Source organism: Pantoea sp. B270, assembly GCF_018726825.1.
In the GTDB taxonomy this organism is placed as follows: Bacteria; Pseudomonadota; Gammaproteobacteria; order Enterobacterales; family Enterobacteriaceae; genus Pantoea; species Pantoea dispersa.
Genome location: NZ_JAHCSX010000001.1, coordinates 2,503,723 through 2,559,658 on the forward strand (window position 1 = coordinate 2,503,723; position 55,936 = coordinate 2,559,658).

Consider the following 55,936-nt stretch of genomic DNA (forward strand, 5'->3'; position numbering starts at 1 on the left):
GCGCTGACGTGGCGTAAATCGTGCTGCTGCGCCAGCGCCTGCATGGCACTATCGGTGGCCTGCCACCAGCTTTCGGGATACTGTTCGCTCCATAGCGGCTGCGGACGCGTCACCTGCAGCGGCGCGCTGGCCGTTGCCTGAACCTGGCCGTGCGCATCCAGCAGCGCCACTTTGACGCCGGAGGTGCCTAAATCGATCCCGATAACCATGCTTCGCTCCCGATGGATTAGAAATTATACAGATAGTGATTCACCAGATTTTCCAGCTGCTCCTGGCGTCCGCTGCGATGCTGCGGATTGAGTTGCTGCTGCTGAGCATGCGCCGCCAGCGAGGCAAGAGAAAACTCGCCTTTCAGAATTTGCTGGCCGAACTCACCATTCCAGCCGCTATAGCGCTGCGCCACGCGCTTATCCAGCTCACCATCGCTCACCATACGCGCCGCCACTTTCAGCGCCAGCGCCATGGTATCCATCGCGCCGATGTGGCCATAAAACAGATCGTATTTGTCGGTGCTCTGGCGCCGTACTTTGGCATCAAAGTTTAAGCCGCCGGTGGTGAACCCGCCCGCTTTGAGGATCTCGTACATCACCAGCGCGTTTTCTTCGACGCTGTTCGGGAACTGGTCGGTATCCCAGCCGCACTGGCTGTCACCGCGGTTGGCATCGACCGAACCGAAGATGCCCAGTGCAATCGCCGTCGCAATTTCATGGTGGAAAGAGTGACCCGCCAGCGTGGCATGGTTGGCTTCCACATTCACTTTGATCTCTTTTTCCAGGCCAAACTGCCGGAGGAAACCGTAGACCGTCGCGACATCAAAGTCGTACTGGTGTTTAGTCGGCTCCTGCGGCTTCGGCTCAATCAGCAGCATCCCCTGGAAACCGATTTTATGCTTGTGCTCCACCACCATCTGCATGAAGCGCCCGATCTGCTCGCGCTCCTGCCGCAGATCGGTATTCAGCAGCGTCTCGTATCCTTCGCGTCCGCCCCACAGCACATAGTTTTCACCGCCCAGCGTCTGCGTCGCCTGCATCGCGCTGCACACCTGGCTGGCTGCCCAGGCGAAAATTTCCGGATCCGGGCTGGTCGCCGCGCCGGCCGCATAGCGGGGATGCGTAAAGCAGTTCGCGGTGCCCCACAGCAATCTGACGCCGGTTTCCTGCTGTTTTTCAAGCAGCTTATCGGTCATTACCGCCAGGTTTTCCTGGTAGCTGCGCAGCGAATCACCTTCCGGTGACACATCGACATCATGGAAGCAGTAATAAGGCACGTTGAGTTTGTAAAAGAACTCGAACGCGACATCCGCTTTGAGCTTCGCCAGCTGCAGCGCATCGCCATTTTTCTGCCACGGGCGATCAAAGGCACCCACGCCGAACATATCCGCCCCGTTCCAGCAGAACGTGTGCCAGTAACAGGCGGCAAAACGCAGGTGTTCCGCCATGGTTTTACCCAGAATCACTTCCTGCGGATTGTAATGACGAAACGCCAGTGCGTTAGTGGTATTGGCCCCTTCATAACCAACGCGCTCAAGCTGGTCGAAATAAGCGTGCATGTTGTGCTCCTTAGCATCAGACCCGAATGGTCAGCAGTGAAGCGTTATTTTGCGGAGGCGTAAGCGTTCAGCTCAATTACGATATTTCACACTGAACTTAAGATAATTATTATTTGTGCGGCAGCTCGCAAATCCATGTATTTAATTACATCGCGTGCCGGCGCGCAGCGCCGCTGCAAGATTTAACAGATGGCCGCGTAAAATTTCGATCGCGCTCAAAGAATCACAAATAAACAAAAAAACGTAATAGCAGGATAAAAATCAGTAATTGATGTTGTTCACGTCGCGGGGCAACAATTCATCCGCCCTGGTTCATAGCCTTACAACGACAATAGCCTCAACCTACAGGATGACCATGATGAAAATGAAACACACGCTGTTAGCCCTCAGCGCTGCGCTGGCCCTGTTCAGCCACGCCGGGCTGGCGAAAGAAGTGAAAATCGGTATGGCGATCGATGATTTACGTCTGGAACGCTGGCAGAAAGACCGGGACATTTTTGTCAGCCAGGCGGAAAAGTCTGGGGCCAAAGTATTTGTCCAGTCGGCCAACGGCAATGAAGAGACGCAAATCTCACAGATTGAAAATATGATCAACCGCGGTGTCGATGTGCTGGTCATCATTCCTTATAACGGTCAGGTATTGAGTAATGTGGTGGCCGAAGCGAAACGCGAAGGCATAAAAGTGCTCGCTTATGACCGCATGATTAATAATGCCGACATCGATTTTTATATCTCGTTTGATAATGAAAAAGTCGGCGAATTGCAGGCTGAAAGTCTGATTAAACAGGTACCTAAAGGGAACTACTTTTTGATGGGCGGATCGCCGGTGGATAATAACGCGCGTCTGTTCCGTGCCGGCCAGATGAAAGTGTTAAAACCTTACATCGATAACGGCAGCATCAAAGTGGTGGGCGATCAGTGGGTTGATGCCTGGCTGCCAGAGAATGCGCTGAAAATCATGGAAAACGCGCTGACCGCTAACAGCAACCACATTGATGCCGTCGTTGCCTCCAACGATGCCACCGCCGGTGGGGCCATTCAGGCGCTGAGCGCGCAGGGACTGGCGGGCAAAGTCGCCATTTCCGGTCAGGATGCCGATCTCGCCGCCATCAAACGCATCATGAACGGCACGCAAACCATGACGGTGTACAAACCCATCACCGAACTTGCCACCGAAGCGGCAAAAATTGCAGTGGAACTGGGCGATGGCAAAACGCCCGCCAGCAACAGCAAGCTGAATAATGGCCTGAAAGAGGTGCCGTCGCGCCTGCTGAAGCCGATTCCGGTCAACAAAGACAACATCGAAAGCACCGTAGTGAAAGACGGCTTCCATAAACAGAGCGAACTCTAAGCGCCTGAAACGCGAAGGAGCAGATCGATGCTGCTGGAAATGAACAACATCACCAAGCGTTTCGGCGCGGTAAAAGCGCTGGATGCCGTCAGCCTGCGGCTCGAAGCCGGTGAAGTCATGTCGCTGTGCGGTGAGAACGGCTCGGGCAAATCGACGCTGATGAAAGTGCTGTGCGGGCTTTACCCGCACGGCGAATTTGACGGCGAAATTCGCTTTGCCGGCGATCGCATCGAGGCGCAAACCATCCGCGACACCGAGCGCAAAGGCATTGTGATTATTCATCAGGAGCTGGCGCTGGTGCGGCAGCTTACGGTCATGGAGAACATTTTCCTCGGTGCCGAGCTCGGTCGCTTCGGTATGGTCGATGATGAAACCATGACGTTGCGCTGCCAGCAGCTGCTGGAGCGGGTCAAACTTAACGTTTCGCCTGCCACCAAAGTTGGCGAGCTCGGCCTCGGCCAGCAGCAGCTGGTAGAGATCGCGCGGGCGCTGAATAAGCAGGTGCGATTGCTGATCCTTGATGAGCCGACCTCGTCGCTCACCGAACAGGAAACCGAAGTGCTGCTTGGGATTATCACTAACCTGCGCGAGCACGGTATTGCCTGCATCTACATCTCCCACAAGCTTAATGAGGTCAAAGCGATTTCGGACACCATCTGTGTGATCCGCGATGGTCAGCATATCGCCACACGGCCAGCAGCCGGGCTGAGTGAAGATGACATCATCACGATGATGGTGGGTCGCGAGCTCACCGCACTCTATCCGCACCAGCCGCACGAGATCGGCGAAACGGTACTGAAAGTCGAAAACCTCACCGCCTGGCATCCGGTCAACCGCCACGTGCGCCGCGTTAATAATGTGTCGTTCAGCCTGAAGCGCGGCGAAATTCTCGGTATTGCCGGGCTGGTGGGCGCAGGACGCACCGAAACGGTCCAGTGCCTGTTTGGTGTCTGGCCCGGTCGCTGGCAGGGCGAAATATGGATTGATGGCCAGCAGGTGAAGATCGACGATTGCCGGGCAGCGATTGCGCACGGCATCGCCATGGTGCCGGAGGACCGGAAAAAAGATGGCATCGTGCCACTGATGGGCGTGGGGAAAAACATCACGCTGGCCGCGCTGGATCAATACAGCCATCGCTTCTCCACGCTGGATGAAGCGCAGGAGCAGCAGGCGATCAACGATGCTATCCGCCGTCTGCGTGTCAAAACCTCTTCACCCGAGCTGGCGATTGGCCGACTCAGCGGGGGCAATCAGCAAAAAGCGATCCTCGCCAAATGCCTGCTGCTCAATCCGCGCATTTTGATTCTGGACGAACCGACGCGCGGCATCGACGTCGGCGCTCGCCAGGAGATCTATCTGCTGATTAACGCGCTGGTGCAGCAGGGCATCGCGGTGATTGTTATCTCCTCCGAACTGCCTGAAGTGCTGGGTCTGAGTGACCGCGTATTGGTGATGCACGAAGGGCAAATCAAAGCCGATCTGATTAACGACAACCTGACTCAGGAGCAGGTCATGGAAGCTGCCCTGCGGAGCGAACATTATGCTTAAAACTGAAAGTAGCCAGAGCCTGTCCGGTACCCCGGGCAAGCCAGCACCGGGCAAGTTTCCGCGCTTCAATCTGCAGGTGCTGGTGATGCTGGGAGCGATTGTGCTTATCGCTCTGTTCTTCACCTGGACCACCGACGGTGCCTGGCTTAGCCCACGCAACGTCTCTAACCTGCTGCGCCAGACCGCCATCACCGGCATCCTCGCGGTGGGCATGGTGTTTGTCATTATCTCGGCGGAGATCGACCTTTCCGTCGGTTCGATGATGGGCCTGCTGGGCGGTGCCGCGGCCATCTTTGACGTCTGGCTCGGCTGGCCGCTGCCGCTGACCATCGTGGTAACGCTGGTGCTTGGCCTGTTGCTGGGCACCTGGAATGGCTGGTGGGTCGCGTACCGTAAAGTGCCCTCGTTCATCGTCACGCTGGCGGGCATGCTGGCGTTTCGCGGCATTCTGGTTGGTATTACCGATGGCACCACCGTAGCGCCAACAACGCCGGCGATGTCGCAGATCGGGCAAAGCTATTTGCCGGGCGGTGTTGGCTTTGGCTTCGGCTTCGCCGGTCTGTCGCTGTTTATTCTCTGGCAATGGCGGCTGCGGCTGCGTCGCCAGCAGCTGGGGTTATCACAACCAGCCGCCAGCGGCACGGTGGCACGCCAGGCGATTACCGCTGTTCTGGTGCTGGGTGCCATCTGGTTACTGAACGATTACCGCGGCGTGCCGACACCGGTCCTGCTGCTGGCACTGCTGCTGCTCGGCGGCATGTTTATGGCCACGCGCACCGCCTTCGGACGACGGATTTACGCCATCGGCGGCAACATTGATGCAGCGCGCCTGTCGGGCATCAACGTGGCGCGCACCAAGCTGGCGGTGTTCGCCATCAACGGCGTTATGGTGGCTATTGCCGGCCTGATCCTCAGCTCACGTCTTGGTGCTGGCTCGCCCTCGGCGGGCAATATTGCCGAACTGGACGCCATCGCTGCCTGCGTGATTGGCGGCACCAGCCTGGCGGGCGGCGTCGGTTCGGTGGCCGGTGCGGTGATGGGTGCCTTCATCATGGCGTCTCTGGATAACGGCATGAGCATGATGGACGTGCCGACCTTCTGGCAGTACATCGTCAAAGGGGCGATTTTACTGCTGGCGGTGTGGATGGATACGGCCACGCGCCGCCGGGTGTAATCGCGTGGGCGATCACAATGTGGCGCAAACAATTTCTGCTGCCTTTTCCGCCGTGCTATGCAATGCGCAACAGGTTTAAGGGAGCGCGCCACGATGCACGAAAAACGTTACCGTATTACGCTGCTGTTTAACGCCAACAAGGTGTATGACCGCCAGGTAGTGGAAGGGGTCGGCGAGTATCTGCAGGCTTCGCAAACCGACTGGGATATCTTCATTGAAGAGGATTTCCGCTGCCGCATCGACAACATCCGCGAATGGCTGGGGGACGGCGTCATTGCGGATTACGACGACAGCTCAATCGAGAGCCTGCTCAGCAATGTGCCGGTGCCGATTGTCGGCGTTGGTGGCTCTTATCACCGGCAGCAGGATTATCCGCCGGTGCACTACATCGCCACCGACAACGCTGCGCTGGTGGAGAGTGCCTTTCTGCATCTGAAAGAGAAAGGCATTCATCGCTTTGCGTTTTACGGCCTGCCCGCCGCCAGTGGCAAACGCTGGGCGCAGGAGCGCGAGCAGGCGTTTCGCCAGCTGGTGATGCGCGAGCGCTATCAGGGCGTGGTGTATCAGGGGATGGAAACCGCGCCGGAAAACTGGCAGCACGCGCAAAACCGCCTCGCCGACTGGCTGCAAACGCTACCGCCGCAGACCGGCATTATCGCGGTGACCGACGCGCGTGCACGCCATTTGCTGCAGGCTTGTGAACACCTGAAAATTCCGGTACCGGAGAAGCTCAGCGTAATCGGTATCGATAACGAAGAGCTGACGCGCTATCTGTCCCGCGTGGCGCTCTCTTCGGTAGCCCAGGGTACGCGCCAGATGGGTTATCAGGCCGCCAAGCTGTTGCATCGCCTGCTCGATCGGCAAACGCTGCCGCTGCAACGCATTCTGGTGCCGCCGGTAAAAGTCATTGCCCGCCGTTCTACGGATTTTCGCTCGCTGCGCGATCCGGCGGTGATCCAGGCGATGCATTACATCCGCTTTAACGCCTGTAAAGGCATCAAGGTCGAACAGGTGCTGGATGCGATTGGCATGTCGCGCTCCAATCTGGAAAAACGTTTTCGCGATGAGACCGGCGACACCATCCACGCCATGATTCACCGCGAGAAGCTGGAGAAAGCGCGTGAACTGCTGGCCTGCTCTTCATTGAATATTAATGAAATTTCGCAGATGTGCGGCTATCCTTCCCTGCAGTACTTCTATTCGGTGTTTAAAAAAAGCTACGCCACCACGCCAAAGGAGTATCGGCAGCATCACGGCGAGAAGGTGCAATAACGCCCCGCTGCGATCAAGATTTTGCCGCCAATTGCCGCTATACTGCGCGGCATCTTCAAAGGAAGATCGTCGTCTCCGGTGAGGCGGCCGGATTTCAAATCCGGTTGGGGCCGCCAGCGGTCCCGGGCAGGTTCGACTCCTGTGATCTTCCGCCACTCACCACTCAGGCCCAGCCATGCTCATCCATCCATCCGACAACCTTCCGTTCTCTGGCGATCCGCGTAAGGAAGAGCTGCGCCAGCGGCTGATGCGGCCGGATGCGCCCAAAGTCATTGCCGTGTCGCTGTCGAAAGAGCTGGATCGCGAGCGACGCACGCATCGTCATGCCGCCGGGCAGCTGTTTTGTCTGCGCCAGGGATTGATGACGGTGAACACCTCGTCGGGCATTTTTGCTAATCCGCCGCGGCTGGTCGGCTGGATTCCGCCGTGGTTTGACCATGCCCTTGTCGGGCCGGGACGCGTGCTGGGCTGGACGGTACTGATTGACGAAGCGCTGGCTGCGCCGCTGCCGGATCGGCCGGTGCTGCTCTCCTGCCCCACCGTGCTGGAGCCGCTGGCAGAACGGCTGGCGGTGCTGGAGCCTGAACTGTGGAGCAGCGCGCGCTATACCCGGCTGGGTCAGGTGTTTCTTGATGAACTGTACGAATCCACGCCGCAGGAACTTACCCTGCCGCTGCCGGAAGAGCCGCGGCTGCGGCAGATTGCACGCCTGCTGATGGACGATCCGGCTGATACACGCACCGGGCCGGAGCTGGCGCAGTGGGCTGGTCTGAGCGCGCGCAGCCTGAGTCGCCACTGGTCCAGCGCGGTTGGCATGAGCCTGAGTAAATATCGTCAGGTATCGCGCCTGCTGAAATCGCTGGAAGGGCTGGCCGCAGGCCACAGCGTGCAGCAGGTTGCCTGGCAGGTGGGCTTCGACAGCGTCAGCAGCTATATCAGCGCGTTTCGCGCCGCCTTCGGCTTAACGCCAGGCAAATACTTTACGACGCCAGCCGACTCTGCGAATGCAGCATCAGCAGGCTAGCCGGACCGTCAATCGGTGGCAGGCTGTGCCGGTATTTGCGGCGAAAAGCGCCCGGCGGCAGGTCAAACATGCGCCGAAAGGTGCGGCAGTAGGTTTGCTGTGAATCGAAGCCAAACTGCAGCGCAATCTGCATCAGCGACGTGTTACTGCTGAGCAGGGTGATGACGGAAGCCGTTAGCTTCCGTTCACGGATATAGGCTCCCAGCGCCACGCCAGTGTAGCTGCGGAACAGCCGCTGCAAATGCCACTGCGAATAACCGGCCCGCCGCGCGACCGTCTCCAGCATGAGCTTTTGTTCAATATTCGCCTCTATCCACATCATCAGCTGATGCATAAAGGCTGCGTGAATATCCATCCTCTCCTCCTGATGCCGTGGTGCGACTCAATCTGCGACATTGTAAAAACAGGACGACTGGCTGTGTTTGCGCATAAAGCCAATAAATAGCGATAACTCGCCAATTTACATATCACTACTCTGCCGGGGAGAACACGCTGTTGCGTCAGCGCACATCATGTAATATCGTAAGTTACATGAAAGATAAGCCGCCGTTCTTTCCGCTGCGCCAATCGTCACAAAGGAGAAAATCTATGCATGCCTTTTTACTCTCTGACATGGGTGTGTGCCTGGCGATTGCGCTGGCCTCAGCCAGCATCGCGATGACCATGACACAGACCGAACTGTTTGCCGGTTTGCGCGCCTGGACCGCACGCACACACGCCTTGCTCGGCCATCTGTTTCACTGTTTCTATTGCCTGAGCCATTGGGTGGTGTTTGCCGCGATGCTGATTTACCACCCGACGCTGCTGAACAGCGGTTGGCCGCTGGTCGACTGGATCATGACAGCCTTCATCACGCTGACGCTGACCACGTTTGTCAGCGGTATGATGTTTAAAGTGTTTCAGGCCGCCGTCACCACGCATGTGATGAAACATGACGCGCAGATCAAATTGCAGAAGCAGGATTAACGGCCGCGCGGGTTAGTCGCTGCAGCGCGGAAAGGTGTGCGGATCCAGCCCGAGGCTGGTCATTTTTTGCAGGTAATCGTCGGCGATGTCCGCCACGGTAATCTGGCCGAAGCGCTGCAGCAGTAGCGCTTCGGCTTCACCCAGCGCCTGGTCAAGCCGGGCGTCCACCGCATGTTCCACCAGGCAGGGCGAAGGATCGGCCGCCGGGCCAATACTGAACAGCGCCGGTGAGCCGATGGCCTGGTACACATCCAGCAGCGTGATATCGCGCAGGTCCGCGCGCAGCTCCCAGCCGCCGCCGTGCCCCTTTTCCGACACCAGATACCCCTTTTCACGCAGCCCCGACATCATGCGACGCACCACCACCGGATTGGTGCCGAGCATTTTTGCCATGGCATCGGAAGTAGCGCGTTTAACATGACGATCAAGATGAATGAGCGCGTGTAGCGAGCGGGACAGGCGGTTATCGCGTGGCATGGACGTTTCCTCTGAAATTCCCGCTACTGTAGCAAACCACGCTGGCGGCAACAATTTATCCTGGCTGAGCGTGGATGACGCCCTGACCAGTCATCCGCGTTAATCAGGCTGCCAAATGGGAAAAGGCAAACCGCCACAGTAAAAGCCATTACGATGAAAAGGCGATTGGGCATCAGTTAATTAATTAATGAACTAAGTGACAGAAACGGAATGTATATTTCCCACCAGGAAACAAAACTCCCCTAAGCGGAATAATAAATTCCTTTTTGAAATTAAATTCACTCTGTAGGACATAGACTACAAATAATTATTTTATTGTTCTTGATCATACGCAATATATAAAATTCAGCGAGCGGCTAAAGTTTGACCTGTCATTCACTCATCAGGAAAAGGTTAACTATGGCTCAGGTCGTTGTGGTTGATGACCATCCGATCGCGCGGATGGCCGTTCGTTATTTGCTGGAACAAAATGGACATACGGTGCTGGCCGAAAGCGCCGATGGCCGGGAAGCGGTAACGTTGATTCAGCAGCAGCAGCCGGATATCGTCATCATTGATATCGACCTGCCGTCGCTGGACGGAATTGAAGTGGTTAAGTCATTGCGCGAGCAGTATTTTCCAGGAAAAATCATCGTTATCTCCGGGAAAAATGAAAACGTGTATGCCGTGCAGAGCCTGCGCAGCGGCGCCAATGGCTTTGTCAGTAAAAAAACCGATATGCCAGAGATCGCCAGTGCTATTCAGGCGACACAACGTGGTTACGGTTATTTCCCGCTGGGCGGTTTTATGCAGCAAATGGAGCAGGAAAGCACGCTGGCGGAGAAAAAAATGATTGAATCATTGTCACCACAGGAGTTTCAGGTTTTTCATCACATTATTAAGGGCCTGAATAATATGCGCATCGCGGCGCGGATGGGCGTCAGTAATAAAACCGTCAGCACTTATAAAAGCCGGTTAATGGATAAACTGCACTGCAAAACCATGAGTGATTTATTTGCTTTCGTACACCGCAATCAAATGGAAGCCTCATGATCCGTCTGCTGATGTTTATCGGACTGGTGCTGTGCTGCAGCCCCACGGTGGCGCAGCCGATGCCACAGCTCTATATTCCGCTGGAGCGGGAACCGCTGGCACCGCTGATACCGCAACTGTCGCAGGACGACTGGCAGGTATTGCGTCAGTTGCCCACGCTGCGCATTGCGCTGTGGGCGCCTGATATTCCGCCTTATCTCACCTTCCTTGATATGTCATCCGAGGAAAAAAACGTGGAAGGCGTATTTGCTGATTACGCCCGGCTGATTAGCCAGGCACTTGGCATGCGGATAGAGATGCTGCGCTATGCCGATCGTGACGCGGCGCTGGCCGCTATCGCTGCCGACCAGGCTGATATGCTGTTTAGCAAAGCCGGGAACACTGTGCCTTCCAACGCCCAGCTGGACGCCTCACAGAATCTGCTGATCAACCGACCGGTGGTGGTAACCCAGCGCGATCGTGCCATGCAGCCGGTGCCTTATGCAGCGCCAGTCAGACTGGCGGTGGACCAGCACTATCTCAGCGACAGCGTAATCCGGGCGCAATTTCCTCAGGCGCACATCATGCGTTATGCCTCCAGTCGCGTCGCACTGTCGGCGCTGGCGACCGGCGAGGCGGATTACGCGCTCGATAATCTGACCTCCGCCAGCTTTTTAATTGAACGCAACTACCTCAATCAGCTGGCGCTGGCCGACATTCTCGCCCCACGCGCACAGGATGCCAGTCGCCTACTGGTCAGTCAGCGCAGGCCGGTATTGCTGCGTGCCATAAATCGCGTCATCGCGGCGATCCCCGCAGAGCAGCATCGCGCGATCTCACGCCAGTGGACACAGCGCCCGGACATCTGGCGTCTGCAGCAACCGCTGGCACTTACGGCTGCTGAACAGCGCTGGCTACAGCAGCACGGTAGCGTGCGCGTGGGTTTTAATCCGTTTTTTGCGCCACTGGCACTGCTGGATGGGCGTAACCAGTTTCAGGGCATCAGTGCCGAATTGCTGCACCAAATCCACCTGCGCACCGGTATCAATTTTGTCGCCGTGCCGGAGTATCACGAAGACACGCTCCTGATGCAGCTTCAACAGCATAAAATCGACATGGTGGCCGCACTCTCCTATAACGCGCAGTGGCCAGGCCGTTTTACCCAGCCGTGGCTGCACACGCCGTTTGTGCTGATTACTGCCGCTACCGCGGGTGCACCCGCCGCGCTGCACTCGGGCTTACGTATCAGCGTAATGAAAGGCAGCCCGGTCATTGGCTGGCTGCAGCAACACTATCCTGAAGTACAGCTACAGCTGGTGGACAACGCCAGTCTCGGCATGCAGCAAGTGGTGGAAGGCAAAGCCGATGGCATGGTACATAACCAGCTGGGCGCCGCTTACCTGATCAAACGCTATTTTTCCGGACGGATGCGCATTGTCCAGCGCGTCGGCACCCAGCCCGCTCACATCAGTTTCGCCGTGCACGCTGGCGATCCCGAGCCGCTCAGCATCATGAATAAGGCCCTGAATGAAATATTACCCAGTGAGATCTCGCAGCTCACCAGCCGCTGGCAGGGTACGCCCGAGGTGACGGCCAGCAGCTGGCCACTGTATCGCACGCCATTTTATGCGCTGGCGGGCGTGGCAGCCGTCGTCTCCCTCGCTTGCCTGCTCTGGGTGTATCAGCGCGGCCGGGAAATCCGCCGCCGCCGCCGGGCGCAGCGGCAATTGCAGATCGCCCGCGATCGTGCCGATCGTGAAAATCAGGCCAAAAGCCGTTGGGTTGCTACCGTGAGCCATGAGATTCGCAATCCGGTCAACGCGATCATCGGCCTGCTGGCGCTGGAAGCGCGCAAGGCCGGTGCCAGCGAGGCGCTGCTGACTGCATGGCAATCGGCACAGGCATTAAGCGGCCTGGTGGGCGATATTCTGGATATGGCGAAGATTGAGCGCGGGCAGCTGACGCTGGCACCGCAGTGGCATAGCATCGCGACCCTGTGCCAGCCGGTACTGCAGCTCTATCAGGGGCTGGCGCATGAAAAAAACCTTACGCTTACCTATCACACTACGCTGCCTGATCTTGAAGTCTGGGTTGATGCGCCGCGCCTGCGTCAGGTGATCGCCAATTACATCAGCAACGCCATTAAATTCACGCCGCAGGGAAACGTGGCGGTGTATCTCAGCGGTGAGCAAAACGCCACTGGCGAACTGGTGCTGGAAATTGAAGTGCAGGATAGCGGCATTGGCATCAGTGAACAGGAGCAGCAACAGCTGTTTCAGCCGTTTGCGCAGACCACAGCCGGTCGTCAGCAAACCGGCTGCGGACTGGGACTGGTGATCAGCGCGCAGCTGCTGCAACAGATGCAGGGCAGCATGCGCCTGCACAGCGAGCCGGGTGAAGGCACCCTGGTTCACGTCACGCTGCCGCTACCGAGTCGCGCACCGCCGCCGGTAACCCTGTGCGCGACTGATGCGCCGCCCGCCGTGCCGGCACTGCATATCCTGGTGGTTGACGATCATCCGGCGAATTGTTTGCTGCTGACCCGTCAGCTGGAAGCGCTGCAGCATCGTGTTACCGCGATCGGCCAGCCTGACCTCGCAGCTGAGATCATCGCAACACAGCAGATTGACGCGGTAATCACCGATTGCCATATGCCGCAGATGGATGGTTTTACGCTGACCAGTGTGTTACGTCGCCGTGGTTATCGTCACAAAATCATCGGACTTACCGGCAGTGCACTGGCTGAGACGCGCGAACGCGGCCTCGCGGCTGGTATGGATGCGTGCCTGTTTAAGCCGCTGCATCCGGATCAGCTTAACGCTGCCCTGGCGCAGCCTGCTGCCCTGCCGGCATTGCTGTCTTTGCCGCAGCTGCGCGCCATGGTGCACCACGATGACGTTATGGTGGCAAAACTGCTGCTCAGGGTATGCGAAGAGAATCAGCGCGATTTGCAACAGGCCCAGCAGGAACTGGCGCAGCAGCAGTGGCCCGCGCTGGCACGCACGCTGCACCGGCTGGCCGGCGCAGCTCAAATTATCTATGCGGCAGATATCAATCAGCTTTGCCAGCAGCTGGAGCAAGCCTGCGTCGATGCGCACGATGGCGACCTGCTCAGCGTGGGTCTGGCTGGCCTGACTACGCGTATCGAGCAGCTACAGCTGGCCATTGATTGCTGGCTGCCGTTCAATCGTGTTGTAATCCCGCTTACCGCTTCACCAGGCTGCTTTGCCAGGCGTGGAACAGGGTGAGCCAGTTTTGCACCGGCAGATGTTGCTTCTGGCCGGTGCCAAAGCCGTGACCGCCCTGCTGGAACAGATGCAGCTCCACGTTGACCTTGTTCTGCCGCAGTGCGCTGAACATGCCCAGCGCGTTTTGCGGTGAGGCGGTGCCGTCGTTCAGCGCCTGCACCAGAAAAGTCGGCGGCGTGTGTGCGCTGACGCGATCTTCCTGCGAAAACTGCGCCATTTGTTGGGCATTGAGATCTTTTCCGTACAGCGCCGCGCGCGTGCCTGGATGGGTCACGCCCTGTTTCAGCGACAGCACCGGATAGATAAGCGCGCTGAAATCCGGGCGCGCCGACACCTTATCCTGCGCATCGACCGCCTGATAGTTAGCTTCATCGGGAGTGTTGCTCAGATTGGCGGCGAGAAAGGCACCGGCGGAAAAGCCCATCACGCCAATGCGGTCAGGCGCTACCTGGTACTGCTGCGCATTGGCCCGAATCAGCCGCAGCGCTCGCTGGGTATCGGCAAAAGCCTGCTGGCGATACTGCGCTGAACCGTCGTGTGGCAGACGATAAATTAACACAAATGAAGCATAGCCCTGCTGGCTGAGCACATTGGCCACGTCCAGCCCTTCAAGATCTTTCATAATATAAGAAAAACCCCCACCGGGAATGATTAGCACCGCCGCATGATTATTTTTTCCTGTTGCCGGAACATAAATCATTTGTGGCGCATCGACGTGGGTAACAGCCCGGTTATTAATGGCCGGGTTTTTACTAAAATTAATAAATTTATTATTTGCTGACACTTCATCTGGCCAGATCGGAATTTCCTTATTGGCAAACGCGGCCGGAAGATACAGTAAAAAAAACAGGCTAAATATCCGCAACCCTCTCATCGCACTGGCTCCAAATCCTGAATAAAAACAGTAACAAAAGTCAAAGTGAGCGGATAAAATCGCTCAGTGACGCTCCGGCTCCCCGCGAGATAATGAAAAAAACATACTCATCGAAAAATGTCTGTGGAAACGGTAGCAAATAAATATGGCAAAACCTATTCAATATAATATCGGACCAGGAAAAATTAGACTTTTCTCATGTTTACGTTAACAAGGCCGTATGTTATAAGTGAATTTTAAACTATAAGAATCTGTGACCATGGGAATTTACTGGATCATAAGTCTTAGCCTGACTTTCGTCGCTATTGTCGAAATCATGTTAAGTAAAAATGAAAACACAGCGCAAATCAGGACGTGGCTTTATTTTGTTGCCGTTGTAGTACTTTTTACTTTTGGCGGTATTCGTGGCCTGGGAACCGGCCTTGATGACTTCCAGTATCGCGACTTCTATGCCCAGTTTATCGATAAAATTATTATCGAAGGTTTCTGGCGTGCGGTCGTGGAATTCCGTTATGAACCAGCCATTTACGCCATTGCCGGTGCGACACGCATCTTTACCGCTAATCCGGACATTTTCATCTTTGTCTTCGCGGTCATCGCTGTTGGTGTCAACGCGCACTACTTCCGTAAGCTGACACCGCTGCCGCTGGTGGCCCTCGCCGTCTACTCTGCGCACCTGTTTATCAACAAAGACATGAACCAGATTCGCTTCGGTTTATGTTCGGCGTTTTTAATGGGCTTCGTCTGGCACATGTCGCGGCGCAGCAAGTCTGGCATGATCACCACCTTCATCCTGTCGTTTATCAGCCACGCCACCGCGATTGTCGCGCTGCTGATTCCGCTGGCGATGATTGTGCGTAAAAACAAATACATCCCGATTGCTATCGTGGTCGCCAGCCTGCCGCTGGCGTTTCTCGGCAGTTCAGCGCTGATCGCCGCGCTCTCCAGCCACCTCGGTGCGCTGGGCGACAGGGCCATGGGCTATGCCGATGCCGATTCTCGCCAGGAACAGGGTATTCTGACGCTGTCTAACCTGAAGAACATCGGCTTCGTGTTTATCTTCAGCTACATGCTGCTGAGCGACAAAATTAAAAATTTCGACCCGGAAAAGTTTAATACCTATTACATTCTGGTGATCACTTTTGCCATCGGCAGTGGCCTGAGGATGGCGCTACAGGATTACGCTTCTGGTGGTCGTCTGGCGAACTATTTGCTGCAGGTGGAGCCGGTGCTTATTTCGCTGTGTATCTGGGAAACCAGAAAGCTGAAGAAGGTGCTTGCCGTGGCTGTCACCATTCTGATGGTGCTGTACTATCTCTACTACAACACCGTATCGAGCAAGCAGTCGATTGTCGGCTATGAGGTGTCACGCACCTTCCAGCTGTTCCGTTAGGTCCAGAAATAACGCTAGCCAACTGGTTAGCGTTTTTTCATTAATAAGCCCTTTCTCATCGTCATCCAGGGAAAATCCGAATATTTTACTGGTCCTGAACATTGCTTGCTTTTTATGAGGATTAAAATTCTAATAGATTGCATCTGCTCACGCAGAACACCTGTGATAAGAATATTCCGAAGCAACCATGCAAAGTCTTTCATGGCTTTTCCTGGCACGTCGTCACTCAATGAAAGAATGCTGACATGAACGAAAAAAACAATTTTGACATCGTACGACTTTCCCTCGCCTTTATCGTAATGCTGGTGCATTCCGCTGAGGTGACGAGAAACGCCGATATCCGTTTTCTGGCGCATTTTCTCAATAGTGATTTTGCCGTCAAAGGATTTTTCGCAATAAGTGGTTTTCTTATTGCAAAAAGTTACTTAAGAAGTAAATCGCTGACGTCCTATTTTATTAAGCGCGCGCAACGTATATTGCCGGCTTATATTTTCACCATCATCATGTGTTTTGTGATTGGCATGTGTCTTACCACCCTGCCGCTGATGGATTTCCTGAAAAATAAAGAAACCCTTAAATATCTGGTCGCCAACTTCTCGTTTCTTAACTTTATTCAGCCGTCGCTGCCGGGCGTGTTTACCAACAACCCCAATCAGCCGCTGGATGGTTCACTGTGGACCATCAAAGCCGAGCTGACGCTCTACGTGTTGCTGCCCTTTATCGTGCCGTTGCTGAAACGAAGCCCGCTGAAAGTGTGGAGCGTGATTTTTATTATCTCCTGCGCCTGGTACTTCTACTTCACCGCGCTGTACAGCGGGCCGAAAGCCGATACGCTGGCCAAGCAGTTTATTGCGCTGTCGTCCTACTTCTTCTTTGGCAGCCTGCTGGCGGTGCATCAGCCAACCTTTGACCGTCTGAAAGAGATCACCATTGTGTCGCTGGTGGTGTTCCTGCTGTTCAAGAGCACAGATTACGCGTTTATCGTTGAGCCGGTGGCGTTTTCGGCGGTAGTGATTCTGTTCTGCACCAGCCTGTGTAAAGAGATTAAAATCAGCCAGTACGGCGATCTCTCTTACGGCATGTACCTCTATCACTGGCCGATTATTCAGGTGCTGCAGCATTTCGGTGTGTTCGATGCCAACGCGTTTGCTGGCCTGGGGCTGACAATTGTGATGACGCTGGCGCTGGCTTACACCTCGTGGAATTTGCTGGAGAGCCGTTTCCTGAAGCGCACCCATCACGCTCAGCCGTCGATTGTGCCGCCCACCGCTGCACGCGACTAAGCGTTAATTATGCAGGCGCACGTCGCGCCTGCACCAAAGCGCCACCGATCAAATGGTGGCGCCCATCGACAGCTGATAATGCAAATCCACCTGTTCAATGGTGGGCTGCTGGTTAATTTTCTTCAGCACAATTTCCGTTGCCACTTTGCCCATCTCGAAGCGCGGTGTAATCACACTGGCCAGCCGCGGCGTTGTCGCCTGACCAATCTCCAGTCCGTGGAATCCGGCAATCGCCAGCGCCTGCGGCACTGCAATGCCTGCCGCCTGACACTCCTGCAGCACGCCGACCGCCAGATCATCGTTGGTACAGAGAATGGCATCCATCTGCGGATAGAGCTGGCGCGCCAGCGTCATCATGCCGGTGCCAATTGACACCGAAGAGACTTTGTTCGGTACGATGCGTCCGGCAGGCAATCCGGCCGCCGCCACGGCATCGCAATAGCCGGCGTAGCGCTGCTGGTCACGGCGATCGGACATTGAGCCAAAATAAATCACCCGCCGTTTGCCGCTGGCCAGCAGCATCGCGGTCATGTCGTAGCCTGCACGGTAATTATCAAAGCCGACGTTAATGCGCCCGCGCGTCTCGCTCAGTCCCATCACTTCGGCGACCGGAATGGTGGCCGCGTTAAGATACTTTTCCGCGCGCACGGTATGCACCGACTCGGTCAGGATCAATCCCTGCACGTTAAAAGCCAGTACCGTGGCAATCTGCTCCTCTTCGCGCTGCGGATTGTAGTCGTAGTTGACCACCAGCGTCTGATAGCCGTGGGCGCTGGTGACCGATTCGATACCGGCCAGCAGATCGGCAAAGATTTGATTATTGAATGAGGGGATCAGTACGCCGATGCGCGGCGGCGGGTGCCGCGACGCCGCGGTGTTTTCCTGTTCGGCGACGTAGCCGATTTCGGCCATGACGCTGGCGATTTTCGCCGCCGTTTCCGCCCTGACCTTTTCCGGCGTGCGCAGATAGCGGCTCACCGTCATCTTGGTGACCCCTGCGAGAGTCGCAATATCGTCCAGAGTGATGCGCTGCGTTTTCATTGCGCGGTCCGCAAAGAGAGCCTGTCAATCAACGTATTATGCCCGCTGGCGAGTCAAAAAAGAAACGCTGCTCCGCCGGTCATACCGCTCGTTCATAGTGCTCAATCACCGCCAGCGCCAGACCGTTGGCCGGATCGATGCGCTGCGGCAGAAAGTGCAGCGCGGTATGGGCAAAGGTAAACGCCAGCGTGCCGGCCTGTGCCGCCTGCTGTACCGCCTGCACAAACGCCGGTTGCGCATTCCACGGGCCGTCAATGATGATGCTGGCCGGATTGACCAGCTGCATCACCTGGCTCAGCGCATGGCCGAGATAGCGGCCGGTCTGCGCCATCAGCTCATACACGATCTCCGGTTCGCTGTCGCCAGACTGCCAGCGTAAGCCGGGCTTACGCCGGGCCAGCTGCTGCTGGATCGCCGGCAGGCTCACCAGCGTCTCCAGACAACCCTGTCGCCCGCAGCTGCAGCGCGCGCCGTTGGGCTGCACGCTCAGATGGCCGATCTCACCGGCGGTCCAGCTGCTGCCGCTGAACACCTCGCCGCGCTCCACCAGCGCGCCGCCCACGCCGTCGGCGATGCGCAGATAGAAGTGGCTTTGCGCTTTATTCAGCTCCAGCTGCTGCACCGCAAGCAGCGCGGCCGCTTTGACGTTATTCATGATGCGCAGCGGCAGCTCAACGCCGCGCCGCAGCGGCGTCAGCACATCGACATCCTGCCAGCCGAGCGGCGCAGAAAAGTGCACCCGCCCGCGCTGAGAATCAATGATGCCGGGAAAACCGATGGCGACGCCCAGCAGCGCCGGATGCGCCGCGCGCAGCGTCTGACACACTTCCGTCAGCTCGTGCAGCAGTCCGTCGGCATCGGCCGTTTCGGTGCGCCAGGTTTGCTCGGCCACCACGCGCGAAAAGTAGTCGCACACGCGCCAGTGAATCGCCTGGCGCTCCACCATGATGCCCGCGCTTTTCAGCTGACCCGCGCGCAGTTCGATCTCAATTTTGGGCCGCCCGGCCGCAGCCACACTGACCGGGCCAAGCTCGTGAATCAGCCCCTGCGCCAGCAGGTCATCGATAATCAGGGAAACGGTGTTTTTGCTCAGGTCGAGCGCCAGCGCCAGATCCTGGCGGGAAGTGATACGGGTGGTGCGCAGCTGCGTCATCACCCGCTTGAGGTTGTTCAGTCGAAGTACCGCTGGTCCTTTCCCGGCTGCTTTCATCGCACCCTCACCTGACAAAGAGTAATAGGTGTAAGTTTAGCAGCCCGCACCGGCGGTTAATCGCCGGTAAAACCGGGTTTTTACCGCTTCTGCCGCGTATCAGTACTCGTCACCGCGCACGCGGCTGCGGTAACTTTCCCAGTCAAAACGCACCCACAGGCTATTACCGAGGCGCATGCGATCCATCACCCGTTCGCCAAGCAGCGTGTTCATGCCGGCCGGATCGAGGTTGGAGAGCATGCCGGTCGGCCGCTTTGACGACGAACGGCGATCAACAATCTGATTGATGATCACTTTCTCGTAGCGCGATTCGCTCTGCATGCCGATCTCATCAATCACCAGCAGATCGACATGGCTGAGATCCTGCAGCAGCCGCTCTTCGGTCAGGTCGCTGCCGCCGCTGAAGGTGCCTTTCATGCTCGACATCAGATCGGCCACCGTGACAATCAGCACGCTTTTGCCGCGCAGAATCAGATCGTTACCAATCGCCGCCGCCAGATGGTTTTTACCGGTGCCAGGACGGCCGGAGAAGACAAAGCTGGCGATGCTGTTCTCAAACCCGGCGGCGTATTCACGCGCCAGACTGAGCGCCTTGCGCTGGCCGTCATTTTCGACGCGGTAGTTGTCGAACGAGCAGTTCATGTGCAACTCACGGATGCCGGAGCGGCCCATGATGCGCTGCATCTTCATGGCGCGGTTTTCGCGCACAATCGCTTCTGAGCGCAGCCGGCCCTGCTCCTGATTCCACGCCAGCAGCTCGGCGCCGTTTTTAAACTTTGGCTGCACATCCGCGGGCATGATTTTTTTCAGGCGACTGAAAAGATCGTTCGGCGTTTTCATTACTCACCTCGGAATCCATCGGGAATATCATAATCAGTATTGCTGATCTGGGTGATATCGCGCTTTGGCTGACCGCCGTTGGCGGCGCGGTTCATCTGCACGCTGCGCGCCAGTTTCTGCTGCCACTGTACATGGTGAAACAGCCGGCCTTCCGCCTGCCAGTAGGCGACGAAAGCCGCCAGCTCTGCGGCGGTCACCGGCTCGCTCAGCGCCACGCCCCAGATCGCCGCCTGGCGCTGGAAGTCGCTGTCCGGCTGCCAGCCCGGATACATGGCGAACTTGCCCACCGGCACGGCGATTGGCGCGGCGTCGCTGTGAAACAGGCTGTCGTCCAGCGTGACATCATTCGGCTGCTGCGCCGCTGCTTCCAGCGCCAGCAGGTGCGCGAGGCGCTGCGGCGTGATCGCGTAAAACGCCGGAACATTGTTGTGCAGCACCGCCAGCGTGCCGTTATCGGCCTGCTGCAGCGTGGTGAGGGGATCGTGGCAAAAGCCGTCCAGCCCCACCAGCGTTGAAGATAAGATTTTGACTGACATGAAGAAACCTGACGTTGACTCACCCGGTGCACCGGCGACCCGGTGCTAAGCGGTCAGTGTACCTGTTTTAGCACCGGGGATCGCCATAAAACCGCGCGGATTTAGCGCGAGGCGAAGTGCGCTTCAGCCGCCTCAATGCTGACCACGCGACGGCTGGCGCGGGCCGTTGCCAGCGCCGGGCGGGTTTGCCACAGATAGCGCAGCGATGCCACCAGACACAGGCTGTAGCCAAACAGCTCGCTGCCCTCTTCCGCCATGTTCTTCACCACGCGGTTATAGCCATCCAGCATCAGTTGCTGCCACAGCTCATGCATGCCAAACAGCCGCGAGAACACCAGCACCGCCAGCAGCCCGGCGGCCATCATTTGCCAGCTGCGATGCTGCAGCAGTGCCGCCAGGCCCGGCAGGATTTGCCGCGGCTGACGCAGCGCCATCGCCAGCGAGGCCGCGGTCGTTGCCAGCGCAAACCACAGCCATGCGCCGTGTTGCACCACGTCGAACAGAAAATCCATTTCACGAATCAGCATGCAGCTGAAGAAGCCACCGACCAGGATCAGCGCGCTGCGCTGCTGCGGTCGCTGCCAGGCGGCGAGGAAGAACAGTGCGGCAATGGCCGCCAGCATCAGCTCCTGTGTCGCTTCGGTGAAAGAGGTTTCGTGCAGTGCATCGTTCATCCAGTTGACGTCGATGTAGACCATCGCCATACAGAAGACCAGCACCAATCCACTGATGATAAAGGCCGCCAGTTCGCGGCTAATAAGAATAATGTTTTCGCGCATTGTGATACCAAATCAGAAAATAATTAGCGCGCTTATTATATTTCCGCTGGCTGGCACCACTTCTCATTTCATGCCGCTTCAGAAGCTGGCGCTGACGCCGAGGTTGTAAATGAACTGTTCGCCGCTGCTGACCGCGCCGGTCTGGGCAAAGGAGGCGAACGCTGCCATGTTCTGGCCGAGCGGCAGACGGGCACCGACGCTGACATCCATCCAGTTCGTTTCCCGGTTCATCTCTTCCGGCCGATCGCGTGGCGCGGCCGTGCCGTCGAAGCTGAGCTGATGGCTGTAACTCACCTGCGCCCACGGCGATATCCAGCCAAAACTGGAATCCACGCGCCAGCCCAGTGAAGCGATGTGTTCGGCGTTATTACGATCGACCGGCGCGCAGGCGGCGCAGCTCAGGGTGGAATCATCGACAGCAAACTGCGCCACCGGACCGGTGCGCAGGCGGTCATTCATCGGCAGGTTCCAGCCTGCCGAGTAGCGGTTCACCAGCGGCGAGTTGCCGACGCTGGCCGTTTCGCTGTGCAGCGCCATGCCGCCGCCGGGCGGATTGAGCGCGGCATCAAGCAAATCGCTCTCGCGGTTTTCTGTCAACATCAGATGATTACTGGAAATTTTTTCGGCAAGTATCGCATTGTAATCCGGCGCGCTGCTCTCGCTGGCCTGATCCCAGGCGTGCGCCGGCAGGGCCGCCACCAGTAGCCACCCACCGCTAAAGGCCAGCGCAAGGAGACGCTGGCCGGTCCGCTGACTGTTCTGCCACATGAAAGACTCCTGACGAGCCGGAAGGGATCGGGTTGGCCTTGAAATTGATGATGATCCTGAAGCGTTCACCCGGTTGCAGCGCGAACGTCCATGACGTTATTATCGGCACCCATTGATTAACTATTAATCGATTCTTTCAAACGTCAAGCGACTGACCGCTTTTTCCTCATGCTTAGGGAGTGATGCAATGCAGCGATGTGGCTGGGTAACACAGGATGCGCTTTATCTGGCGTACCACGACACGGAATGGGGCGTGCCGCAGACCGATAAGCGCGCCTTATTTGAGATGCTGTGTCTGGAGGGGCAACAGGCTGGCCTGTCATGGATCACCGTGCTGAAAAAGCGCGAGAACTACCGCCAGGCGTTTCATGATTTTGATCCGCAGGCGGTGGCGCTGATGGATGAGGCCGATCTGCTGCGCCTGCTGCAGAACAGCGGTTTGATCCGCCATCGCGGCAAGCTGGAAGCCATCATCAATAATGCCAAAGCGCTGCTGGCGCTGGAGGCCACCGGTGAAGACTTTTCCCGCTTTATCTGGTCATTTGTCGATAACCAGCCGATTTTGCACCGTTATGCGGATTATAAACTGGCGCCCACCACCTCCGAACCGGCCATTGCGCTGTCTAAAGCGCTTAAGAAGCGTGGTTTTAAATTCGTCGGGCCTACAACCTGCCACTCTTTTTTACAGGCCTGCGGGCTGATAAACGATCATCAAACCAGCTGTTTCTGCCATCCCGATAATCTTTAAGGCAAAAGTTTACAAATTAAGACTGCGCCTCACGAATTTCCCCATCATTGAACGGCATAATAGTGCCGTTTTGGGGCATTTTCCCCGTTTCCGTATGAGGGACTTTTTCATGAAAAAGCGTGTACTGGCGCTGGCCTTGTTAATGAGCGGCAGCGTGGCGCTGTCGGGTTGTACCACCAATCCTTATACCGGCGAATCGCAGGCCGGGAAATCGGGCATCGGCGCGGGTCTGGGCGCGGTGCTGGGCGCTGGCGTGGGCGTGCTCTCTTCGTCGAAGAAAGATCGCGGTAAAGGTGCGCTGATTGGCGCAGCGTCCGGTGCGGCACTGGGCGGCGGCGTCGGCTATTACATGGATGTGCAGGAAGCCAAACTGCGCGACAAGATGCGCGGCACCGGCGTCAGCGTAACGCGTCAGGGCGATAACATCGTGCTGAACATGCCGAATAACGTGACCTTTGACTCGAGCAGCGCCAACCTGAAACCGGCCGGCGCGAATACGCTGACCGGCGTGGCGATGGTGCTGAAAGAGTATCCGAAAACCGCCGTCAACGTGGTCGGCTTTACCGACAGCACCGGCACGCGCGCGCTGAACATGCGCCTGTCGCAGCAGCGTGCAGAAAGCGTTGCCAGCGCGCTGATCGTGCAGGGCGTGGCGCAGAACCGCCTGCGTACCCAGGGCATGGGCCCGGATAACCCGGTCGCCAGCAACAGCACCGAAGCCGGTAAAGCACAAAACCGTCGCGTCGAAATTACCCTGAGTCCGCTGGGCTAAGGCACAGGCCGGTCTGCCGCTGCAGGCCGGCTTTTGACGTGTTTTTACGCGCTTATTGACGCGCAAAGCAGCAGATAACGCGTAAACGTCGCAGCACGATAGAGCCAGCGATGACTTTATGCTAGCGTGATCAAAATTTGATCAGTGGAATGCCATCATGTCACTCAAAGCTATCGCCTCCGCCCTTGGCCTCTCTGTGACCACCGTGAGCCGCGCGCTGAATGGGTTTGATGATGTCGCCGCTGCTACCCGCAAACGCATCGAAGAGGAAGCCGACCGGCGCGGTTATCGCCCGAATGCCGCCGCGCGTCGCCTGAAGACCGGCCGTGCCAATGCGGTCGGGCTGGTGTTTCCGGTCAGCAATGCCTCACTCAACGACAGCTACTACAGTGAAATGCTGCTGACGCTCGATCAGCGCCTTGCCCTGCACGAGATCGATCTGCTGTTGCTCCCCGACAAACCGCAGGATCAGCAGCGCAATTTGCTGCGCATGCTGCGCAGCGGCATGCTGGACGCGCTGATTGTCACCCATACCACGCCGCAGGATGTGCGATTGCAGCGCCTGCAGCAGAAGGGTTTTCGCTTTCTTACGCTGGGGCGCAGTCAGCTGCCGCAGCCTTACGCCTGGTTTGATTATGATAACCATGCCGGAACGCTACTGGCGGCGCAGCACTGTCAGCAGCAGGGCTATACGCGCATCGCTTATCTCGGCGGTAACGAGCCCAGCACCTACATTCTTGACCGCCGGCAGGGGTTTATCGACGCGCTGCCCGCCACGCCCTGCGCGCAGCAGGCTGGCTGGATGGCCGCGCTGCCGCCCTCGCGCCGCGCAGGCTATCAGCAAACCCGCGCCTGGCTGGCGCACGATATCCAGCCTGACGCCATCATCACCGACTGCAGCCCGCTCGGCGAAGGCGCAGCGATTGCCCTGCAGCAGGCCGGGCGTCTGAGCGGCGCGCAGGCAATTCCCCTGTACGTGTACGATGGTTTGCCGCACGACTCGATTATCACGCAACCGGTCAACGCGATTCTGCAATCATCACAGCAGCGGATTGGCGAACGCGTCGCCGAAATGGTGCTGCAGCTGCTGGAGGGCGCGCCGCCCGCGCAGTTACAGACGCTGTGGCAGCCAATGCTGCGCCTCACTTCTGACGCACAGTGATTGCGCGGGTGCCGCGCTGTGATAGTCTTCGCCTGATGCAATTAATCAGGTGTATGTGATGAAAACCAGGCCGCCACGAGCCACAATCAGTGACGTTGCCCGCACGGCAAAAACCGGTAAAACCAGCGTTTCCCGCTATCTTAATGGCGAAGTTCATCTGCTTTCGCCGGATCTGAAAGCCCGTATCGAACAGGCGATTGCCGACCTCAACTACCGCCCCAGCCAGATGGCGCGCGGACTCAAACGCGGCCGCACCCGGCTGATAGGCCTGATCATTGCCGATATCACCAACCCCTACTCGGTGGATGTGCTGAGCGGCATTGAAGCCGCCTGCCGCGCGCGCGGCTTCACGCTGCTGATGTGTAACACCAACAACGAAGTTGACCTCGAACAGCACTACCTGCAGCTGCTCAGCAGCTATCAGGTGGAAGGCATTGTGGTGAATGCGGTCGGGATGCACGAAGAGGTGCTCAACCGTCTGCAGCAGTCGATGCTGCCAATGGTGCTGATTGACCGCAAAATTCCCGACTTCGCCTGCGACGTGGTCGGGCTCAACAACCCGGAGGCCGCCCGCATCGCCACCCGGCATCTGCTGGATAACGGCTATGAAGCGCTGCTGTTTCTCAGTGAACCGCTCGGCAGCGTCAATACCCGCCGCGAACGTCTCGCCGCCTTCTTTGATACCATCAGCGGCGCGCCACAGGTGGTGGCAGAGAATGCCGAAGTGGTGTTGCATCAGCCGGCGCAGCTGGAACAGGTGCTGCAGGCGTTTCATCAGCGCCATCCGGGCAAACGCTGCGCGGTGATGGCCGCCAACGGTGCGCTGACGCTACAGGTGGCGCGGGCGTTACAGCGCCTGACGCTGCGCTGGGGCGAGAGCATTGGCCTGCTGGGCTTTGACGAACTGGAGTGGGCGGCGCTGGCTGGCGTCGGTATCACCACGCTGAAGCAGCCCACCTGGCAGATCGGCTATGCCGCGCTGGAGCAGGTGATCGCGCGTATCGAAGGCAGCGAACAGCCGATTCGCGAGCAGGTTTTCTCCGGTGAACTGATTGTGCGCGGCTCCAGCCAGCCGCTGCGCTAATCCCGCTTTTCACGGCTCACTTCGTGAGCAGGATCATAATTCCGCACTCTGCTACTTTCCTTTGGAACCGGTTCCATTAAGCTTTTTACAGCACATTAACGTGCTGTCCGGCGCAAAACAGTGCGGCGGGCAGTACAGCGAGACAGGCTGGAGGAAAGATGTCGAAAGCGGAAATTATTGTGGTCACGGCTGCCTACGGCGCGCACAAGGTGGCAGAACTGGGCGGCCAGGCAGCGCTGCTGCCGCTGATTAAAGCAGCCGGTGCCGATGGCGTCGAGATCCGCCGCGAGCTGTTCAGCGACGACGAATTGTGCCAGCTGCATACGCTCGGCGACGCGCTGCGTCAGCATCAGCTCAGCGTCAGCTATTCAGTGCCGGAAGCGCTGTGGCAGGCGGACGGTGCGCTCAATCCACGTCTGGCGCAGTTCCTGCAGGAAGCTGAGCTGCTGGGCGCTCAGCGCCTCAAGCTGGCGCTGGGTCACTATGTCTCGCTGGCCGATCGCCAGCTGGTTGAAGTGCTGGCCGGCTCGCACGTCACGCTGGTGGTGGAGAACGATCAGACGCCCGACAGCAAACTCACGCCGATGCTGCACTTCTTCCATCACGCCTGCGATGCCGCGCTGCCGCTGGATATGACCTTCGACATGGGCAACTGGCGCTGGACCGGCGAGGACGCCCTGCAGGCAGCGGCGCAGCTCAGTCGCTACGTGAGCTACATTCATGTTAAGGCGGCGGTGCCGCACGGTGACAGCTTCCGCGCCATTGCGCTGGATGACGCCGACGACAGCTGGCGCACGCTGCTGCAGGCGCTGCCGGCCGATGCACCGCGCGGTATTGAGTTCCCATTAGCCGGCGCAGATTTACTGGCGGTGACCCGCCACTACGTCGATCTGCTGCGCGCGGTGTAAGGAGTTGAGCATGACACACACCTCTCAGCTGGATGTCGTCACCATTGGTGAAGCGATGGCGATGTTTATTGCCGGGCAAACCGGCGATCTCGCCGCAGCCGATCAGTTCACGAAGCGCATTGCCGGTGCCGAGCTTAACGTGGCGATTGGTCTGGCGCGCCTCGGTTTGCAGGTGGGCTGGGTCAGCCGCGTCGGCGACGATAGCTTCGGCCGTTTTACCCTGCAGCAGCTGGCGATAGAGCACGTTGACCACCGCTGCGTGACCATTGATAACCGCTATCGCACCGGTTTTCAGCTCAAAGCGCGCGTAGACGACGGCTCCGATCCGGAAGTGGAGTATTTCCGTAAAGGCTCCGCCGCCAGCCACCTGTCACCGGATGATTTCGACGAAAACTATTTTGGCAGCGCGCGCCATCTGCATCTGAGCGGCGTGGCCGCCGCGCTTTCCGATAGCTCGCTGGCGCTGGCTAAACATGCGGCGAAAGAGATGCGCGCCCGCGGCAAAACTATCTCCTTTGATCCTAATCTGCGTCCGGTGCTGTGGCGCAGTGAAGAAGAGATGCGTAAGCAGCTGAATTTGCTGGCAGAATACGCCGACTGGGTGCTGCCAGGTGAAAAAGAGGGGCTGATTCTGACCGGCTACCGTCAGCCTGAAGCGATCGCGGATTTCTACCTCGACAAAGGCGTGCGGGCGGTGGTGATCAAAACCGGCAGCGACGGCGCCTGGTATAAAACCGCCGCGGGCGAACAGGGCCAGATTGCGCCGATCCACGTGGAGAATGTGGTGGATACCGTCGGCGCGGGCGATGGCTTTGCGGTCGGGCTGATCAGCGCACTGCTGGAAGGGAAATCGCTGCCGCAGGCGATTCTGCGCGGTAACAAAATTGGTTCGCTGGCGATTCAGGTTGCCGGCGACAGCGAAGGTCTGCCGACGCGCGCAGCGCTCGGCGATTATTAAACAAACGCACGGACCCGTAGCGGCGCAATTTATTGCGCACATGCAGGACGCAACGTCAACAACGCGCGATGAATCGCGCCGCTACGATGCCGTGCCAATACGCTAAAACTATCTCTACACCCTAATTTCGAGACGCATCCACAGAATGCGCCCGCCTCAACCAGAGGAGTCACCCATGAAATCGCAGACAATCGCGCCAAAACGCTGGTGGTATATCATGCCCATCGTGTTTATCACCTACAGTCTGGCGTATCTGGACCGGGCGAACTTTAGCTTCGCCTCTGCCGCAGGGATAAATGAGGATCTCGGCATCACCAAAGGCATGTCATCGCTGCTCGGTGCCCTGTTCTTCCTTGGCTACTTCTTCTTTCAGATCCCCGGCGCGGTCTATGCCGAGCGCCGCAGCGTAAAAAAACTGATTTTCTGGTGTCTGATTCTGTGGGGCGGCTGCGCCTCGCTGACCGGTATCGTCAGCAATATTCCGATGCTGGCCGCCATCCGCTTTGTGCTCGGCGTGGTGGAAGCGGCGGTGATGCCGGCGATGCTGATCTACATCAGCAACTGGTTTACCAAATCCGAGCGCTCACGCGCGAATACCTTCCTGATCCTCGGCAACCCGGTGACGGTGCTGTGGATGTCGGTGGTGTCCGGCTACCTGATTAACTCCTTTGGCTGGCGCGAGATGTTCATCATCGAGGGCTTCCCGGCGGTGATCTGGGCAATTGCCTGGTGGTTTATGGTGCAGGATAAACCGGCCCAGGCCAAATGGATGAGCGACGAAGAGAAAGCGGCGCTGCAGGCGCAGCTGCAGAAGGAGCAGGAGAACATTAAAGCAGTGCGCAACTACAGCGAAGCCTTCCGCAACCGCAACGTTATCCTGCTGTGCCTGCAATATTTTGCCTGGAGCATCGGCGTGTACGGTTTCGTGCTGTGGCTGCCGTCGATTCTGCGTAACGGCACGCAGATGGGCATGGTCGAAGCGGGCTGGCTGTCGGCGGTACCGTATCTGGTGGCGACCATCGCCATGCTGGTAGTGTCGTGGGCGTCGGACAAGACGCAAAACCGTAAGCTGTTTGTCTGGCCGCTGCTGCTGATTGGCGCACTGGCGTTCCTCGGCTCGTGGATGGTGGGCTCCAGCAACTTCTGGCTGTCGTATGCGCTGCTGGTGATTGCCGGTGGTGCGATGTACGCCCCGTATGGCCCGTTCTTCGCCATCATTCCGGAGATGCTGCCGCGCAATGTTTCCGGCGGTGCCATGGCGCTGATTAACAGTATGGGCGCACTGGGTTCCTTCATCGGTTCATGGATCGTAGGCTATCTTAATGGGGCGACCGGCAGTCCTGCCGCCTCCTATGTCTTTATGGGTGCTGCGCTACTGGCGTCGGTGTGGCTGACGCTGATTGTTAAACCGGCGGCCAACAAAACGCCGCCGCCAATTCACGGGGCGAAGCACGCCTGAAAGCGTAAGCGATGACTTTTCCGGGCGACTCAGGTCGCCCGTCACACGTTCTACAGGGAGCAAATAATGAAACCTGCTGTGATTCTGTATAAGAGCCTGCCCGATGACCTGCGTGCCAAGCTGGACCAGCACTTCAGCGTCACGGAAGTGAAAGATGTCTCGCCGGAGACGGTGAAACAGCATGCGGCGCAGTTCGCCGCAGCGCAGGGTCTGCTGGGCTCCGGCGGCAAAGTGAATGATGAGCTGCTGGCCAGCATGCCGGCACTGCGTGCCTGTTCTACCGTCTCCGTCGGCTATGACAACTTTGACGTTGATGCGCTCAACCAGCGCAATGTTCTGCTGATGCACACGCCCACCGTACTGACCGAAACCGTGGCCGATACCATGATGGCGCTGGTGCTGAGCACCGCGCGTCGCGTCACCGAGCTGGATAAGTGGGTCAAAGCCGGTGAATGGAAAAAGAGTATCGACGCTGAGCACTTCGGTATCGACGTACACCACAAGACGCTGGGTATTCTCGGCATGGGCCGCATTGGTCTGGCACTGGCGCAGCGCGCGCACTTTGGCTTCGGCATGAACATTCTGTACAACGCCCGCCGCCAGCATGAAGAGGCGGAAACCCGCTTTGGCGCGCGCGCCTGCGATCTGGAAACGCTGCTGAAAGAGAGCGATTTTGTCTGCATCAGCCTGCCGCTGACCGAGCAGACGCACCATATGATCGGTGCGGAACAGCTGAAACTGATGAAGCCGAGCGCGATTCTGATCAACGCCGGACGCGGTCCGGTGGTCGATGAGCAGGCGCTGACCGCCGCACTGAAAGACGGCACTATTCACGCCGCCGGGCTGGATGTGTTTGAAGTCGAGCCGGTGCCGGCCGATACGGAAATCCTCACGCTGCCGAACGTGGTCGCACTGCCGCACATCGGCTCTGCCACGCATGAAACGCGCTACGGCATGGCGCGCGATGCGGTCGACAACCTGATCGCCGCGCTGAGCGGTAAAGTGGAGAAAAACTGCGTTAACCCGCAGGTCCAGGCTTGATCCCACGGCTTTAGCCATTGCGCCTGCCGGTTGCGGGCGCTATGGTGGTCTTCCCCCTGATAACAATGTTTTTACCTCCTATGGCTTTTTCTCAGTTCGGCGACAAATTTACGCAACATTCCGGCATCTCTCGTCTGATGGAAGATATGGGCGAAGGGCTGCGCACGCCTGGCACGATCATGCTGGGCGGCGGTAATCCGGCGCAGATTCCGGCCATCAATGATTATTTCAGTCAGCTGCTGCTGCAGATGCATCAGGACGGCAAGCTGAACGAAGCGCTGTGCAACTACGACGGCCCGCGCGGCAAAGCGCTGCTGCTGGAGGCGCTAGCCACGCTGCTGCGCGAGGAGCTCGGCTGGCCGGTGACGCCACAAAATATCGCGCTCACCAACGGCAGCCAGAGCGCGTTCTTTTACCTGTTTAATCTGTTCGCCGGCCGCCGCGCCGACGGCAGCAAAAAGCGCGTGCTGTTCCCGCTGGCGCCGGAATACCTCGGCTATGCCGATGCCGGGCTGGAGGAGGATCTGTTCATCTCCGCCAAACCCAACATTGAACTGCTGCCGGAAGGCCAGTTCAAATACCACGTCGATTTCGACCATCTGCCGCTGAATGATGAGACTGGCCTGATTTGCGTGTCGCGTCCGACCAATCCAACCGGCAACGTCATTACCGACCACGAACTGCTGCAGCTGGATGCGCTGGCACAGCAGCACGGCGTCCCGCTGCTGATCGATAACGCCTACGGCGTGCCGTTCCCCGGCATCATCTTCAGTGAGGCACGTCCGCTGTGGAACCCCAACACCATTCTATGCATGAGCCTGTCGAAGCTGGGCCTGCCGGGCGCACGTTGCGGGATTATCATTGCCGATGAGAGCACAATCAGTGCCATTGGTAACATGAACGGCATTATCAGCCTGGCGCCAGGCAGCATCGGTCCGGCGATTGCCACCGAGATGATTGTGCGTGGCGATCTGCTGCGCCTGTCGCAGGAAGTGATTAAACCGTTTTATCAGGCCAAAGTTAGCGAAACTATCGCCATTATTCGCCGCTATATCAGCGAAGATCGCTGCCTGATCCACAAACCGGAAGGCGCTATCTTCCTGTGGCTGTGGTTCCGCGACCTGCCAATCAGCACCGAAGCGCTGTATCAGCGCCTGAAAGCGCGCGGCGTGCTGATGGTGCCGGGCCACTTCTTCTTCCCGGGGCTGGAACAGGCCTGGCCGCACACCCATCAGTGCATGCGCATGAATTACGTGCCGGACAGCGACAAAATTGAGCGTGCGGTACAGATTCTGGCGGAAGAGCTGGATAACGCCTGGAACGCTTAATCCGCGCTTAACGACAGCTGGCACCACTGCGCCAGCTGCTGAATCGCCTGTTCGACTTCGGCATTCCAGCCAAAACCGGCGTTGAGCCGGAAGCAGTGATCGTAGCGGTGATCGGTGGCGAAGATGTGTCCAGGCGCGATGCCGATGCCCGCGTTGCGCGCCTTGAGAAACAGCGCGCGCACGTTCAGCGCCTGTTGCGGCATCTCCACCCACAGCACGTAACCGCCCTCTGGATCCGACACACGCGTGCCCGCCGGGAAGTAGCGCAGCACCGCCTGGCGCATATGGTGGATCTGATTTTTCAGTTCGCGCCGCAGCTTGCGCAGGTGCGCATCGTAACCGCCGCTGCGCAGCAGTTCGGCAATCGCCGCCTGCGACAGCACCGACGTGCCCATGCTGGTGGTGTACTTCAGCGAGGCGATTTTGCGCATGTACTTGGTGCTGTGCACCCAGCCAATACGGATGCCGGGCGCCACAGTTTTGGAAAAGCCGCTGCACAGGATGGCATTGGGGCTGAAGGCGCGCATCGGAAACGGCCGGCGCTCGCCGAAAGCCGTATCGCCAAAGATATCGTCCTCAATGATTACCACATCATTCTCATCGGCCTGGCGCGCGATATACGCCTTGTGCTCGTTGGGAATACTTTTGCCAAGCGGATTATTGATGTTGTTGATGGTGAGATAGGCCTGCACCGCTTTACGCCGGAACAGCCCGGTGAGTTTCGCGACGTTGACGTAACCCTCCGGCCCGGCTTCCACTTCAATGACGCGCAGGTTGAGGTTGTGCAGCATCTGTAGCAGCACGAAGTAGCACGGCGACTCCACCGCCACGATATCGCCTGGCCGCGTGGTGGCGCGCAGCGCCAGCGAAATCGCCTCAATGCAGCCGTTGGTGACCAGGATGTCATCAGCGCTGATATTGCAGCCATAATCCACCGCGCGCCGGGCAATTTCCGCCTTGAGCGGCGCATAGCCGGTGCCTTTCACCGTATTACCGAGCAGCGCCGGTTTGCTGTAACCCATCTGCCGCATCAGCAGGCCAATTTTTTTCACCGGATAGAGCGAGATGTCGCCGTTGGCCAGATCGAGCCGCACGCGGCAGTCCGATCCCAGCATCGCCAGGTGCAGTTCGGTTTGCTCATCCAGCGGCGCTACTTCGCGCGGCTGCTCGCTGAATACCGCCGGCACTTTTTTCTCTGTGGGACGCGGTGCGACAAAAAAGCCAGACTTCGGCCGCGCCACCGCGTAGTGCTCATCCTCCAGCGTGCGTAATGTTTTCAGCGCAGTGGTCATGCTGACGCGATACTGCGTCGCCAGCGTGCGCACCGACGGCAAACGGCTGTCGGGCGGCAGCGATCCGCTGTGAATGGCCTGTTTTATCTGCTCAGCGATCTGACGGTAACGACTGCTCTGACTCTCCTGTTCCTGCGTTTCACCCGCCATCTGTTCCACCCCATATCGTGCTGATCTGTGCGTATTCATCAGATTACATTCAAAGTACTTTAGGCTGCATCTGTTAATTCAGCTTCACGCAGCACCTTCGTGGCCCGTTTTCCAGCCCGTTGTCGCCCGCACGGCAGCGGCGATTTTATTAGCCAAAGGATGAAGTGAAAAATGAATAATCTGTCCGCGATGATGAGTGAAATTGAAGAATACCTGACGCCCGCGATTCTCGATTCCGCCCAGCACTGTGCTCAGCGACTGCTCGCCGCCCTGCCCGATCCCGACCATCCCGAACGTAACCGCGTACTGCTGGCCTATGGCGGCGGCAAAGACAGCAGCTATATGGTGGCCTACGTACGTTACATTCAGGGGTTAATCTGGCAACAGCGCAACAGCACGTTTCAGCTGCGCATCAGCACTAACCGCCATGCCGCCATGAACGACAGCGTGATGGAAAACATCGACCGCGTCTATCGTGCGCTGCGTATCCATGACGACGCGTTCACCGAGTGCCTGGTGACCGACGGGCTGCAGATTCGTCCCTTCGATCGCCATTTGCCGATGCCGCAGAGCGTGCGTCAGCAGAACCGCGACGATGTGCTGATGAATGGTCACCGCTTCCGTGCCGACGCGCGCTCCACCTTCTGCAACGCCTGCAACCTGAGCATGGTGAATTCGTTTGGCCTGGCGGCGCATTACGATGGCGGCGTCGATGTGATCATCACTGGCGATTCGCCGCAGGAACAGACCGCTTACCTTGCGTGGGCGCGCCACCTGTCAAAACTGTTTGATGCGCCGATGGCCGATAAGTCGCGCGGCTTCAGCGGCTTTCTGCACACGCTGGACGGCGTGGCGGCGCGCTATTTCGCCGACATTTACGGCGCTGACCAGGTCACGCCGGCACATCGCATTACCTGGCAGCTGGCGCGCGACCCGCTGTTCTTCAACATCTATCAGGACACCGCTTATGAGGCTGGCGCGCACTGGGCGCTGCTGACCGAATTCATGCATTTCCGCTTCGATGAGCTGATGTTCAGCTTCTCCGAGTCGGACTGCGGCAACCCGACGTTAATGGCACATATTCGCGGTCTGCGTGCGGAGACGCTGTTGCAGCGCAGCTACGCCGAAGGCATTCGCGAATATGTGCGCTTTGCGCTCGGCCTGATGGTGCAGAAGGACTTCCCGCCGCAGCTGATCGATGAGATGGCCGCGCGCTATCAGGATGATGCCGCGATTGCCCGCGCACGCCAGCGCGCCGCGCAGTTCGCACTCGACGCTTTCGGCCTCAGTGAAACCCAGCTGGTATGCATGATCTATTCACCGTTTATCGCCGGCGGCCAGCAGCTGAAAGCCTGGCTGCTGCAGCTGCCGGCCGCGCCGGAGGAAGCCGCGGTGCGCGCCTTGCTGAGCGGAGAGAGCGAGGATGTGGCGCTGGCGCAGCAGCTCACGCAGCTGTCTGGCCTCAGCGTGGCGCAGATGCGGCACTGCTGGCGCAGCGCGGCGGTGAGTTCGCTGCTGGACGGCGCGCGCGGCGATGCGCTGTCGCGCGTGTTGCGTTTCGACCCGCACAAAGCGGTGATTCAGGTTAACAACGGTGCGTTACAGGACATCGTTACTGAAGTGATTTCCGGGCGTTAACCCGGTAAGGCGACGCGATGAGAAAGATTTTTCTGCAGATTGGTGCCACGCGCGACGGGCAAAATCCCTACTGCGCGGTGGCAAAACGCGAAGGCTATTTTACCGTACTGGCCGAAATGGGGGATTTTGTCGACTATCAATCGCTCAGCATCGCCCTGCCGTTCGATCTGATTGTGCGTCTCGATCGCCCGGAAAATCCGTGGGATGTCCTCAATGCCTGTCTGCACGCCGGTCTGCTGGAGCATCCACAGGTGGTGCTGGCCGGTTTTGAGGCTTACAACGCCAGCGCTGGCCGGGTGCGTGAACTGCTGGCCGGCCCGGATGCCGGTCCGGGTTTTATCCCGCCGGATAAATATGCACAGCGCATGGCGCTGCGCAAAGCCTGGCCGCGTTTTCCACAGCCGGAGTTTCGCTTCTTTGCCTCACCGCTCAGCATTGGCGATGCGCGGGATGCGCTGCTTTATCCCTGCGTGATTAAACCGGTCGACGGCGGCGGCGGGCTGGGCATCTGGCTGGTGGAAGAGGCCAGCCAGCTGGATGCGGTGATTGCCCGGCTGCTCGACACCATGAACTATGGCGGACGCGGCTTTACCGGCTTTATCGTCGAAAGCTGGCTGGCCGGCGACGAATATTCGCTGCAGGGCGTGGTGGAGAATGGACACGCGGTGGCGCTGACCTGCTGCCAGAAGGTGATTGAGCAGCATACCGAGGCCGACGGCTGTATCAGCTTTTACGAATCCGGCCATGTGGCAATGGCGGCGCAGCAGCTGCCCGCCGCCTTCACCAGCCTGATGAGCTTCTGCTGTGAAACCTTCGGCTACCGGCGCGGCGCTTTCCACATTGATTTCATTATGGTGAACGGCGAGCCGCACTTTCTCGAAATGGGCTTTCGCCTGTCCGGCATGGGCGTGGTGAACCTGGTGGAAGAGGTCACCGGCATCAACTGGGCCGAGGTGGCCTTTCAGGTTGAAGCCGGACGCGGCCTGCCTGAACTGCACTTCGCCGCACCGTCACAGGCCGTCGGCCGGCTGCGATTGCGCCAGCGGCTGCAGTATGACGCCGCCGGGCGCTGGATTGCCGAGCACCAGCGCGGCCAGCTGTTACCGCCGCTCAACTTACCGGCGCTGGAGGTCTCGCCGCGCTCATCGCTGTACGCCGATCTGACGCGCCACGCCGGGATTCTCGCTACGCTGCGTCTGCCTGCCGCCAGCCGCGACGAAATTCTGGCGGTGTTTCACGCCCTTCTTGCTGTTCCCGCTTTGACCTCACGGAGAGATTTACTATGTGCAGAATGATTCTGGCACACGGCCAGTTTGACGCCGCTGCGGTACTGGACGCCGCACGCGCCATGAGCTGCGGTGAAACCGCCGCGCACGATGGCCCGATTAAACAACATCCCAACGGCTGGGGCTGTCTGTGGCTGGAGCACGGTCAGATCCGTACGCTGCATGGCACCGGCACCTTTGCCGAAGCACTGCCAGGCATTGACGTCACGCGCATGCAGCACAGCCGCTTTCTGGCGGTGCACGTGCGTCACGCCACGCTCAGCAAAAACCAGGGCATTGCGTTCTCCCATCCGCTGCGGCGCACCAGCGGCACCACCCAGTGGTACATGATGCACAACGGCTTTTTGCCGACCGTCTATGCGCAGCTCGGCATGGCGCAGTCGCGCTTTGATTCCGCTGAATATCTGGAATATATCGTCGACCGTGTGACGCCCGCCGATTTCACCCGCGACTATCTGCGCGAAAAAATGGCCCGGGTGGCGCCGGGTGGCAGCGCGGCAAACGCCATTTTCGTCACCCGCGAGAAGGCCTGGGCGTGGCAATGGCATCCTGATGACACGCCTTACCCCGACTATTTCACCCTGCATCGTTGTCAGCAGAACAACAGCACCTTTATCTCCTCTGAACCTGTTTCAACACTGGGCACGGCGTCAGCATGGCACCGTATGAGCAACCATGAACTTCATGAAATTCCTTTTGGAGAGTGAACCCATGGCCATTTTCAATCAGATTCGCGTCATTAACCCCAACATGTTCGTCGAAAGCACCTGGCTGGATGACATCGTCACCGCGCGCGTGCCGCTGCTGGTGCTGCGCAATTTCCTCACGCCAGAGGTGCGCAACGCGGTGGTGGCTGATCTCCAGCAGTGCCGCGAGCAGGTACGGGTTTCTCACTATCCAAATGGCGCGCTGACCACGCTCGGCCCGTATCTGGCGAAGCACACCGCCGCGCCGGAAAACTATTTCACCGAACTGCGCGACATCCAGCCGGCGCTGCCGGCCTCGCTGCACGCCCTGCGCGCGCAGATTTACCACTGGGTGCAGCATGCGCTGCGCCTTGAGAGTCTGCAAACCGCCACCGAACCGGCACTGGGTGATTACGCCGGCTCGATTGTGCGTTTCCACGCTGACGGCGTCGCTAATCCGCTGCATAACGACAACATCGTGCGCGATGCCGCTGGCAGCGGTCTGGCGGTGACGCACATTCTGCATCAGCTGAGCTGCGTCGTGTGCCTGCAGGAGTGCAACGCCGGCGGCGCGCTGCGCATCTTCAATAAGAAATGGCAGCCGGAAGACGAGCGCTTTAAAACGCCCGGCGAGCTGGGCTACCAGAGCGGCGTCATCGCCGGCAGCGAGACCTGTGAGTTCGCGCCGCGCAGTGGCGATATCTATCTGTTTAATCCCGCGTTTTATCATGAAATCGATCGCGTTGAGGGCGACACGCGCATCACCATGGGCTTTTTCTTTGGCCTGACCGACAAAAAAATGAAGCACGCCATTGCCTGGAGTTAATCCCGGCCTTAGACGAGGAAGACAGTATGACAACCTATGACAAAGTGATCGCGCTGCTGGATGCGCAGCAGGCCCGCTACCGCGTGGTGGAGCATGAGGCCATCGGCCAGACCGAGGTAATCAGCGCCATCCGCGGAAACGATCTCCAGCAGGCGGCCAAAGCGATGGTGCTGGAAGTCACCATGCCGGACGGCGCCGCGCCGCGCTATCTGCTGGCGATCGTACCCGGCGACTGCAAAATCAACTTCAAACACGCCGCACGTGCCATTGGCGGTAAGAAGTCGACGTTTGCCACCCCTGAGCAGGCACAAGCGCTGACGCAGTGTGTGATGGGCGCGGTGCCGCCGTTTAGTTTTGATGACCGACTGGCGCTGCGCGTGGATGCGCGACTGCGTGATGTCGGGACGCTGTGGTTTAACGCCGGTGCGCTGGACCGCTCGGTTGCTTTGGATGTGGATGATTATTTTCGACTGATCGGCGACGACTGCGGTGCAGAGATCGCCACACCGGTGACGGCAACCGCCTGATTGCCGCGCTGAGGAATGCGTATGTCAGTGAAAGATATGTTGTTAGCCCTGTGCGTCGTGGTGGCGTGGGGCGTAAATTTTGTGGTGATTAAGCTGGGTTTGCAGGGCATGCCGCCCTTTTTGCTGGCGGGACTGCGGTTTACGCTGGTGGCGTTTCCGGCGATCTTTTTCGTGCGTCGTCCGGCAATTCCGCTGCGCTGGCTGGTGGTGTATGGCATGACCATCAGCTTTGGTCAGTTCGCGTTTCTGTTCCTCGCCATCAAGCTTGGCATGCCAGCCGGGCTGGCTTCGCTGGTGCTGCAGGCGCAGGCATTTTTCACCCTGCTGCTCGGCGCGCTGCTGCTGGCCGAGAAGCTGCGCTGGAACCACATCGCCGGCATTCTGGTCGCCACGCTCGGCATGTTTATGCTGGCAACCGCCGGTATGGAGGGCCAGACAACCGCGGGCATCACGCTGACCACCATGATGCTGACGCTGGCGGCGGCGCTGTCGTGGGGGCTGGGCAATATCACTAACAAGATTATCCTGCGCAACCGCAAGGTGCCGGTGATGTCGCTGGTGGTGTGGAGCGCGCTGGTGCCGATTGCGCCGTTCTTTGCCTGTTCGTGGTGGTTCGAGGGCGAATCCGCCATTGTCACCAGCCTGCTGGATATTTCGCTGCAGACGGTGCTGGCGCTGCTCTATCTGGCGTTTTTCGCCACCATCATTGGCTACGCCATCTGGGGCAATCTGCTCAGCCGCTACGAAACCTGGCGCGTGGCGCCGCTGTCGCTGCTGGTGCCGGTGGTCGGCATTCTCAGCGCCGCGCTGATCCTCGGTGAAACTCTGTCGGCACAGGAGATTCTCGGCGCGTCGGTGATCATTCTTGGGCTACTGGTGAATGTGTTCGGCGGTATGGTGAGCCAGCGCCTGCTGGTACGTACCTGATGATGCAGCCATAAAAAAACGCCGCGTTGCAGCGGCGTTTTTCTTTACTTCGTTAGCCTTATTTCAGGATTTCAATCCGGCGTGGTTTCGCCTCTTCCGGGACGATGCGTTCCAGATCGATACTCAGCAAGCCCAGTTCGAGACGCGCATCGCGCACCACGATGTGATCGGCCAGCTGGAATTTGCGTTCGAAGTTACGTTCCGCGATGCCCTGGTACAGGTATTTACGTTCCTGCTGCTCTTCAGGATGGGCGCCGCGCACCACCAGCATGTTGTCATGGGCGGTAATATCCAGTTCGCTCTGCGCAAAGCCGGCGACGGCAATGGTGATGCGATAGTGGTTTTCGTCTACCAGCTCGACGTTGTACGGAGGGTAGCCGCCGTTAGCCTGGTTTTGGTTGGACTCAAGCAGGTTAAACAGACGGTCGAAACCAATAGCAGAACGATAAAGCGGAGAGAGATCAAAGTTACGCATAATAAGACTCCTGATAATCAGCAAGTTTTGGCAACCTTCCACCATGGACAGGTTGTCCGGCCCGTCGGTGTCCCTGTCGGCGACCGCGTCGTGACCGTAGCTTAAAGATGGGTGCGCTCAGGTCGCTTTCAAGGGTCAATGCGCTTTTTTTTGCAGCAATTCTGACGATATGGCATACACTCAGGGGACGCCTCGCCTGACGGGAAGGACATAACCACAGAGTTATGCGGATGTCAGGTGACACACTCCAGCCAGGGCCATGCCATGACTGTAGGGATGATGATGATGAAAATGATGAAACGCTTTCCACTCACCGGCCTGCTGGTCTGCTGCGCCTGTGCCACATCAGGCTGCTCCAGCGTGATGTCGCATACCGGTGCCAGCCAGGGTTACTACCCCGGCACGCGCGCCAGCGCAGAGATGCTGACCGATGACAATACCAGCTGGGCGATTAAACCGCTGGCGCTGATCGATCTGCCCTTCTCGGCGGTGATGGATACGCTGCTGCTGCCGTGGGATTACTTCCGCGCCGACGACGATAAAACCAAAGATTCGCCGCGCGAACGCGTGCTGCAGAGCGAGAAGATGGCTGGCACCCAGGCCAGCCTGGCCACCGCGGCGGCTATGCCGGCGGAATCGCACTGACGCAGAACAGCTGTCGCCAGCCGTCAACCTCGCGCATGTAGGCGATCTGCTTCCCGTCCGGCGACCACACCACCGCGTCGCCGCCCGGCGGTTGCGCGCTGCGCGCGGTAAGGCGCGTACACTGTCCGCTGGCTATCTCACAACGCATCACGCTGTTATCACAGATAAAGGCGATGGCTGCGCCGTCCGGCTGCCAGCTGAAAGCAGACTGAATGCTGCTGCGCAGTGAGGTGATCTGACGCGCCGCGCCACCGTTGGGTGAGACTGTCCACAGCTGCACAATGCCCTGCTCGTCAGCCTGCAAAAAGGCGATCGCGCTGCCATCCGGCGCAGCGCGCAACCAGTGGCGCGGCTGCAGCGCCAGCCCTTTACCGTACGTGATCCGCCGCTGCTGCACGCCAGCCGGCGGTGCCGGCAGCTGCTCTGCCGTGCCCTGCAGCGGCGCATTGCCGGCTCTGGTATAGTCCGCCAGCGCCTCAGGCAGATCGACCACAAACACTTCCGGCACTTTTTCACCACTGGCATTGCGCGTATCGCCGATAAACGCGATGGCCCAGCGCTGCCAGCTGCCGTCCGCTTTCTGGTATCCGCGCGCGCCAATCCAGCACTCTTCATAAGCGCGGTCAATCTGATCGCTGCCCGGTTGTGGATCGCGCCGGGTGTGGCTCACCAGCACACAGTAGTGGCTGCCGTCATATTCGCGCGGATGCTGCTTCGGCGGGCACACCGGATGCAGCGGCACCGCCACGCCGACGTTGCGCAGGTCGTCACGCACATCGCGCTCATGCATCACGTGATCGTTATAGGTAAAGCTCAGCCGCGAGCCATCCGGACTGAACACATGCACGTGCGAGCCACCACGCAGCGCACCCGGCGTATAGGGCGCGGTGATATCGCAGGCGTCGAGGTTCTCTGCGATGCCCTGCTGAACAATCACGCCGCGCCGGTGATGAAAGTCATAATGCCAGTGCGCATCGGGATGCTCCGGCCCATGAATACAGACATAGCGCGGCGGCAGATCCGGACTCACGGTCACCACGCCGACGTGCGCACCATCGCGCGCCTGATACAGCACCTCGACCGCGCCGCTGTGCACGTTGACGCGCTCAATGGTCAGGCTGGTAAACGAGGCGCCGGACGGGCGCACATCAAATGCCAGCCACTGGCTGTCGGCGGTCCAGACGTTGATATTGGTCAGCTGATGATGGCGCTGAGTAAAGGTGAGTTGTATTTCTGACATGGGGCAACCTCAGATGTAACCGTTGCCGGACAAATTACGTGATGCCGTTCAGTTAAGCAAAAGCTGAGCAGCTAATGCGGGTGCGCAGGCATGCGCACCCGGAAGCTTAGCCCACGCGCTGCACATCCCCCACCAGCAGGATGTAAGAGAGCGCGCCAATCAGCGCAACAGCGGAGATGTACACCAGCGCGGGCGCAAAGCCGTAATCCTGCGCCAGATACCCCACCACCAGCGGAACCGTGATGCCGCCGAGGCCGCCGATAAAGTTAAACATGCCGCCGGTCAGGCCGATCAGGCGTACCGGCGCCAGCGACGAGACCAGCGACCAGGTGATGGACGCGAACCCGTTACCGAAAAAGGCCAGCGCCATCAGCACCATAATCCACAGCGGATCGTTGGTGTAGTTTGCGCCCATAATGCAGGTGGAGATCAGCAGGCCGCAGATGATCGGCGTCTTGCGGGCAAAGCCGAGCGAGCGACCGCTGCGCACCAGACGATCGGCCACCATCCCGGAGAGGATCACGCCAACAAAGGCGGCGAGAAACGGCACGGTAGTCATAAAGCCGGCCGTCAGCGCGGCAATATGTTTCTCCTGCGTCAGGTAGTTGGGGAACCAGGTAAGGAAAAACCACAGCGTTGAGGTCACCGCGAACTGGCCGAGATACACGCCGCACAGCTTGCGATGAAACACCAGTTTCCAGTCGGCCGCGGTGAGTTTAACGCGTGCTTTTTTCTCGCCGGGTGCATCGCCGTCGACCATCGCGCCACCGGCACGAATGTAATCCAGCTCGGCCTGATTGATGCCTTTGCTCTGGCTCGGCGCCTGATAAACCTTCATCCACACCAGCGACCAGACAATGCCAATCCCGCCGGTGATGATAAACACCCAGTGCCAGCTCAGCAGTTCCTGAATCCAGATCAGCAGCGGCGTGAGAAACGCCAGGCCGACAAACTGACCGGAGGTGTAAAAACCGACGGCCGAAGCGCGCTCCTGTTCCGGGAACCAGCTGGTAACCAGGCGGTTATTGGTCGGGAAAGCCGGCGCTTCAAAAATACCGGTAATGGCGCGCAGACCTATCAGCGATAATAAGCCGCTGGCGAATCCCTGCAATAACGTCGCCACCGACCAGCCGAGAATAGCAATAAAATAGGTCAGGCGTGAACCTACGCGATCGAGAAACCAGCCGCCGGGAATCTGGCACAGGGTATATAACCAGGCAAAAGCAGAAAACACATACCCCATTTCTGCTTTGCTGATGCCGAATTCCTGCTGAATATGCGCCGAGGCCACGGCTAAATTAGCGCGATCGACATAACAAATGACCACCGTAATAAAAATCATCAGCAGCGTAATATAACGGCGACGCGTAGGTTTCGCCTGAACAGCAGAGAGATCCATGGTGTTTCTCCGTCAGATGTCAGCTGGCAGACGTGCCGAAACACGCCGCAGCCAACGCAGGGTAAGGTTATCGAAGATAAAAGCCGCAGCAGCGGTAAACTGGCAGCGCGGTGAAAACAGGTTGAGCGCTGCCCTGTGCCTTATATATTCCGCACATAGTTTAAATAGTCAGATGTTTAATCGCCTGATAATCGGTGCTGTTATAAAGCGGTAAACGCAGCGACCGGGTGCATTACCACGGTTATTACCACTCGGCTACCGATCCATCCGGAAAGCGCCATAATGGGTTACGCCAGTCTGGCGCATTTTTACTGCGCGCAATCACCAGCTCTTCATTTATTTCCACACCGAGGCCGGGTTTATTTAATGGATAGAAATGGCCGTCATCCATTTTAAAATCATCTTTATTGATCACGTAATCGAGCAGTTCAGCGCCCTGATTATAGTGAATGCCCATGCTCTGCTCCTGGAACACCGCGTTACGCGACACGAAATCCACGTGCAGACAGGCAGCCAGCGCAATCGGCCCCAGCGGACAGTGCGGCGCCAGCGCCACGTCGTAGGACTCGGCCATCGCCGCGATTTTGTAGCATTCGGTGATGCCGCCGGCGTGCGACAGATCCGGCTGCAGAATCGCCAGCCCACCGGCTTCCAGCACGCGCTTGAACTCGAAGCGGGAGAACATGCGTTCGCCTGCGGCAATCGGCAGGTGCGTCTGCGCCGCCAGGCGCGGATAGTATTCTGCCTGCTCGGCCAGCACCGGTTCTTCAATAAACAGCGGGCGATACGGCTCCAGCTCTTTGATCAGCACTTTGGCCATCGGCGCGCTGACGCGACCGTGGAAATCGAGGCCAAACTCAATGTCACTGCCAAAGGCTTCGCGGATCTGCGCGACGGTGTTAACAGCGGCATCGACCTGACGAGAATTGTCGATGATGCCCATCTCTTCACAGCCGTTGAGTTTGAAGGTGTCAAAGCCGATACCACGTAATTTCTTAATGCCATCAATCACTTCAGCCGGACGATCGCCGCCTACCCAGCTATAGGCTTTGATGCTGTCACGCACCAGACCGCCCAGCAACTGATACACCGGCACGCCCAGCGCTTTGCCTTTAATATCCCACAGCGCCTGATCGATACCGGCAATGGCGCTCATTAAAATCGGGCCGCCGCGGTAAAAACCGCCGCGATACATCACCTGCCACAGATCATTAATCCGCGCCGGATCCTGCCCAATCAGATATTCCGACAGCTCATGCACCACCGCTTCGACGCTGCGTGCGCGCCCTTCAATCACCGGCTCGCCCCAGCCGATGATGCCTTCGTCGGTTTCGATTTTCAGGAACATCCAGCGCGGCGGCAGGCGATAAGTGGTCAGTTTCGTAATTTTCATCGTACAGCGTCCTTATAGGCAGCAATAAATGCGCGAGCCTTCTCCACGGTGCGCGACAGTGGCTGACCGGCGCGATAGAGATCGCTGCCCAGGCCAGCCCCGACGCAACCGGCGGCGATAAATTCATGCAGGTTTTCCGACGTGACGCCGCCCACGGCAAAGACCGGCACCTCCGGCGGCAGCACCGCTTTCAGCGCTTTGATGTAGCCCGGACCAAACGCCGACGACGGGAAAATTTTCAGCGCCTGCGCCCCAGCCTGCAGCGCGGTGAAGGCTTCGCTGGCGGTGGCACAGCCTGCGGCAACCAGCATGCCGTGCGCCACGGCCTGGCGAATCACCGCAGCATCGGTATTGGGCGTCACCACCAGCTTGCTGTTGAGCGCCGCCAGCTGATCGACCTGCGTCGCCTGCAGCACGGTGCCGGCACCGATCAGCGCTTTATCGCCGAAGGTTTGCACCATCGCGCCGATACTTTTCGCCCACTCAGGCGAGTTGAGCGGAATTTCAATCGCATCGAAACCGGCATCGATTAACGCCGCGACGTGCGCTTCAGCTTCATCCGGCGTGATGCCACGCAGAATGGCGATCAGCGGAAGTTTAGTGGGCCAGGACATGCGCAATACTCCTTATTCCGTGCTGGAAAGCGCGATCGCCCTCCAGCGTGACTGAATCTGTTCCGATAAAGGCCAGCGCCTGCTGATAACGCTGTGCCAGTTCGCTGCCGGCGATAATGACAATCGGCTGGCGGCTATGCGTTAACTGCTGCGTCATCTGTGCCACTTCATGGCCGATTAACAGGCCCGAGAGAAAATCACTGATATGGCGCCGATCGCGCGCGCCGAGCACATGGGCGGCACGCACTTCAAACAGGCGCGCCAGAATGGATGGGTCATGGCTGCCAAGCTGCAAACCGTCCCGGAACGCGTCCGGACTGGCTTCCTGCGCGGGTAAACCGGCACCGATCAGCGATTGCTTCAGCAGTAAATGGTGCAGTTCGCCGGTCATTACGGTGCGGAAATCAATAACGCGATCCTGTTCTAGCTGCACCCACTTGGCGTGCGTGCCCGGCATGACATACAGCGGCGCGGGCTGCAGCGTGACTGCGCCGAGCAGCTGGGTTTCCTCTCCGCGCATCACGTTGTAGTTGTCGTCACGTTCGATGCTCAGTCCCGGCACGATCCACGCTTTTCCTTCCACGCAGGTCAGGCGATCGCTTAATGCATTGAGCGCCACCGGACAGGCGAGATAAGGCACTGCCAGCCAGCCAGCGTTGCTGCCCACCATACCGGCCATGATCACCGGGACTTCGGCCACCGGCCAGCCGTCGGTAATGGTGGCAAACACCTGAGCAGGCGTGCGGTCGCCGAGGCGCGTCACGCCCGCTTCCGAACGGCGCTCATCGACGCATTCACCGGCGCGGTAATACCAGGCGCGCAGGTTGGTGGAGCCCCAGTCAATAGCGATATAACCGGTCACAAAATCTCCTTGAGTCGGGCGGTTGAGCTGGCAATCATCGCCTTCGCCGCCTGTTCCGCCGCATCGCCATCCTGGTGACGAATGGCATCGAACAGCGCTTTATGTTCGGCTAACGTGCGCGGCATGTTGCCGGAGTCCGCCATGTAGGTTTGCGCAAACACCGCTTTTTGCAACTGGCTGATCGCCACATTAAGCTGCTGCAGCACCGGGTTATGCACCGAGGCCATCACCGCTTCGTGATAGCGGATATCTGCGTCGTTAAAGGCATCACGGTTGAGGTGGTTGGCCACCATCTCGTTGTAGGCCTGCTCAATCGCAGCCAGATCGGTCGATGTTGCCCGCTCGGCCGACCAGCGCGCAATCTGCGGCTCCACCAGCACGCGCACCTCATTCATGGCCGCAATCAGGCGCGGATCGTGATCGTGCGCCAGCGCCCACTGCAGTACATCGCTGTCGAGATAGTTCCACTGGTTACGTGAAGTGACAAACGCGCCGCGATAGCGCTTCATCTCCATCAGGCGTTTAGCCATCAGGGAGCGATACACTTCGCGGATAATATTGCGCGAGGTTGAAAATCGCTCGCACAGCTCCGCCTCCGCCGGCAGCGCGGCGCCCGGCACATATTTTCCGGCAACAATCTCTTCACCCAGCGTCTGGATGATGCGCTCTGTTTTACTCAGTGGTTCCTGCGTCATCGTGTTCGATTCCATGAAAGGCGTGAGAAATCAGATTACTGCTTTCGTAGTGCAAAGCCCAATCCCTGACGCATCCTGTAGCGGCGATTGTAGTACCATATGCATTGTTTGTACTACAATATGGATCACAAAACAGACAACCCATCGGCACACTGACAGTAAAAAATTCAGCAGAGAAGTGACGGGCAGCAGAACGCCGCCCGCATCAGAGGAGGGTTACAGCACTAGCTCTTCAATGGCGTGCGCGACGCCATCTTCCATATTGGTCTTGGTCACGAACTGCGCAATCTGCTTCACGGAATCAATCGCATTGCCCATCGCCACGCCGGTGCCGGCGTATTCAATCATCGCCAGATCGTTTTCCTGATCGCCAATCGCCATCACTTCTGACGGCTGCAGGCCGAGTTTCTCCGTCAGCATTTTTACGCCGTAGCCTTTATTGACCAGCGGATTTAGGATTTCGAGATAGTAAGGTGCACTTTTCAGAATGGTATAACTGTCGCGGGCGCGCGCCGGTAAAGCGGCGATGGCTTTATCCAGCAGCTCCGGTTTGTCGATCATCATCAGTTTCGGGAAGCGCGTCGCCGGGTCCATCTCCTCTACGGCGCGATAGCGCACCGGAATGCCGGTCAGGCTGGCTTCGTGGATGGTGTATTCGCTAATGTCTTTATTTGGCGTGTAGAGGAAGGATTTGTCGAACGCCTGAAAATGTACCCCAAGGTCGCGCGCCAGCTGTTCCAGGTAGAGATAGTCATCAAAGCCAAGCGTCTTCTCGGCCACCACTTCACCGCTGTCCGCGCTGTGCGCCAGTGCGCCGTTGTTGCTGATGCAATACTGCCCCGGCTGACGCAGATCCAGCTCCATCAGGTAGCGCTCCACACCAACAAACGGGCGTCCGGTGGCCAGCACGATCGACACACCTTTATCCCGCGCCCGGCCAATCGCCGCTTTGACGCCCGCCGTGATTTCGTGCTGCGGATTCAGCAGCGTGCCGTCCATATCGATCGCAATCAGTTTTATCGCCATAACGTCCTCGGTTAATTCAGGGTCTGGCTTTAATGCTAGCGCGATTCAGCTCACATTGACCAGTTAATCGGCAGATAACGCCTGTCATGCTTTGTGCAGCATTATCCAGTTTGAGCATTTGGTGTTTTACTTCTGCTGACTCGCTTGATCATATAAGTGATTGCTTATAAATTGCTATAAGCAATCACTTATATGGAGATTGCGCTATGTGGGAAATCATTTTTACCGACACCTTCCGGGAATGGTTGCGGGCACAGGACAACAAACTGAAAAAACGCATCGCTGCGGCCCTGTTAAACCTGCAGCATTATGGCCCGTTGCTGCCACGGCCCTATGCCGATACGGTTAACGGATCACGCTTCCACAACATGAAAGAACTGAGAATACAGTACGCTGGTCAGCCAATTCGGGCGCTATACGTATTCGATACGCAACGCAAAGCGGTCATTTTGTGTGCTGGCAATAAATCCGGAGACAAACAATTTTATGCGCGGATGATATGCCTTGCAGATCAATTGTTCACGGCTTACCTCAATAACGCAGAGGAAAATCATTCATGAACGACTTACAAAAATTTATCGAGAGTGAGTTTACTGAAGCTGAGCAAGCTGACATTCAGCTGATGGCAGATGAGCTGATTCTCGAAACCGGCCTGCAACTGCTGCGGGAAGAGTTAGCGTTATCGCAGAGAACCGTTGCGGAAGCGATGGGCGTTAAGCAGCCGCGTATCACGCAAATTGAGCAGGGCGGCGCCGATCAGCGTCTGATCACCATTAAGCGCTACATTGAAGCGATGGGCGGCAAGCTAAGCCTGCTGATTGAAATGCCGGACGGCTCGGGTGGAAGAATTCTGCGCGTTTAATAAAACAAAAAACCCTTCCCGTTTGGGAAGGGTTTTGCGATATCAGATATCGATGTTGGCGGCTTTCAGCGCGTTCTCTTCGATGAAGGCGCGGCGCGGTTCAACCGCATCGCCCATCAGCGTGGTGAATAGCTGGTCGGCGGCGATGGCGTCTTTGATGGTGACGCGCAGCATGCGGCGGCTGTCCGGATCCATGGTGGTTTCCCACAGCTGATCCGGGTTCATCTCGCCCAGACCTTTATAGCGCTGCACTGACAGACCGCGGCGCGACTCTTTCACCAGCCAGTCAATCGCCTGCTCGAAGCTGGCAACCGGCTGACGGCGCTCGCCACGCTCGATGTAGGCATCCTCTTCAATCAGACCACGCAGATGCGCGCCGAGTGCACAGATTTTGCGGTATTCCGCGCCGTCAATGAACTCGCTGTCCAGCGGATAATCGGTATCAACACCGTGAGTACGCACGCGCAGCACCGGCTCAAAGCGCTGCTGTTCGCGGTTTTCCCGCACCTGTGCCACATAGCTGCTGCCATGCGCTTCGCGCTCGTTCAGGTAAGCCACCAGGCTCTCCAGCCATGCGGTCACTGCCGTCTGATCGCTGAGATCGCTCAGGGTCGGATGATAAACCAGCGCGCGCAGCAGCGCAGACGGGAAGCGGCGCTCCATACGCTTGATCATCTTCTGGGTGCTGTTGTATTCCGCCACCAGGCTTTCCAGCGGCTCGCCGCCCAGCGCCGGTGCGCTGGCGTTGGTGTGCAGCGTTGCGCCGTCCAGCGCGATGGCAATCTGATACTGGTCCATCGCGTCGTCATCTTTAATGTACTGCTCCTGCTTGCCCTTCTTCACCTTGTACAGCGGTGGCTGCGCGATGTAGACGTGGCCACGCTCGATGATTTCCGGCATCTGGCGATAGAAGAAGGTCAGCAGCAGCGTACGGATGTGCGAACCATCAACGTCCGCATCGGTCATGATGATGATGCTGTGATAGCGCAACTTGTCCGGGTTGTACTCATCGCGGCCGATACCGCAGCCCAGTGCGGTGATCAGCGTGGCGACTTCCTGTGAAGAGAGCATTTTGTCGAAACGCGCTTTCTCCACGTTAAGGATTTTACCTTTCAGCGGCAGAATCGCCTGGTTCTTACGGTTACGTCCCTGCTTGGCGGAACCGCCTGCAGAGTCACCCTCCACCAGGTAGATTTCAGACAGCGCCGGATCGCGCTCCTGACAGTCTGCCAGCTTGCCCGGCAGGCCCGCCAGGTCCAGCGCGCCTTTACGGCGGGTCATTTCACGTGCACGACGTGCGGCTTCACGCGCACGCGCGGCATCGATAATTTTGCCGACCACGATTTTGGCGTCAGACGGATTTTCCAGCAGGTATTCGCTCAGCAGTTCGTTCATCTGCTGTTCCACCGCCGATTTCACCTCGGAAGAGACCAGCTTGTCTTTGGTCTGAGAGGAGAATTTCGGATCCGGCACCTTGACCGAAACCACTGCCACCAGCCCTTCACGCGCGTCGTCACCGGTAGCGCTGACTTTGGCTTTTTTGCTGTAACCTTCTTTATCCATGTAGGCGTTGAGCGTACGCGTCATCGCCGCGCGGAAACCGGCAAGGTGCGTTCCGCCGTCGCGCTGCGGAATATTGTTGGTGAAGCAGTAGATGTTTTCCTGGAAACCGTCGTTCCACTGCAGTGCAACTTCAACGCCGATACCGTCTTTTTCGGTGGAGAAGTAGAACACATTGGGGTGAATCGGGTTCTTGTTGCGGTTGAGATATTCAACGAACGCTTTGATACCACCTTCGTAGTGGTAGTGATCGTTTTTATCGTCGCGCTTGTCTTCCAGGCGAATCGACACGCCGGAGTTAAGGAATGACAGCTCGCGCAGACGCTTCGCCAGGATTTCATATTCAAAATCGGTGACGTTGGTGAACGTATCGTGGCTCGGCCAGAAACGCACGCGCGTACCGGTAGCGTCGGTATCGCCGGTCACCGCCAGCGGCGCCTGCGGCACACCGTGCACGTAGGTTTGCTGATGCACTTTGCCGTCGCGACGAATGGTCAGTTCCAGCTTCTGCGACAGGGCGTTCACCACCGATACGCCGACGCCGTGCAGACCGCCGGAAACTTTATATGAGTTGTCATCAAACTTACCGCCGGCATGCAGTACGGTCATGATCACTTCGGCAGCAGAGACGCCCTCTTCCGGGTGGATACCGGTCGGAATACCACGGCCGTCATCCTGTACGGAGACAGAGTTGTCGGCATGGATGGTGACCACGATATCACTACAGTGGCCGGCGAGCGCTTCGTCGATGGCGTTATCCACGACCTCGAATACCATGTGATGCAGACCGGTGCCGTCATCCGTATCGCCGATGTACATACCCGGGCGTTTGCGTACCGCATCAAGCCCTTTCAGGACTTTGATACTTGAGGAGTCATAAGAATTCGACATCAACGTTTCTCGCTCATTTAATCTTCAGGTTGAACCGCTATTTTACCCTGTTCCACGCGGAACATCTTGCCCTTTTCGTCACTCATATCGATTACATGCTCGACACCAATGGCGCTGACAAACACCTGAGCCTGCGTGGCTTTCAGGCGTTCCGCCAGCAGGCGACGACGGGTGTCATCCAGCTCGGAGGCGAAGTCATCAATCAGGTACAAACAGCGACGTCCGCTGCTGCGCGTCAGGTACTCGCCCTGCGCTAACCGCAACGCACACATCAGCAGCTTTAACTGACCGCGTGAGAGTAAATCTTCCACCGGCGTGCCTTCAGCACGAATCCGAAAATCGGCTTTGTGCGGACCGCTGGCGGTGTAGGTGAGCGCACGATCGCGCTCGAAGTTGCGCTCCAGCAGCTCGCCGAAGTCGCTCTCTTTGTCCCAGCCACGCTGGAAGGAGAAGCTCAGCGCAAACTCCGGTAAAAACTGGCTGCAGGTGACGGTGATTTCGCTGGCAATGGCTGCGCTGTATTCAGCGCGCCAGGCGCTGATCTGTTCTGCCAGCGGCACCAGCTCCTGATCCCATGGCCGGATCTGGCTGTAGCGCGCGACCTGGCGCAGCGCCGCGTTGCGCTGTTTCAGCAGGCGACGCAGATTGCTCCAGGCCAGAAAGAAACCGGGATAAGCATGAAAGCAGCCCCAGTCGATGTAGGCTCTACGGTATTTGGGGCCGCCGTTGAGCAAAGTAAACCCCTCTGGCGTAATCAGCTGCATCGGCAGCAGCTGCGCCAGCTCGGCGACTTTGTGGCCGTCGCTGCCGTCGATGCGGACTTTGCTGTCGCCGGCGCGGTTTTTACTCAGGCCGACCGCCAGCTCGCGCTCGCTGCCTTCAATCCGCCCGTGCAACACAAACGCGTCCTGATCGTGACGAATTACGCGTCCGGCCTGCAAACTGCGGAATGCGCGGCCGTGGCCCAGCGTATAAATCGCCTCCAGCACGCTGGTTTTACCGCTGCCGTTGGCGCCCACGAGAAAATTAAAGCCCGGCGCCAGCGTGAGATCGGCCTGCTCGATATTACGAAAATCTTTAATCAGGAGGCGGGTTAAAGCCATGAATCAATCCAGCCAGAGGGGGTTGCCTAACATTAACAATCCAGGCCGTTGGCGGCGCAGGCAGTCTGGCCACGGCCAGCGCGCAGGCCCTGGGAGCATACTGAAGTATGTGACCAGGGGCGAGCACTGCCCGGGACCAGAATGGCAAGTAAGCCAGGCCGATATTTTCTATTACAAACGCATGGGCATAACAACGTAGGCCGCAGCCGGACTGGCTACATCTTCAATCTGCACGCTGGAAACCGAATCGGTCAGCAGCAGACGCACGTTTTCGCACTTCAGCGCGTTCAGCACATCCAGCACGTAGCTGACGTTAAAACCAATCTCCAGCTCGGTGCCGCTGTACGACACGTCCAGCATCTCTTCTGCTTCTTCCTGCTCCGGGTTATTGGCGGTGATGCGCAGCTGATTTTCGGTGATATAGATGCGAACGCCGCGGAACTTCTCGTTCGACAGGATTGCCGCGCGGGCAAAAGCCTGTTTCAGCAGATCGCAGCCCGCTTCCAACGCTTTGTCAGGATTCTTCGGCAACACGCGGCGATAATCCGGGAAACGGCCATCAACCAGCTTCGACGTAAAGATGAAGTCGCCGACATGCGCGCGAATGTTGCTGCTGCCAATCTGCACCTGCAGCGGCGTTTCACCGCCGTCCAGCAGACGGACCAGCTCAATCACACCTTTACGCGGTACGATCACCGAATGGTTCGGCAGCGACTGTCCGACAGGCATTGAACAGACCGCCAGGCGATGGCCGTCGGTAGCAACGGTGCGCAGCTCTTCGCCTTCGGTCTCAAACAGCATGCCGTTGAGATAGTAACGCACATCCTGATGCGCCATGGAGAACTGCGTGGCTTCAATCAGGCGTTTGAGCGTGGCCTGCGGCAACGTGAATTCCACTTCGCTCTGCCAGTCGTCGAGATTCGGGAAGTCGCTGGCTGGCAGCGTCGACAGCGAAAAGCGGCTGCGGCCGGAGCGCACCAGCATGCGGTCACCTTCCAGCGTCAGACTGATCTCTGCGCCTTCAGGCAGACCACGGCAAATATCAAGAAACTTACGCGCCGGCACGGTCGTCGCGCCCGGTTCGTGCGGCTGGGTCAGCGCCACGCGCGCCACCATCTCCATCTCAAGATCGGTACCGGTCAGCAGCAGCGTGCCTTCATTCACCTGCAGCAGTAAATTTCCGAGGATCGGCAGCGTCGGGCGTCCGCCAAGCGGGCCACTCACCTGTTGCAGCGGCTTCAGCAACTGCTCACGTTCAACAATAAATTTCATATGCGTCAGGAAGATAATGTTCGAATGAGGTTAGAGAAATCTTCTTTGATGTCGTGGCTCTCTTCACGCAGCTGCTCGATTTTACGGCAGGCATGAAGCACGGTGGTATGGTCACGGCCACCAAACGCATCGCCAATTTCCGGCAGGCTGTGGTTGGTGAGCTCTTTGGCCATCGCCATCGCCATTTGACGCGGACGCGCCACCGAGCGCGAACGGCGCTTCGACAGCAAATCCGCCACTTTAATTTTGTAGTACTCGGCCACCGTCTTCTGGATGTTGTCGATGGTTACCAGCTTTTCCTGCAGCGCCAGCAGGTCGCGCAGCGCTTCGCGCACAAAATCGATGGTGATGGCCCGCCCGGTAAAGTTGGCATTGGCAATCACGCGATTCAGTGCCCCTTCCAGCTCACGCACGTTAGAGCGCAGACGCTTGGCAATAAAGAAGGCCACTTCGCCCGGCAGACGGATGTCGTTTTCGTCCGCCTTTTTCATCAGGATCGCGACACGCGTCTCCAGCTCAGGCGGCTCGATCGCCACGGTTAATCCCCAGCCAAAGCGTGATTTCAGACGATCTTCCACCCCGTTGATCTCTTTCGGGTAACGATCCGAGGTCAGGATGATCTGCTGATTACCTTCCAGCAGCGCGTTGAAGGTGTGGAAAAACTCTTCCTGCGAGCGCTCTTTATTGGCAAAGAACTGAATATCATCGATCAGCAGCGCGTCCACCGAACGGTAGTAGCGCTTAAACTCCTCGATGGCGTTGTTCTGCAGCGCTTTCACCATATCCTGCACGAAGCGTTCAGAGTGCATATAAACCACTTTGGCATTCGGCTTGCGCGCGATGATGCCGTTGCCCACCGCGTGCAGCAGGTGCGTTTTGCCGAGGCCGGTGCCGCCATACAGGAACAGCGGGTTGTAAGCGCCACCAGGATTATCCGCCACCTGACGTGCCGCCGCGCGCGCCAGCTGGTTGGATTTACCCTCAACGAAGTTGTCGAAGTTGTGGCGGTTATTCACGTTCGAGCGGTAGGTCACATCAGCCGGTGCCGGAACCGAATCCCAGCTCGGGCGCAGCGGCTGTGCCGGTGCCGGACGATTCTCAGCCGGTGCGGGCGCGCTGACGCTACTGGCCATAGCGGGTTGCGTAGCAGCAACCGGCGCAACCGGGCGCGTGCCGACCTCAAAACGCAGCAGCGGCACGTTCGCACCGCAGAATTCATTCAGCAGCCCATTGATACTATTAAGATATTTATCCCGAACCCAGTCGAGTACAAACCGATTTGGTGCATACAAGGCCAGCGTATTGTCGTTCAATTCAGCCTGCAGCGGACGAATCCACATGCTGAATTCGGTGGCAGGAAGCTCATCCTGCAAACGGGCAAGACACTGTTGCCAAAGCGTAAGTGACACGGCGGACTCCACTCGTACAAAATCGATAAGAATTTCAGGCGCTAATAATAGAAACTGTCTTTTTTGACACAGGCGGTCAGAAAGCGCCTGCGACCGCTATCCGCGGTAGTCATCCCCGGCGATCGCAAGGAGGATCGTCAGCGGAAGGGCGGATCATAGCGCAAAGCGCCTCAGAGATCTTCCCTTTCTACACAGTTTTGATCCATTTTATCCACAGGGTGTCCAGGCATGCATCAGTTTACGCCGTCTGCGGAAAAAGCGAGCGGGGATCAGGCTGAAAGCGAGAAATTTTCCACCGTGCTCGCATTTTTGCCGTCACGATCGGCGCGGCGATCGCAAGAAGATCCTGGACGATCCTTGCGCTTTCCTTTATAGCCCGTATAATTCCCCACCCGGCATTGGCGCGTGAAGCTTTGATGCCCGGAATTAGCGGGCTGTATCAGAGTTTTCAGGTCTCGCGCCCAGCGAAGTAAATTGACTCCGGACTGTACAATTATTACAATCCCGCCTCTTTATTAAAGACACATTGAGGCGTCGGTCGTTTTACTGGCCCGAAAACGCGTCACCCAGTGAAATTTTTCAAGTTTAGGTAGAAATCGCCATGAAACGCACTTTTCAACCGTCCGTACTGAAGCGCAACCGTTCTCACGGCTTCCGTGCTCGTATGGCTACTAAAAATGGTCGTCAGGTTCTGGCACGTCGTCGTGCTAAAGGCCGTGCTCGTCTGACCGTTTCTAAGTAATAAAAGCTAACCCTCGTGGTTAAGCTCGCATTTCCCAGGGAGTTACGTTTGTTAACTCCCGCTCATTTCACTTTCGTCTTCCAGCAACCTCTTCGGGCTGGCACGCCGCAAATCACCATCCTCGGCCGCCTTAATTCGCTGGGGCATCCCCGCATCGGTCTTACCGTCGCCAAGAAGCACGTGAAACGCGCCCATGAACGCAACCGGATCAAGCGATTGACCCGCGAAAGCTTTCGTTTGCGTCAACACGAGCTGCCGCCGATGGATTTTGTCATCGTGGCGAAAAAAGGGATTGCTGACCTCGATAACCGTGCACTGACGGAAGCGTTGGAGAAATTATGGCGTCGTCACTGTCGCCTGGCGCGCGGCTCCTGATCGCCCTGATACGCGTTTATCAACGCGCCATCAGCCCACTGCTGGGACCTCATTGCCGGTTCCATCCCACCTGCTCGCAGTATGGGGTGGAAGCTGTACGCCGCTTCGGCATGTTAAAAGGCAGTTGGTTGACGATTAAACGCGTATTAAAATGCCACCCTTTGAACCCGGGTGGCGACGATCCGGTGCCGCCAAAAACCTTTGATACCAGAGAACATTAACGATGGATTCGCAACG

General features: G+C 58.1%; 57 protein-coding genes and 1 tRNA gene (2 of these 58 running past the window's edge). 33 read left to right on the forward strand and 25 right to left on the reverse strand.

The features are described from left to right. Both xylB and xylA read right to left on the reverse strand, forming a co-directional pair. Positions 1–209, reverse strand: partial view of a xylulokinase gene (xylB, locus tag KOL70_RS11985; protein WP_215480704.1) — the beginning only. Its footprint begins 1,234 nt before the window's first position; 209 of the gene's 1,443 nt are visible here — the first part of the coding sequence; the start codon lies at positions 207–209; its stop codon lies off the left edge, out of view. A 17-nt stretch (positions 210–226) separates the two neighbouring features. Beyond that, positions 227–1,549, reverse strand: a complete 1,323-nt coding sequence (xylA, locus tag KOL70_RS11990) for a xylose isomerase (protein ID WP_058775593.1) — start codon at positions 1,547–1,549, stop codon at positions 227–229. 358 nt (positions 1,550–1,907) lie between these two features. Here xylA and xylF point away from each other — a divergent pair, with 358 nt between their 5' ends. From xylF to KOL70_RS12020, 6 genes are all read left to right on the forward strand, one after another. Further along, positions 1,908–2,900 (forward strand): D-xylose ABC transporter substrate-binding protein, encoded by a 993-nt coding sequence (gene xylF, locus KOL70_RS11995; protein ID WP_215480976.1) that lies wholly within the window; start codon positions 1,908–1,910, stop codon positions 2,898–2,900. A gap of 27 nt (positions 2,901–2,927) precedes the next feature. Then, positions 2,928–4,448, forward strand: a complete 1,521-nt coding sequence (locus KOL70_RS12000) for a xylose ABC transporter ATP-binding protein (protein ID WP_058758165.1) — start codon at positions 2,928–2,930, stop codon at positions 4,446–4,448. Then, complete coding sequence (gene xylH, locus KOL70_RS12005; protein WP_215480705.1) at positions 4,441–5,622, forward strand: xylose ABC transporter permease XylH; 1,182 nt, start codon at positions 4,441–4,443, stop codon at positions 5,620–5,622. The genes KOL70_RS12000 and xylH overlap by 8 nt, the downstream gene beginning before the upstream one ends. Positions 5,623–5,715: 93 nt before the next feature. Beyond that, positions 5,716–6,894: a D-xylose utilization transcriptional activator XylR gene (gene xylR / locus KOL70_RS12010; protein ID WP_021506871.1), complete on the forward strand. Its 1,179-nt coding sequence runs from the start codon at positions 5,716–5,718 to the stop codon at positions 6,892–6,894. Between the two features lie 60 nt (positions 6,895–6,954). Continuing rightward, positions 6,955–7,049, forward strand: a tRNA-Sec gene (locus KOL70_RS12015). Positions 7,050–7,069: 20 nt separating this feature from the next. Continuing rightward, positions 7,070–7,918, forward strand: a complete 849-nt coding sequence (locus tag KOL70_RS12020) for an AraC family transcriptional regulator (protein WP_215480706.1) — start codon at positions 7,070–7,072, stop codon at positions 7,916–7,918. Here the strand turns inward: KOL70_RS12020 and KOL70_RS12025 are convergent. Then, positions 7,875–8,273: a helix-turn-helix domain-containing protein gene (locus KOL70_RS12025; protein WP_058775597.1), complete on the reverse strand. Its 399-nt coding sequence runs from the start codon at positions 8,271–8,273 to the stop codon at positions 7,875–7,877. The genes KOL70_RS12020 and KOL70_RS12025 overlap by 44 nt on opposite strands. A 233-nt stretch (positions 8,274–8,506) precedes the next feature. Here KOL70_RS12025 and KOL70_RS12030 point away from each other — a divergent pair, with 233 nt between their 5' ends. Then, positions 8,507–8,884, forward strand: coding sequence for a DUF1360 domain-containing protein (locus KOL70_RS12030; protein WP_215480707.1), 378 nt, complete (start codon positions 8,507–8,509; stop codon positions 8,882–8,884). Between the two features lie 12 nt (positions 8,885–8,896). Here KOL70_RS12030 and KOL70_RS12035 read toward each other — a convergent pair whose 3' ends face one another. Continuing rightward, on the reverse strand, positions 8,897–9,361 hold the full coding sequence (locus KOL70_RS12035; protein ID WP_215480708.1) for an Rrf2 family transcriptional regulator: 465 nt from the start codon (positions 9,359–9,361) through the stop codon (positions 8,897–8,899). A gap of 399 nt (positions 9,362–9,760) precedes the next feature. On the opposite strand from KOL70_RS12035, the gene KOL70_RS12040 reads away from it, so the two are divergent. Then, positions 9,761–10,393, forward strand: a complete 633-nt coding sequence (locus tag KOL70_RS12040; protein WP_211727456.1) for a response regulator — start codon at positions 9,761–9,763, stop codon at positions 10,391–10,393. Further along, positions 10,390–13,620, forward strand: a complete 3,231-nt coding sequence (locus KOL70_RS12045; protein WP_215480709.1) for an ATP-binding protein — start codon at positions 10,390–10,392, stop codon at positions 13,618–13,620. Before KOL70_RS12040 ends, KOL70_RS12045 begins: the two co-directional genes overlap by 4 nt. Here KOL70_RS12045 and KOL70_RS12050 read toward each other — a convergent pair. Continuing rightward, entirely contained in the window at positions 13,577–14,494 is a 918-nt protein-coding gene (locus tag KOL70_RS12050; RefSeq protein ID WP_215480710.1) for an alpha/beta hydrolase, read from the reverse strand. The genes KOL70_RS12045 and KOL70_RS12050 overlap by 44 nt on opposite strands. A 316-nt stretch (positions 14,495–14,810) precedes the next feature. Between KOL70_RS12050 and KOL70_RS12055 the strand changes: the two genes are divergently transcribed. Further along, positions 14,811–15,887: an EpsG family protein gene (locus tag KOL70_RS12055; protein WP_223815726.1), complete on the forward strand. Its 1,077-nt coding sequence runs from the start codon at positions 14,811–14,813 to the stop codon at positions 15,885–15,887. A 26-nt stretch (positions 15,888–15,913) separates the two neighbouring features. On the opposite strand, the gene KOL70_RS12060 is transcribed toward KOL70_RS12055, so the two are convergent. Further along, positions 15,914–16,243 carry a hypothetical protein gene (locus KOL70_RS12060; RefSeq protein WP_215480992.1) on the reverse strand — a complete coding sequence of 110 codons (330 nt, stop codon included), beginning with the start codon at positions 16,241–16,243 and terminating at the stop codon, positions 15,914–15,916. Between KOL70_RS12060 and KOL70_RS12065 the strand changes: the two genes are divergently transcribed. Beyond that, complete coding sequence (locus KOL70_RS12065; protein ID WP_230201055.1) at positions 16,187–17,170, forward strand: acyltransferase; 984 nt, start codon at positions 16,187–16,189, stop codon at positions 17,168–17,170. The genes KOL70_RS12060 and KOL70_RS12065 overlap by 57 nt on opposite strands. Before the next feature lie 48 nt (positions 17,171–17,218). On the opposite strand, the gene KOL70_RS12070 is transcribed toward KOL70_RS12065, so the two are convergent. The 6 genes from KOL70_RS12070 to KOL70_RS12095 form a co-directional block, all read right to left on the reverse strand. Continuing rightward, entirely contained in the window at positions 17,219–18,211 is a 993-nt protein-coding gene (locus KOL70_RS12070) for a LacI family DNA-binding transcriptional regulator (protein ID WP_104094304.1), read from the reverse strand. Between the two features lie 79 nt (positions 18,212–18,290). After that, complete coding sequence (locus tag KOL70_RS12075) at positions 18,291–19,421, reverse strand: ROK family protein (RefSeq protein WP_021506882.1); 1,131 nt, start codon at positions 19,419–19,421, stop codon at positions 18,291–18,293. Between the two features lie 99 nt (positions 19,422–19,520). Beyond that, positions 19,521–20,261: a DNA replication protein DnaC gene (gene dnaC, locus KOL70_RS12080; RefSeq protein WP_021506883.1), complete on the reverse strand. Its 741-nt coding sequence runs from the start codon at positions 20,259–20,261 to the stop codon at positions 19,521–19,523. Continuing rightward, on the reverse strand, positions 20,261–20,797 hold the full coding sequence (gene dnaT / locus KOL70_RS12085) for a primosomal protein DnaT (protein WP_021506884.1): 537 nt from the start codon (positions 20,795–20,797) through the stop codon (positions 20,261–20,263). Before dnaT ends, dnaC begins: the two co-directional genes overlap by 1 nt. 101 nt (positions 20,798–20,898) lie before the next feature. Next, a complete protein-coding gene (locus KOL70_RS12090; protein ID WP_059010246.1) occupies positions 20,899–21,576 on the reverse strand; it encodes a hypothetical protein in 678 nt (225 codons plus the stop codon). Between the two features lie 78 nt (positions 21,577–21,654). Further along, the gene (locus KOL70_RS12095; protein ID WP_058781879.1) at positions 21,655–22,344 is read right to left on the reverse strand and encodes an autotransporter domain-containing protein; all 690 of its coding nucleotides are present in this window, start codon (positions 22,342–22,344) and stop codon (positions 21,655–21,657) included. Positions 22,345–22,531: 187 nt separating this feature from the next. On the opposite strand from KOL70_RS12095, the gene KOL70_RS12100 reads away from it, so the two are divergent. The 9 genes from KOL70_RS12100 (at position 22,532) to KOL70_RS12140 (ending at position 31,804) form a co-directional block, all read left to right on the forward strand. Then, positions 22,532–23,092, forward strand: coding sequence for a DNA-3-methyladenine glycosylase I (locus KOL70_RS12100; protein WP_058781878.1), 561 nt, complete (start codon positions 22,532–22,534; stop codon positions 23,090–23,092). Between the two features lie 109 nt (positions 23,093–23,201). Continuing rightward, on the forward strand, positions 23,202–23,864 hold the full coding sequence (locus KOL70_RS12105) for an OmpA family lipoprotein (RefSeq protein ID WP_021506888.1): 663 nt from the start codon (positions 23,202–23,204) through the stop codon (positions 23,862–23,864). Between the two features lie 157 nt (positions 23,865–24,021). After that, entirely contained in the window at positions 24,022–25,026 is a 1,005-nt protein-coding gene (locus KOL70_RS12110) for a LacI family DNA-binding transcriptional regulator (protein WP_159377260.1), read from the forward strand. A 58-nt stretch (positions 25,027–25,084) separates the two neighbouring features. Further along, positions 25,085–26,110 carry a LacI family DNA-binding transcriptional regulator gene (locus KOL70_RS12115; RefSeq protein WP_058758181.1) on the forward strand — a complete coding sequence of 342 codons (1,026 nt, stop codon included), beginning with the start codon at positions 25,085–25,087 and terminating at the stop codon, positions 26,108–26,110. A 158-nt stretch (positions 26,111–26,268) separates the two neighbouring features. Further along, on the forward strand, positions 26,269–27,018 hold the full coding sequence (locus KOL70_RS12120; protein ID WP_127833462.1) for a sugar phosphate isomerase/epimerase: 750 nt from the start codon (positions 26,269–26,271) through the stop codon (positions 27,016–27,018). A 10-nt stretch (positions 27,019–27,028) separates the two neighbouring features. After that, positions 27,029–27,976 carry a sugar kinase gene (locus KOL70_RS12125; RefSeq protein ID WP_215480711.1) on the forward strand — a complete coding sequence of 316 codons (948 nt, stop codon included), beginning with the start codon at positions 27,029–27,031 and terminating at the stop codon, positions 27,974–27,976. Between the two features lie 175 nt (positions 27,977–28,151). Continuing rightward, entirely contained in the window at positions 28,152–29,435 is a 1,284-nt protein-coding gene (locus tag KOL70_RS12130) for an MFS transporter (protein ID WP_021506893.1), read from the forward strand. 66 nt (positions 29,436–29,501) lie between these two features. Then, positions 29,502–30,476, forward strand: a complete 975-nt coding sequence (gene ghrB, locus KOL70_RS12135; protein WP_215480712.1) for a glyoxylate/hydroxypyruvate reductase GhrB — start codon at positions 29,502–29,504, stop codon at positions 30,474–30,476. Positions 30,477–30,556: 80 nt separating this feature from the next. Then, positions 30,557–31,804, forward strand: coding sequence for a valine--pyruvate transaminase (locus tag KOL70_RS12140; RefSeq protein ID WP_215480713.1), 1,248 nt, complete (start codon positions 30,557–30,559; stop codon positions 31,802–31,804). On the opposite strand, the gene KOL70_RS12145 is transcribed toward KOL70_RS12140, so the two are convergent. After that, positions 31,801–33,246 carry a PLP-dependent aminotransferase family protein gene (locus KOL70_RS12145; protein ID WP_058775612.1) on the reverse strand — a complete coding sequence of 482 codons (1,446 nt, stop codon included), beginning with the start codon at positions 33,244–33,246 and terminating at the stop codon, positions 31,801–31,803. The genes KOL70_RS12140 and KOL70_RS12145 overlap by 4 nt on opposite strands. Positions 33,247–33,417: 171 nt before the next feature. Here KOL70_RS12145 and KOL70_RS12150 point away from each other — a divergent pair, with 171 nt between their 5' ends. Genes KOL70_RS12150 through KOL70_RS12175 form a run of 6 tightly spaced genes read left to right on the forward strand, consistent with a single transcriptional unit; the run spans position 33,418 to position 39,136 of the window. Further along, a complete protein-coding gene (locus KOL70_RS12150; protein ID WP_021506897.1) occupies positions 33,418–34,884 on the forward strand; it encodes a hypothetical protein in 1,467 nt (488 codons plus the stop codon). A gap of 17 nt (positions 34,885–34,901) precedes the next feature. Continuing rightward, complete coding sequence (locus tag KOL70_RS12155; protein WP_058781872.1) at positions 34,902–36,179, forward strand: acetyl-CoA carboxylase biotin carboxylase subunit family protein; 1,278 nt, start codon at positions 34,902–34,904, stop codon at positions 36,177–36,179. Beyond that, complete coding sequence (locus KOL70_RS12160; RefSeq protein WP_058758189.1) at positions 36,167–36,877, forward strand: class II glutamine amidotransferase; 711 nt, start codon at positions 36,167–36,169, stop codon at positions 36,875–36,877. The genes KOL70_RS12155 and KOL70_RS12160 overlap by 13 nt, the downstream gene beginning before the upstream one ends. A 4-nt stretch (positions 36,878–36,881) precedes the next feature. Beyond that, entirely contained in the window at positions 36,882–37,682 is an 801-nt protein-coding gene (locus tag KOL70_RS12165) for a hypothetical protein (protein ID WP_159377278.1), read from the forward strand. Between the two features lie 26 nt (positions 37,683–37,708). Then, positions 37,709–38,209, forward strand: a complete 501-nt coding sequence (locus KOL70_RS12170) for a YbaK/EbsC family protein (protein ID WP_058775617.1) — start codon at positions 37,709–37,711, stop codon at positions 38,207–38,209. Positions 38,210–38,230: 21 nt separating this feature from the next. Further along, entirely contained in the window at positions 38,231–39,136 is a 906-nt protein-coding gene (locus tag KOL70_RS12175) for an EamA family transporter (RefSeq protein WP_021506902.1), read from the forward strand. A 58-nt stretch (positions 39,137–39,194) separates the two neighbouring features. Here the strand turns inward: KOL70_RS12175 and ibpA are convergent, their stop codons facing one another. Further along, entirely contained in the window at positions 39,195–39,611 is a 417-nt protein-coding gene (ibpA, locus tag KOL70_RS12180) for a small heat shock chaperone IbpA (protein ID WP_010617843.1), read from the reverse strand. A gap of 285 nt (positions 39,612–39,896) precedes the next feature. Here ibpA and KOL70_RS12185 point away from each other — a divergent pair, with 285 nt between their 5' ends. Then, positions 39,897–40,256: a YceK/YidQ family lipoprotein gene (locus KOL70_RS12185; protein ID WP_040679624.1), complete on the forward strand. Its 360-nt coding sequence runs from the start codon at positions 39,897–39,899 to the stop codon at positions 40,254–40,256. Here KOL70_RS12185 and KOL70_RS12190 read toward each other — a convergent pair. The 7 genes from KOL70_RS12190 to yidA all read right to left on the reverse strand — a co-directional run bounded on the left by KOL70_RS12190 (position 40,234) and on the right by yidA (position 47,485). Then, positions 40,234–41,496, reverse strand: a complete 1,263-nt coding sequence (locus KOL70_RS12190) for a DUF3748 domain-containing protein (RefSeq protein WP_215480714.1) — start codon at positions 41,494–41,496, stop codon at positions 40,234–40,236. The two genes, KOL70_RS12185 and KOL70_RS12190, sit on opposite strands and share 23 nt — an antisense overlap. Before the next feature lie 106 nt (positions 41,497–41,602). Continuing rightward, positions 41,603–42,895: an MFS transporter gene (locus KOL70_RS12195; RefSeq protein ID WP_058770733.1), complete on the reverse strand. Its 1,293-nt coding sequence runs from the start codon at positions 42,893–42,895 to the stop codon at positions 41,603–41,605. A 244-nt stretch (positions 42,896–43,139) separates the two neighbouring features. Beyond that, a complete protein-coding gene (gene dgoD / locus KOL70_RS12200) occupies positions 43,140–44,288 on the reverse strand; it encodes a galactonate dehydratase (protein ID WP_215480715.1) in 1,149 nt (382 codons plus the stop codon). Next, entirely contained in the window at positions 44,285–44,902 is a 618-nt protein-coding gene (locus tag KOL70_RS12205; RefSeq protein WP_215480716.1) for a 2-dehydro-3-deoxy-6-phosphogalactonate aldolase, read from the reverse strand. The genes dgoD and KOL70_RS12205 overlap by 4 nt, the downstream gene beginning before the upstream one ends. Next, positions 44,886–45,764 (reverse strand): 2-dehydro-3-deoxygalactonokinase, encoded by an 879-nt coding sequence (locus tag KOL70_RS12210; protein WP_215480717.1) that lies wholly within the window; start codon positions 45,762–45,764, stop codon positions 44,886–44,888. The genes KOL70_RS12205 and KOL70_RS12210 overlap by 17 nt, the downstream gene beginning before the upstream one ends. Next, positions 45,761–46,459, reverse strand: a complete 699-nt coding sequence (locus KOL70_RS12215) for a FadR/GntR family transcriptional regulator (protein ID WP_215480718.1) — start codon at positions 46,457–46,459, stop codon at positions 45,761–45,763. The genes KOL70_RS12210 and KOL70_RS12215 overlap by 4 nt, the downstream gene beginning before the upstream one ends. Before the next feature lie 216 nt (positions 46,460–46,675). Next, entirely contained in the window at positions 46,676–47,485 is an 810-nt protein-coding gene (yidA, locus tag KOL70_RS12220; protein WP_215480719.1) for a sugar-phosphatase, read from the reverse strand. 206 nt (positions 47,486–47,691) lie between these two features. Here yidA and KOL70_RS12225 point away from each other — a divergent pair, with 206 nt between their 5' ends. Both KOL70_RS12225 and KOL70_RS12230 read left to right on the forward strand, forming a co-directional pair. Continuing rightward, entirely contained in the window at positions 47,692–48,045 is a 354-nt protein-coding gene (locus tag KOL70_RS12225) for a type II toxin-antitoxin system RelE/ParE family toxin (protein WP_215480720.1), read from the forward strand. Further along, the gene (locus KOL70_RS12230; protein ID WP_058758199.1) at positions 48,042–48,347 is read left to right on the forward strand and encodes a helix-turn-helix domain-containing protein; all 306 of its coding nucleotides are present in this window, start codon (positions 48,042–48,044) and stop codon (positions 48,345–48,347) included. Before KOL70_RS12225 ends, KOL70_RS12230 begins: the two co-directional genes overlap by 4 nt. Positions 48,348–48,389: 42 nt before the next feature. Here the strand turns inward: KOL70_RS12230 and gyrB are convergent, their stop codons facing one another. The 4 genes from gyrB to dnaA all read right to left on the reverse strand — a co-directional run bounded on the left by gyrB (position 48,390) and on the right by dnaA (position 54,582). Beyond that, complete coding sequence (gene gyrB, locus KOL70_RS12235) at positions 48,390–50,798, reverse strand: DNA topoisomerase (ATP-hydrolyzing) subunit B (protein WP_058758200.1); 2,409 nt, start codon at positions 50,796–50,798, stop codon at positions 48,390–48,392. 17 nt (positions 50,799–50,815) lie between these two features. Continuing rightward, entirely contained in the window at positions 50,816–51,901 is a 1,086-nt protein-coding gene (recF, locus tag KOL70_RS12240) for a DNA replication/repair protein RecF (RefSeq protein ID WP_136546224.1), read from the reverse strand. Between the two features lie 171 nt (positions 51,902–52,072). Continuing rightward, positions 52,073–53,173 carry a DNA polymerase III subunit beta gene (gene dnaN, locus KOL70_RS12245; protein ID WP_215480721.1) on the reverse strand — a complete coding sequence of 367 codons (1,101 nt, stop codon included), beginning with the start codon at positions 53,171–53,173 and terminating at the stop codon, positions 52,073–52,075. A 5-nt stretch (positions 53,174–53,178) separates the two neighbouring features. Then, the gene (gene dnaA, locus KOL70_RS12250) at positions 53,179–54,582 is read right to left on the reverse strand and encodes a chromosomal replication initiator protein DnaA (protein WP_031279599.1); all 1,404 of its coding nucleotides are present in this window, start codon (positions 54,580–54,582) and stop codon (positions 53,179–53,181) included. 601 nt (positions 54,583–55,183) lie between these two features. On the opposite strand from dnaA, the gene rpmH reads away from it, so the two are divergent. The 4 genes in view from rpmH to yidC are tightly spaced (at most 15 nt apart) and all read left to right on the forward strand, a layout consistent with a single transcriptional unit that may run on beyond the window. Then, entirely contained in the window at positions 55,184–55,324 is a 141-nt protein-coding gene (rpmH, locus tag KOL70_RS12255; RefSeq protein ID WP_000831330.1) for a 50S ribosomal protein L34, read from the forward strand. A 15-nt stretch (positions 55,325–55,339) separates the two neighbouring features. Continuing rightward, positions 55,340–55,699, forward strand: a complete 360-nt coding sequence (gene rnpA, locus KOL70_RS12260) for a ribonuclease P protein component (protein ID WP_040679622.1) — start codon at positions 55,340–55,342, stop codon at positions 55,697–55,699. After that, positions 55,663–55,920 (forward strand): membrane protein insertion efficiency factor YidD, encoded by a 258-nt coding sequence (gene yidD / locus KOL70_RS12265; RefSeq protein WP_071813586.1) that lies wholly within the window; start codon positions 55,663–55,665, stop codon positions 55,918–55,920. The genes rnpA and yidD overlap by 37 nt, the downstream gene beginning before the upstream one ends. Before the next feature lie 2 nt (positions 55,921–55,922). Next, positions 55,923–55,936, forward strand: partial view of a membrane protein insertase YidC gene (gene yidC, locus KOL70_RS12270; RefSeq protein ID WP_021506916.1) — the beginning only. It continues 1,633 nt past the right edge of the window; 14 of the gene's 1,647 nt are visible here — the first part of the coding sequence; the start codon lies at positions 55,923–55,925; its stop codon lies off the right edge, out of view.

Excerpts from the sequence above, each read along its gene's own strand:
- xylA (WP_058775593.1), bottom strand. The coding sequence starts at position 1,549 with ATGCACGCTTATTTCGACCAGCTTGAGCGCGTTGGTTATGAAGGGGCC.
- xylF (WP_215480976.1), top strand. The coding sequence starts at position 1,908 with ATGAAAATGAAACACACGCTGTTAGCCCTCAGCGCTGCGCTGGCCCTG.
- KOL70_RS12000 (WP_058758165.1), top strand. The coding sequence starts at position 2,928 with ATGCTGCTGGAAATGAACAACATCACCAAGCGTTTCGGCGCGGTAAAA.
- xylH (WP_215480705.1), top strand. The coding sequence starts at position 4,441 with ATGCTTAAAACTGAAAGTAGCCAGAGCCTGTCCGGTACCCCGGGCAAG.
- xylR (WP_021506871.1), top strand. The coding sequence starts at position 5,716 with ATGCACGAAAAACGTTACCGTATTACGCTGCTGTTTAACGCCAACAAG.
- KOL70_RS12020 (WP_215480706.1), top strand. The coding sequence starts at position 7,070 with ATGCTCATCCATCCATCCGACAACCTTCCGTTCTCTGGCGATCCGCGT.
- KOL70_RS12025 (WP_058775597.1), bottom strand. The coding sequence starts at position 8,273 with ATGGATATTCACGCAGCCTTTATGCATCAGCTGATGATGTGGATAGAG.
- KOL70_RS12030 (WP_215480707.1), top strand. The coding sequence starts at position 8,507 with ATGCATGCCTTTTTACTCTCTGACATGGGTGTGTGCCTGGCGATTGCG.
- KOL70_RS12035 (WP_215480708.1), bottom strand. The coding sequence starts at position 9,361 with ATGCCACGCGATAACCGCCTGTCCCGCTCGCTACACGCGCTCATTCAT.
- KOL70_RS12040 (WP_211727456.1), top strand. The coding sequence starts at position 9,761 with ATGGCTCAGGTCGTTGTGGTTGATGACCATCCGATCGCGCGGATGGCC.
- KOL70_RS12045 (WP_215480709.1), top strand. The coding sequence starts at position 10,390 with ATGATCCGTCTGCTGATGTTTATCGGACTGGTGCTGTGCTGCAGCCCC.
- KOL70_RS12050 (WP_215480710.1), bottom strand. The coding sequence starts at position 14,494 with ATGAGAGGGTTGCGGATATTTAGCCTGTTTTTTTTACTGTATCTTCCG.
- KOL70_RS12055 (WP_223815726.1), top strand. The coding sequence starts at position 14,811 with ATGTTAAGTAAAAATGAAAACACAGCGCAAATCAGGACGTGGCTTTAT.
- KOL70_RS12065 (WP_230201055.1), top strand. The coding sequence starts at position 16,187 with ATGCTGGTGCATTCCGCTGAGGTGACGAGAAACGCCGATATCCGTTTT.
- KOL70_RS12060 (WP_215480992.1), bottom strand. The coding sequence starts at position 16,243 with ATGCGCCAGAAAACGGATATCGGCGTTTCTCGTCACCTCAGCGGAATG.
- KOL70_RS12070 (WP_104094304.1), bottom strand. The coding sequence starts at position 18,211 with ATGAAAACGCAGCGCATCACTCTGGACGATATTGCGACTCTCGCAGGG.
- KOL70_RS12075 (WP_021506882.1), bottom strand. The coding sequence starts at position 19,421 with ATGAAAGCAGCCGGGAAAGGACCAGCGGTACTTCGACTGAACAACCTC.
- dnaC (WP_021506883.1), bottom strand. The coding sequence starts at position 20,261 with ATGAAAACGCCGAACGATCTTTTCAGTCGCCTGAAAAAAATCATGCCC.
- dnaT (WP_021506884.1), bottom strand. The coding sequence starts at position 20,797 with ATGTCAGTCAAAATCTTATCTTCAACGCTGGTGGGGCTGGACGGCTTT.
- KOL70_RS12090 (WP_059010246.1), bottom strand. The coding sequence starts at position 21,576 with ATGCGCGAAAACATTATTCTTATTAGCCGCGAACTGGCGGCCTTTATC.
- KOL70_RS12095 (WP_058781879.1), bottom strand. The coding sequence starts at position 22,344 with ATGTGGCAGAACAGTCAGCGGACCGGCCAGCGTCTCCTTGCGCTGGCC.
- KOL70_RS12100 (WP_058781878.1), top strand. The coding sequence starts at position 22,532 with ATGCAGCGATGTGGCTGGGTAACACAGGATGCGCTTTATCTGGCGTAC.
- KOL70_RS12105 (WP_021506888.1), top strand. The coding sequence starts at position 23,202 with ATGAAAAAGCGTGTACTGGCGCTGGCCTTGTTAATGAGCGGCAGCGTG.
- KOL70_RS12110 (WP_159377260.1), top strand. The coding sequence starts at position 24,022 with ATGTCACTCAAAGCTATCGCCTCCGCCCTTGGCCTCTCTGTGACCACC.
- KOL70_RS12115 (WP_058758181.1), top strand. The coding sequence starts at position 25,085 with ATGAAAACCAGGCCGCCACGAGCCACAATCAGTGACGTTGCCCGCACG.
- KOL70_RS12120 (WP_127833462.1), top strand. The coding sequence starts at position 26,269 with ATGTCGAAAGCGGAAATTATTGTGGTCACGGCTGCCTACGGCGCGCAC.
- KOL70_RS12125 (WP_215480711.1), top strand. The coding sequence starts at position 27,029 with ATGACACACACCTCTCAGCTGGATGTCGTCACCATTGGTGAAGCGATG.
- KOL70_RS12130 (WP_021506893.1), top strand. The coding sequence starts at position 28,152 with ATGAAATCGCAGACAATCGCGCCAAAACGCTGGTGGTATATCATGCCC.
- ghrB (WP_215480712.1), top strand. The coding sequence starts at position 29,502 with ATGAAACCTGCTGTGATTCTGTATAAGAGCCTGCCCGATGACCTGCGT.
- KOL70_RS12140 (WP_215480713.1), top strand. The coding sequence starts at position 30,557 with ATGGCTTTTTCTCAGTTCGGCGACAAATTTACGCAACATTCCGGCATC.
- KOL70_RS12145 (WP_058775612.1), bottom strand. The coding sequence starts at position 33,246 with ATGGCGGGTGAAACGCAGGAACAGGAGAGTCAGAGCAGTCGTTACCGT.
- KOL70_RS12150 (WP_021506897.1), top strand. The coding sequence starts at position 33,418 with ATGAATAATCTGTCCGCGATGATGAGTGAAATTGAAGAATACCTGACG.
- KOL70_RS12155 (WP_058781872.1), top strand. The coding sequence starts at position 34,902 with ATGAGAAAGATTTTTCTGCAGATTGGTGCCACGCGCGACGGGCAAAAT.
- KOL70_RS12160 (WP_058758189.1), top strand. The coding sequence starts at position 36,167 with ATGTGCAGAATGATTCTGGCACACGGCCAGTTTGACGCCGCTGCGGTA.
- KOL70_RS12165 (WP_159377278.1), top strand. The coding sequence starts at position 36,882 with ATGGCCATTTTCAATCAGATTCGCGTCATTAACCCCAACATGTTCGTC.
- KOL70_RS12170 (WP_058775617.1), top strand. The coding sequence starts at position 37,709 with ATGACAACCTATGACAAAGTGATCGCGCTGCTGGATGCGCAGCAGGCC.
- KOL70_RS12175 (WP_021506902.1), top strand. The coding sequence starts at position 38,231 with ATGTCAGTGAAAGATATGTTGTTAGCCCTGTGCGTCGTGGTGGCGTGG.
- ibpA (WP_010617843.1), bottom strand. The coding sequence starts at position 39,611 with ATGCGTAACTTTGATCTCTCTCCGCTTTATCGTTCTGCTATTGGTTTC.
- KOL70_RS12185 (WP_040679624.1), top strand. The coding sequence starts at position 39,897 with ATGAAAATGATGAAACGCTTTCCACTCACCGGCCTGCTGGTCTGCTGC.
- KOL70_RS12190 (WP_215480714.1), bottom strand. The coding sequence starts at position 41,496 with ATGTCAGAAATACAACTCACCTTTACTCAGCGCCATCATCAGCTGACC.
- KOL70_RS12195 (WP_058770733.1), bottom strand. The coding sequence starts at position 42,895 with ATGGATCTCTCTGCTGTTCAGGCGAAACCTACGCGTCGCCGTTATATT.
- dgoD (WP_215480715.1), bottom strand. The coding sequence starts at position 44,288 with ATGAAAATTACGAAACTGACCACTTATCGCCTGCCGCCGCGCTGGATG.
- KOL70_RS12205 (WP_215480716.1), bottom strand. The coding sequence starts at position 44,902 with ATGTCCTGGCCCACTAAACTTCCGCTGATCGCCATTCTGCGTGGCATC.
- KOL70_RS12215 (WP_215480718.1), bottom strand. The coding sequence starts at position 46,459 with ATGACGCAGGAACCACTGAGTAAAACAGAGCGCATCATCCAGACGCTG.
- yidA (WP_215480719.1), bottom strand. The coding sequence starts at position 47,485 with ATGGCGATAAAACTGATTGCGATCGATATGGACGGCACGCTGCTGAAT.
- KOL70_RS12225 (WP_215480720.1), top strand. The coding sequence starts at position 47,692 with ATGTGGGAAATCATTTTTACCGACACCTTCCGGGAATGGTTGCGGGCA.
- KOL70_RS12230 (WP_058758199.1), top strand. The coding sequence starts at position 48,042 with ATGAACGACTTACAAAAATTTATCGAGAGTGAGTTTACTGAAGCTGAG.
- gyrB (WP_058758200.1), bottom strand. The coding sequence starts at position 50,798 with ATGTCGAATTCTTATGACTCCTCAAGTATCAAAGTCCTGAAAGGGCTT.
- recF (WP_136546224.1), bottom strand. The coding sequence starts at position 51,901 with ATGGCTTTAACCCGCCTCCTGATTAAAGATTTTCGTAATATCGAGCAG.
- dnaN (WP_215480721.1), bottom strand. The coding sequence starts at position 53,173 with ATGAAATTTATTGTTGAACGTGAGCAGTTGCTGAAGCCGCTGCAACAG.
- rpmH (WP_000831330.1), top strand. The coding sequence starts at position 55,184 with ATGAAACGCACTTTTCAACCGTCCGTACTGAAGCGCAACCGTTCTCAC.
- yidD (WP_071813586.1), top strand. The coding sequence starts at position 55,663 with ATGGCGTCGTCACTGTCGCCTGGCGCGCGGCTCCTGATCGCCCTGATA.